This window comes from Megalodesulfovibrio paquesii (assembly GCF_054653055.1).
Window position 1 is genome coordinate 726622 of record NZ_BAAIGQ010000005.1, and the last position, 56075, is coordinate 782696.

The window sequence follows — 56075 nt, forward strand, 5'->3', positions numbered from 1 at the left end:
GGCCCTTTGTGGCCAAAATCGCCTTTGTGGCCATCATCTTTGGCGCCGTGGTGCTCTACCTGCGCAAACTCTTTGGCCCCGGAGGACGTTTCAGGCCAGAAGGCTTGGAAACCATTCAGGAAGCCAGAGCCAGGGAGGCCCGGGAGCAGGCTGAGGCCGCCGCACAGGCCGGGATCACGCCTGCCACGCCTGCCGGGCCTGCCACGCCGGGCGAAGCCGGGGAGCGCAAACATGGTTCACGCGCCTGAGCTGGGCGGGCTGGCCGAGACCTTTGAGGCCTTTGTGGCCAGGCACTGCAATGGAGATGCCCGGGACCGGCACAATATTGAGCTCAAGCGCGAGCATTCCTGGCGGGTGATGGACAACGCCGCGGCAATCGCCGGCTCGCTGGACCTGCCGGCGCCGGCGCAACATCTTTGCCTGGTTGCCGGGCTGCTGCACGATTTTGGAAGATTCCCGCAGTACGCGCGGTACAAGACCTTTCATGATGGCAAGTCCGTGAACCATGCCCGCCTGGGGACACGGCACCTGCGGGCGGAGGCGGCCTGCGCCACCATGCCGGCTGCGGCCCGGCGCATGGTGCTGGCGGCGGTGATGCTGCACAACCGGCGCGAGCTGCCGCGAGGCATCGCCCCGGCGTTGCAGGGCCTGACGGAAGTGGTGCGCGATGCGGACAAGCTGGATATCATCCGGGTCATGGCTGCCCATTTCAGCGCGCCCGACGCGTCCAACCCCGTGGTCACCCTGCATGTGCAGGAAGACCCGGACCGCTGGACCCCAGCCTTGCTGGAGGATATTCTGCAAGGAAAAAATGGCAGCTACAGCGCCATGCGCTATGCAAACGACTTCAAGATTCTGCTCTGCGGCTGGGTGAACCAGCTGCGCTATGGCCGCAGCAGAACCCTCCTGGACGCCCAGGGGCACATCCATACACTGCTTGGAACGTTGCCGGATGCCCCGGAACTGACCCAGCTGCGGGAGATGGTGCGGAGCCTGCTGGAAAGGCCACTGCCGGAACCGGACTGTACCCGGGCGCTCCGGCAGTGGCGGGAGTGAAGGATGCGCGCCAGATCAGGCGCTTTCGCTGAAGAGCTTGCCGGCCATGCGTTCCAGCAGTTCGCCAGCGGTGGTGAAGATCATCGGTTTTTGTGCGGATTCGCCAACATTCACAGCCAGAGGCAGGGATTCGCCGTTGACACTCGTCATCTTGTGGATGTTGTACTGCATCCGCATGGTGTTGGCGATGCTGCTCTGGTTGAACCGTTCAGCCTCCAGGATGGACTGCCAGGTAAGGTCGCTGGTCATATGCCGTCTCTCCATGACTTGCCGTCAGGGGGCAGCCGACGGTCTTGGAATACTTTTCTCTAATGTAACCCCGCCACAGGCCCCGGTCAAGCCGGGAACAGCGAGCCGACATCATGGATCGGCCGGCGGGCCAGTGCACAGGTGATTGCTCATGCATGCATGCTCCGCTCCTGCACCCTCGCAGCGAGCCTCTCAGGTCAAGCCGTTTTATGTCATGGAAATTCTGGAAAAAGCCCAGGCCATGCAGCGCGCCGGCATCGACGTGGTGCACCTGGAGGTGGGCGAGCCGGACTTCGAAACGCCTCTCCCCATCCGCGAGGCCGCCGAAAAGGCCCTGCGCGACGGGCACACCCATTACACCCACAGCCTGGGCCTGCCCGAGCTGCGCGAGGCCATCTGCCAGTGGTACGCGGCGCATTACCAGGTCCAGGTCACTCCGGACCGCGTGGCCGTGACCAATGGCGTCTCCCCGGCCATGCTCCTGGCCTTCTCGGCCCTGCTGGACTGCGGGGATGAAGTGCTTCTGGCTGATCCGCATTACGCCTGCTACCCCAACTTCGTGCGGCTGGCCGGCGGGACACCGCGCTTTGTGCCCGTGCGCGAGGAAGAGGGCTACCAGCCCACGGCCGCGGCAGTGCGGCACGCCATGGGGCCGCGGGTAAAGGCGCTGCTGGTGAACACCCCCGGCAACCCCACGGGAACCTGCCTGAGCCTGCCCCGGCTGCGCGAACTGGCCGCGGTGGCGCCGTGTCTGGTCAGCGACGAGATCTATAATGGACTGGTGTACGGCGAGGGTGAGGCCGCCCCGCAGGACGTCTCGGCCCTGCAGGCCACGTCCGAGGCCCTGGTGCTGGATGGCTTTTCCAAGCGTTTCGCCATGACCGGCCTGCGGCTGGGGTATCTGATCTTTCCGTCGCAGCTGGCCCGGGCTGTTTCGTCCGTGACGCAAACGCTGTTCATCTCGCCCAATGCCGTGTCCCAGTGGGCCGGGGTGGCGGCATTGCGGGACTGCGCCCCGCACATGGAGGCCATGCGCCGGCAGTACGACGAACGCCGCCGGCTGATGATCCGCCGGCTCAAGGGCATGGGCTTTTCCCTGCTTACGGAACCCACGGGCGCGTTCTATGTGTTCGTCAATGCGCGGCCCCTGTGTGGTGATCTGGGGGCGGATTCCATCGCCCTGGCCAACCGCATTCTGGAGGAAGCCCACGTGGGCGTGACCCCGGGCGTGGACTTCGGGCCGGGCGGCGAGGGTCATCTGCGCTTCTCATACGCCACGTCATTGGAACGTATTGAGGAAGGGCTTACTCGTCTGGAACATTGGCTGGAGCGCCAGGGCTGCCGGGCGTAAGGCAGATGCTGTGGATGATGAATACCGTCTGATCGCAAAGATTTACGCGCCGTTGCTGGAGCCGCTGCTTGCGCCCGTGCGGGCGGAGGTGGCGGCGCTGGCGGCGCAGGAGGGCTGGCGGCTGGTGCTGGACGTGGGCGGTGGTACGGGCGGGCAATGCGTGGCGCTGCACCACCTGGGCGTACGGTGCCTGTTGCTGGACCGTTCGCCGGCCATGCTGCGGGCCGCGTGGCGGGAGAGGATGGAGGGACGGGCGTTGCTCGTGCAGGGAGATGCCGCCGCCGTGCCGCTGGCCGATGGGGCGGTGGATGCGGCGCTCTTTTCCCTCTGCCTGCATGAGATGGAACCGGCCCTGCGCCGGGCTGCCCTGGCCGAAGCCGGTCGCGTGGCCCGGGCTGTGGTGGTGGCAGACTATGCAGAATACGCCGGAGATGCCCGGCCCCGCGCTGGTTCCAGGGCAAGGGAACTCCTGGCGCGATGGGTCGCGCACGTGCCGGAACGTCTGGCCGGCCGGCGGCATTACCGGATGTTCCGCGACTACCTGACCCGCGGCGGCGCAGCCGGCCTGCTGGCCGAGGCCGGGTTTCGTGTGCGCGTCCGCCGGAATGTGCTTCAGGGGGCGCTGGCAGTCATGCTGGCGGTGCCAGAAACCGTCACGCCCCAGAACTCCTGATCCATCAGGGAAAGGCGCCGGTCAATGCGGAAGGTGGGATCCTTCTGACAGGCTTCGGCCACGGCGGTATCGTGGACGAAGAGCTGGTTCAAGTCCATGTTCTGCTGGCGCTCTTCCTCGGAGATTTCCCCGCGGTAGTCCCGGATCAGCAGGCGGATCTCACCAGGGGCGAGCTGGGTGCGGTGGTTGTCGGCCATGCAGCCGCACATGCTCCTGGCCTGGGCATCGCCAAGATGTGGCGTGGCCTGCTGCAGGCAGAGGCCCTCGAATTCCGCCGCCAGGGCCGCGGTGCTTTCGTGGGGAGGCTCCACGGGACGTTGCTCGCCGGCACAGGCGGCCAGGCTCAGCGCCGCCGCCAGGGTGGCGGCCATGAGGCCCAGGCAGGTGGAACAGCGGCGGGTGATGATTGCACGGCATCTTGGCATCAGGAAACTCCAACGCGCAGAAATTCTTCAAAGGTGGTAAGACCTTCCAGGACCTTTACCGCCGCATCCATGCGCAGGGTGCGCAGGGCGCCAACTTCCAGGCAGGCCTGCCTGATGTCGCTGGCCGAGGCGCCGCGCAGGATGAGCTGCGCCACAATGGGGACCATGGGGTCGATTTCCAGCAGTTCGAATAACCCCGTGTAGCCGCGATAGCCGATGCCCTGGCAGGCCGTGCAGCCTTTGGCCCGGAACACGCGGGATTCCCGGCCAGCCAGGCGCGCGCCCAGGGCCTTGAGCATGGCTTCGTCAGGGGTGAATTCATCCTTGCAATCAGGGCAGACGCGCCGTGCCAGCCGCTGGGCGGCCACCAGCTGCACTGTGGCGACGATGCGGTGGGGTTCCAGGCCCATGTCCGCAAGCCGGCTCAGGGCTCCCGGCGCGCCCCCCGTGCCGCCTGGATCGGGCGCCAGGAGGCAGCCCAGGGCCTTGTGCCCGTCCAGGGTGGCGTCGAGGAGCAGGCTGGCCGTGTCCTTGTCCCGGATTTCACCGACCATGAGCACGTCGGGATCCTGTTGCAGCACGGCCTGCAGCCCTGCGGCGCAAGTCAGGCCCGTCCGCGGGTGCAAGGGGATCTGCGCCACGCCCCGAAGCGGGTGCTCCACGGTTTCTTCCAGGGTGACGATGCTGCGCTGCCGGCCCGCCAGTTGCTGGAGCAGGGCGTACAGCAGGGCGGTTCTGCCGCTGCCGGCGGGGCCTGAGGTCAGGAAGAGGCCGCCGGGCTTTTCCAGCCAGCGGTCGAGTTTGGCCCGCTCCGCACTGCGCAGGCCCAGATCCTCCAGGCCCAGCGGCGCGCTGGCCGCATCGCGGAGATGCAGCACCACCTTTTCGCCGTGGATGGTCGGCAGACAGCCTACCTGCACCAGCACCTCGCGCCCCTTGAGCGGCAGAACCACGCGGCCCTGCTGCGGCATCGACGCGATGGTCTCGTCCAGGCCGGCAAGCTGTTTGAGCCGGGCAACCAGGGTCTCATGCATGCGACGGTGGGGGGCAGCCATCTCGTGCAGGACGCCATCCACCCGAAACCGCAGGGAAATGCGGTCATGTTCTGGCAGAATATGCACGTCGCTGGCCCTGGCGTGCTGGGCGGCAGCGAGGATGCGGTCGATGACCCGGGTGAGCGGATCAGCCTGAGGTTCGGCGACCGACGGTGACGCCGCCTCAAGAGATCCGACTGGCTCAGATTTGACCGGTTCAGCGGGCGTAGCCGGCTCGGGAGCCATCTCCAGGGGGGCCGCTGGCGTGTGCGTCTCCGGGGTGGGCGCCTCTGTGTCGGGGCTGACGGCCTGCCTGAAGGAGGATGTTGCCTCGACTGTGGGCAGCTCATCCGAAAAAGAGAACTCATGATCGTCCGTCTCGGGGGCGGCGGGGGCTCCCTCCGCCTCAGGAGGCAGCGCCTCTGTGCCGGGTGGCAGGACTTCTTCGAGGGGGACGATGTGTTCGGGAGGAAGCAGGTCGTGCACGTCCAGAATTTCCAGATCCGCGTCTTCCAGATCCGCGTCTTCCAGATCCCCGACTTCCAGATCCGCGATTTGGAGCTCAGCGACTGCCGGCTCTGCGATTTCCGGGTCTGTATCCGGGAAGATCTCGTCCTCCATCCTGGGCTGCGCGGGCTCGGCTTCGCGGTCTGCGCCGTAGATGGCCTTGTGCAGGGCGTTGAGCTCGACCCTGGTGCAGAGCACGGGCTCCACATCCTGGCGGATGGTTTCGGCGGCGTTGTCCAGGGCCGAGAGGTCGGACGGGTCCAGGCATCCCAGCCACAACACGGGGCCGCGCTTGCGCAGGGGCACGCATTCGTGCTGCCGGGCCGATTGTTCGGAAAACGCGTGCTTCAGGGCGGGATCCAGGGGAAAATCCGCCGGGGAATAGCGCTCAATCTGCAATTGCTCGCTCAGGAGCTGCAGCAGCCGGGCTTCGTCCACATAGCCCCGCAGCACCAGGAACATGCCCAGCCGCATGGGGGGCCTGGCCTGCTTGTGTTCCAGGATGGCCGCCTCCAGCTGGGGCTCGGCAATGAGTCCGGCCTCCAGCAGCATTTCGCCCAGCTTGCGGCGGGGGCGTTCGGGGCGGCGCGGCGGACGTTTCGCCTGCAGGCCAAGCGGGGCAGGATTCGCGGGCTGGGCCGGGCGGATTGGCGGGGCGCCTGGCGTCTTTTGCGCCGGGGGGGCCGACTGCACGCCCAAACGCAGGGACAAGCCCTCGGACTGGGGACGCGGGGGCGGAAGAAGGGGCGGCTTGGCCATGAAAGCTCCTGCGGCGAAACTTCGCTGAACGTGAAAGCAACAGTAAAATGCGGAAAGATGGTACGGGGAATCCCGATGCAAATCAAGAGAAAGCGACTGTGCAACCCGCTATTTTACATTGCGCCTGACTGGTGCGTGCCAGCTGTTGCAGTCAACAGCATCTCATGTCTCAGGCAGCAGATGGGCGAAGAGGGCCGGCGCATCCGCGGCCACCACATGCGCACCGGCGTCGGCCAGGGCCTGCATTCCGACTCTGCCGGACGCCACGCCAGCAGCCTGCACGCCAGCTCGCAATGCCGTGGCGATGTCCATGGGGTGATCGCCCACCATCAATGCTTCCGCAGGATTGCACTGCAACAGCGTCAACGCCTCCAGCAGGTGTTGCGGATTCGGCTTGACCCGGCGAACGCCTTCGCGGGGCAAAAACGCCTCGCACCAGTCGTTCACATCGGGAAAAACCTGCCGCACCGCGGCGTCGCAATTGCGGGTGATGATTCCCAGACGCGTTCCGGCCTGCCGGAGTTGCTGCAGGAGAGGGCGGGTGCCCTGGAACAGCCGGCCGCGAAGCGCGGCTTCCAGCTCAAGGCCCGTCACCGCAGCGTGCGCCTGGAAGAAAAAGTGAACCCCGGCGTCATGCCCGCAGCGGCCGGCAATTTCCAGCCGGGTGGTGTCGATCCATTCCAGCACCGGCGTGCTGCCCGGCACGGGTGCAGGCAGGAGGAACTCCGCGGCCACCGCAGCCACGCGGCGACGCATGTCTTCGAAATCTATGACCAGCTCGGCCAGGGTGCCGTCGAAGTCAAATACAACGGCGCGGGGGAGGGACTGCAGCATGATGGGTGTCTGCGCGGGTGGGAGTGGTGGCGGGAACTCAGTCTTCCACAATCACCGATTGCCCCACCACGCTGGCCTTGCGCAGGGGGTCGATGGCCTGGTAGGCGGGCGAATCGAAGCAGGCCTTCAGGGTCTCGACATCCTTGAACCTGATCAGCACCACGCGCTGGGGCGCCCAGTCCCCGGAATATGCCTGCACGGCCTTGCTGACCAGCAGATACTCCCCGCCGGCGGCTTCGATGAGCGGCCGGGCCTGGGCCCGGTAGCGGTCATAGGTCTGCGGATCGGTGACGGCGATGGTCTGGATGACGAGATAGGCTGCCATGGCGTGTGCTCCCGGGGATGCTCCCAGTCTTGTTCCAACCCTGTTCCAGGCTTCCCTGTGCGCGGGGAGCGTGGGGCGACGGCTGGCCATGGCAGTAGCAGGGGGGCGGGGCGGTGGCAAGCGATCATCTCCGGGCACGGCCTTCCGCCACGGCCCCCGCGGCAACAGGTGAAACAGGCTAGACCGGGAGGCTGTCCAGCAGGGCGGGCAGGTCAAACAGGCTCGGCAGGAAGTAGTCCCCAGGGCGCAACTGCGCCTCCTGCCCCGGCTTCCATTTGCCCGTGCCGACCATGGCGCAGCGGGCACCAATGGCCACGGCGCCGGCCACGTCGGTGAGCAGGTCGTCCCCGATCACCAGCACCTCTTCCGCACGGCACCCCAGGGAGGCCACGGCCTGGCCGAAGAAGAGCGGCGAAGGCTTGCCAGCCACCTGGGCCTGCACGCCCGTGGCCGCTTCCAGGGCAGCCACGTACGCCCCGCAGTCCAGCCGGGGGCCGTCCGCGGCAAACCAGAACGGGTTCTTCTGCAGGGCCAGCAGCTCGGCGCCGCCCTGCATCCAGCGCAGCACCTGATTGAGCAGGGCGTAGGAAAAGCCTTCGCCAAGGTCGCCCATGATGATCAGATCCACGTCGGGGCTGGCCTGGGTGTTATGGCCGGCATGGGCCTGCCCGGGACCGGCGACGATGCAGTCTTCGATATCGGCAAAGAGCGGACGCACGGCCTCTGGCACCAGCAGGGCGCAGCGCAGGCCGGCCTGGGGTGTCCGGGGGGGCCGGGCGGTCCGTAACGTGCGCATGTGCGCGAGGCAGGCCATGGTGGCAGTCAGGATTTCGCCGGGCTCCACCTGCAGGCCCATCCCGGCCAGATCGGCGGCGATGCGCTCCGGGGTGCGGGCGGTAATGTTCGTGATGAGCCGCAGGCCCAGCCCCCGGCGTTTGATTTCGGCCAGCGCCTCGGCCGCGCCGGGCAGCGCCTGACCGCGGTGGGTGAGGGTCCCTTCGACATCAGACAATACGGCAAGAGGCATGCGCAAATCCTGTCAGTTGGTGGTTGGGCCAGCGGTGGCATTGGCTGTGCTGTTGGCGGTGGCATTGTCAGCTGGCGGGTTGCGGAGCAGGGCCTCCAGGCGGGGAGGGATGGCGTCCGGAAAGCTGCGCATGGATTCGCGCTCCAGCTCGGGAGTCCAGTTGTACAGCTTGGTTTCCGGGAAAAAGGCCGCCCAGGCATACCACATGGCCGTGAAGCTGGGCAGCCGGGTCAGCCTGGAGCCGGCCAGGGGGCCTTCAAGTCCCTCGCCCGTGGGGCTCCAGCGGGTCCGGGTCGTGCTGTCGTAAATACCCTGGGGCAGTTTGGCGAACGCCAGGGGCTGGCCGTTCACACGGCGATCGAACAGCCGCGTGGCGTGCAGGCTTTCATCCCACAAGGCCACAATGGGGAACGACCCGGCGTCGAAATTGGCCGCACCGGCATGGCGCAGCGAGTTCTTGACCACGGCCACCAGCATGTCCGGCAGAATGAGGCCGAGGACTTTCTCCTTGAGCGGCTGTTGCCGGTCAAGAGTTGAGACGGGATGCACCAGGACGTTGTTGTCGTAATAGGTGCCGTTGCGGGTGTAGGAGCCGTAGGGGTCTTTCGAGTAGTCGCGCCGAAAGCCCGTGGCTTTGGAGAGGACGAGGGCGTTGGGGTATCTGGCGGCAGCGCGGCCGTAGGTGGTCCAGAGCAGGGGGGTGGGGCTGAGCCTGGCACCCTTGAGTGGCCCCTTGACGCACAGGCCGGCGAGCTGGGTCCAGAGGGAGCCGGTGGCGCGGTCGTACAGCAGGGTGTTGTTCTCCAGCAGGGGGCCTGCAGTGCCAAACGTGGTGACGGTGGAGCCCACTGTGCCGGAATAGGCCACCACGGAACCCGTGAGCGGGCAATACGTGACCGAACGGCGGACACTGGCCGGGCCGGTCCCTTCCACCTCATTGACCACGGCATGCCAGACCAGGGTCATTTGGGGATAGATGCGCGGAGGGGAGGCGTCTTCCAGCAGAAAGACCGGATCCCCGGCGTCCATGACCAGATTGGCGTCGGTGATGGACATGAATTCCGGGCGATCAATGGGCGGGATGGCGTCCCGGGCCACTCCCGTATCCAGAATGCGGGAGGCCATGGTGTCCAGCCGTTCCGGGGTGAGCATGCCCGGTGGGGGCGGCATCACCAGCGTGGTTTTCTCATAGGCCATGGCCGCATGGGGCAGGGCGACACAACAAAGCAGCAGGATTGGCAAAACAAGAGGGTGCAGGGTGGAGGATCTCATGGTCTTGTTCCTGCCCGGGCCTGCGGGCGTGTGTAGGAGGATACGGGAACGGTCGCACGATGCCAAGACGGATGCGCTGGCGGCCACGTTCCGGACGGACGCCCGATCGCCGCGCCAGGCGGGCATCCGATGCGCGCGCCGGAGCGGGCCGGGCGGGACTTGCCAGGGCCAGGGAACACACGTACACACGGCATGCTTGCGACAACCATCCATTGGAGGGTGAAATGTCTGGTTCCTTGATGATGCCATCGCGCCCCGTGCATGCCTTGGTCACTGGCGGATGCGGCTATATTGGTTCGCATATGGTCAGACTCTTGACGCAACTCGGCCACCAGGTGACGGTGCTGGACAATCTTTCCACAGGCCATCGCCAGGCGTGCGGCGGGGCCAGGCTGGCGGTGGCGGACATTCGCGACGCCGAGGCGGTGCAGCGGATCTTCGCGGCCAACGCCTTTGACGTGGTTATGCATTTTGCGGGCCTGATCGTCGTGTCCGAGTCTGTCGTCATGCCGGGTGTGTATTATGACGTCAATGTCACCGGCACCCTGGTGTTGCTGGAGGCCATGCGCAAGGCCGGGGTCAATCGGTTTGTCTTCTCCTCCACCGCCGCGGTGTACGGCGAGCCCGAGGGTGGCGGTCTTTCCCGCCCCCTGCGCGAGGACGACCCCACCCGGCCCATCAACCCCTACGGGCATGGCAAACGCATGGTGGAGCAGATGCTGGCCGATTACCGCACCGCCCATGGCCTTTCCTCGGTGGTGTTCCGCTATTTCAATGCCGCTGGAGCGGACCCGTCCGGGGAGATTGGCGAGGCCCACAATCCAGAGACGCATCTCATCCCCAACGTGCTTAACGCCGCGCTGGCGGGGCAGGATGGAGGCCAGGGCCTGACCGTCTTTGGAGACGACTATCCCACTCCCGACGGGACATGCCTCAGGGATTACATTCATATCAACGATCTCGCCAGGGCGCACCTGGCCGCCGTGGCCTACATGGAACAGCACGAAGGGGCGCACCTGTTCAACCTGGGCAATGGCCGCGGGTTCAGCGTGCTGGAGGTGATTGAGGCGGCCCGCCGGGTGACCGGCAAGGATATCGGCTATCGTGTGGCGCCCCGCCGCGCCGGCGATGCCCCCGCCCTGGTGGCCGACGGTGGCAAAGCCCGCGAGGCCCTGGGCTGGACGCCGGACTATCCCGAGGTGGACGGCATCATCGAAACAGCCTGGCGCTGGGCCAGGGCGCGGCGGTATTAGCGTGCCTGGAGCCAAAAAAAACGCGCCGGCAAAACCGGCGCGTTGGGAAGACTGGTCGGGATGGCGCGATTCGAACGCGCGGTCTCCGAGTCCCGAACCCGGCGCTCTACCAAGCTGAGCCACATCCCGAATGGAAGAAAGGTCTCTACACGCGCCGCGGGGCTTTGACAAGTCTTTTTCCTTGCACGCAGCAATTTTTGCGGGCAAACCAAGGCTCCACATGGACAAAAAGCCGCCTGTGTGCGAGCATGGGCCGTACTGAACTACGAGGACAGACAGCGAGGAGCAGTTGTGATTGCAAGCCGGGAACGAGGATCGACGCGCGGCATCAGCGTGGTGGTGGTGGATGATTCCGCCTTCATGCGCAAGGCCATTCAGACGATGCTGGAAAAAGATCCAGAAATCCGCGTTGTTGCCACAGGCAAGAACGGTGCGGAAGGATTGGAGCTGATCCGCAAGCACAATCCTGACGTCATCACCCTGGATATTGAGATGCCCCAGATGGACGGCTTGACGGCCCTCAAGCGCATCATGATGGAGAATCCCAAGCCGGTGCTGATGATCAGCTCATTGACCACCGAAGGGGCCGAAGCAACCCTCAAGGCCATGGAGCTTGGCGCCGTGGACTTCATTCCCAAGCAACTCTCCAAGGTGACGCTGGACATCATCAAGATTGAAGAGCAACTCCGGGCCAAGGTCAAGGAGATTGCCCGCCGTCGGTTTCGCCCGCCTGTTCCCTCGCGCGGGGCAACCACGCGCCTGAGCGTATCCGCCTATTCCGGCGGGGCCGTTGCCACTGCGGCGGAGTCGGCGCAGGCAGCCGCCTCCGCCACGGTGGCGCCCGTCACGAAACCTGCCGGCTCCCCGGTGCGCGACGTGGTGGCCATTGGCGTTTCCACCGGCGGCCCGCCTGCGGTGCAGAAGGTGCTCTCCGCGCTGCCCAAGGATTTTCCGGCAGCCATTCTCATCGCCCAGCACATGCCGGCGGCCTTTACCGGCCCCTTTGCCAAGCGGCTGGATGGTGTCTGCGAAATCACGGTCAAGGAGGCGGAGGACGGCGAACGGCTTATGCCCGGCGTGGCATACGTTTCTCCTGGCGGGAAGCACCTGGGCATTGAGCAAAAAGTTTCACGCATCGATGTGCGGGTAATGAGCGAGCCCGCCGACGCGCTGTACAAGCCTTCGGCAAATGTGCTTATGACATCTGTCGGGGAAGGGGTCGGCCGTCGGGCGCTGGGCGTCATCCTCACCGGCATGGGCAGCGATGGCATGGAGGGCATGAAGATTCTGAAGGCCAAGGGCGGTCGGGCCCTGGCGCAGAACGATCAATCCTGCGTGGTGTACGGCATGCCCAAGGCCATCGTGGATGCCGGGCTGGCTGACGAAATACTGGATATTGACGACATGGCCGGCGCCATTCTGGCGAATCTCTATAAAAAATAGAGCCGGCAGTTGGGGTCGCGCCCGCAGGGGGCAGCGTTCCATGCATTGTGCAGGGGGGGACGGAAGCACAGGCGCCAGCCTGATGCGCAAGGTTGTCGTGCGCCTGTCACCGTGTTCATGTATGTACCGCCTTCCGGGAACTTAATGCAGGGAGAAGTTATGACAGTCTGTCCTGATACCATGACGTTGTTGCAAAGCGACGATGTGGACCAGATTCGTGAGGGCTGCTTCGCGGCGGGGGAGACGAAGTGTCTGGAAGCATTGCCGTTTCTGGTGCAGCATCTGCAAAGCGAGAACCTGGGTGTGCAGGAGGCGGCGGATGAGGCCTTGCGCCGTATCCCTTCTCCCGAGGCGGTTCGCGCGCTTGCTCCGTTGCTGTCTTCCGACGATGCCCCCCTGCGCAACCTGGCCATGGATCTCTTGCGTGAGATCAGCCAGGAAGATTTGGATACCTGCATCGTCATGCTCAAAAGCGAGGATGGCGATCTGCGCATCTTCATGGCCGATATCCTGGGATCGTCCGAATCGCCGTTGGCGGTGGGCCCCCTGTGCGATGCCCTGCTGAAGGACCCGGACGTGAACGTGCGGTATCAGGCTGCCGTGAGCCTGGGGGCGCTGGGCTTTTCCGAAGCCGCCCCCTGCCTGACCAAGGCCCTGCAGCAGGATGAAGAGTGGGTCCAGTTCTCGGTGATTGAGGCCATCACCAAAATCCGGGACGATTCTGCCGTGGAGGCCCTGGCCAAATCCCTGGATAATGCCACGGATCTGGTGGCGTCCATGATTGTGGAAGCCCTGGGGGAAATGGGCTCCATGAAGGCGGCGGTGCTGCTCTTGCGGCGCATGGATGCCGCCACGCCAGCCCTGCGCAGCAAATTTGTGAAGGCAGTGGTCAATATCCTGGGCGCCAAAAGCATGGCCATGCTTTCCGAGGCGGATCGCACCCGCATCCACAAATACAGTCTGGAAGCCCTGGAAGACGAGGATACAGACATCCAGGACGCCGCCATTCAGGCCCTGTCCTATGTCGGGGGTGATGACGCCACCCAGGCCATCCTTCGCCTGGGCGGGGCGCTGGACCCTGTGGTGGATCAGGAGCGGCTGGAACAGCTGGCTGGCGCTCTGGCTGGCATCGGCTATGGTCCTGCGCTGGAAGTGAGCGTTCGGGAAGGGTCCTGGAAAGAGGGCATGCTGGCCGTCAATACCATCAGGCTCATCGGCGATCCTGCCGCCATCGGCCTGCTGGTGGACGAGTTCTGGAACAAAGACCAGGACATGCAGCGCAATATCATGAGCGCCATGCAAACCCTGACGGCAGCGCTTGCCGAAACAGGCAGCGCAGATACCGCCTCCCTGACAAGCTTTCTCATGGATTTGCTGGAGCGGCACAAGGATGCCACGGTCATCAAAGGCGCCATTCACATTCTCGGGCCCATCCTGCGGCACGCTCCGGCCGTGGATACCATGTTTGCGTTTCTGGAACACCCGTTCGACGATGTCAAAGACGCTGCCCTGGATGCCTGCGTGGCCATCAACGGCCCCAGGGTGCTGGAGCGGTTCCGGGAGCTGTTCCACAGCACCGTGATGATGAACCGCCTCATGGCCGTGTATGTCTTCAGCCGGACCAATGTGGAAGAGTCTCTGGATCAGCTGCGCGAGGCCCTGGAAGACCCTGCTCCGGAAGTGCGCAAACTGGCCCTGGAAGGCCTGCGCAGCGTGTGCGAAAGCATGGATACCCTGATCCCGGCAGTGCTGGGGCGGCTTTCCGATGAAAACCGCGAGGTGCGGCTGGCTGTGGTGGAAGTGCTTGGCCAGTGCTGCATGGATGTGACAGCCTATCTGGAACAGGCGCTGCATGATGAGGATGACTGGGTGAAGGTCCGGGCCCTGGAGGCCCTGGCCCAGCGTCGCGACCTGGACAGCGTCCGATTCATCGCCCCGTTTGTGCAGCATGAAAATACCCTGGTGGCCATCAAAGCCGTGGAAGCCCTGGGCGATATTGGTGGCGAATCGGCCTTCCGCGCCCTGCTGGAAGCCCTGACCAGCGACAACCCCGACGTGGCAGCCGCAGCTGAGGCCGCGGTGGATCGCTTCAAAAGCGAAGAGGGAGAACTCTGATGGCAGCCCTGTTCTCCAGCGGCGTCGCCGAGCGCAAGGATATCAAGATCGGCGATACGGAATTTACCCAGCTGAGGGATTATATTTATGAACTCAGCGGAATCTATATTGCGGACAACCGAAAATACCTGCTTGAAAACCGGCTGGCTGGTCGGCTCAAGGTGCTGAACCTCAAGGATTTCAGCGAATATTTCTACTACCTTCGGTTCGATCCGAACAAGCGCAATGAACTGACCAAGTTGTATGAGGTCATTACCACCAACGAAACGAGCTTTTACCGCAATCCGCCCCAGCTCAAGGTGTTCCAGGAAAAAGTCCTGGCCGAGGTGCTGGAAGAACAGCGCAAGCTCAAATCCAAAAAGCTCCACATCTGGTCCGCCGGCTGCTCCACAGGCGAGGAGCCGTATACCCTGGCCATGATCATCCATGAGATGCTGGGCAGCGAGCTGCCCACCTGGAGCATCAAGATCACGGCCAACGACCTCTCCGAGGCCGTCTTGCGCTCTGCGCGTGAAGGCGTGTACACAGACTACGCCCTCCGGACAACGCCAAAGGAAATCATCACCCGGTATTTCATCCAGGAAGGCGTGAAATACCGGGTTAAGCCGGAGGTCAAGCGCCTTGTTTCCTTTGGGCACATCAACCTGAACGACCGCATGGCCGTCAAACGGGTGGAGCGTTCGCAAATTGTCTTTTGCCGCAACGTGATCATCTATTTTGACGACGCCATGAAGAAGCGCGTGATCTCGTCGTTTTACGATAACCTGCTGCCCGGAGGCTATCTGCTCATCGGCCATTCCGAGTCCTTGCACAACATCTCGCGCGCATTCAAGCCGGTGCATCATCCCGGGGCCATTATTTACCGTAAAGAATGACCGGAACGCGCCGAAGGAATTGACAGTGTCAAGCAAGCGTTGCATGCCGTCGCATGCGGCTCGCGCCATGGAGGGGCAGTCTCGTGCCGGCTAGTGTGCTGGCAGTGGCCAACCAGAAAGGCGGAGTCGGCAAAACCACCACGGCGCTTTCTCTTTCCGCCGCGTTGGGCAACTATGGCAAACGCACTCTGGCTGTGGACATGGATCCGCATGTGAGCGCTTCCATTCACTTGCGGTGTTATCCGGAAGACATGGAAGTGACGGTCTTTGACCTGTTTCAACGCGAAGGGGCGGCGCTGGAAACCCTCTGGAGCAAGGGACGTGTGTGGGAACCGGGCAAGCGGTTTGAGTTCGTGCCCGGACACAAACGCCTCTCGGATCTGGAGGTGGACTTGAGCCAGCGCAAGGGCAAGGGATTGTTGCTTAAACAAGCATTGAAATCCGTGCTGGACGAATATGACTACATTGTGTTGGACTGTCCTCCGCACCTGGGAGTGTTGTTGGTGAATGCCCTTGTGGCTGCGGATCTGCTGGTGATTCCGCTGCAGACGGACTTCATGGCCGTGCACGGGTTGAAATTGCTGTTTGAAACAGTTGGCACGCTCAACAAGCTCAGAGCCAAGCCCCTGCGCTATCGTGTGCTGCCAACCATGTTCGACGCCCGCGCCGGTGCCTGCCGGCGGGTACTGATGCTCTTGAAGGAAAAGCTTGGGGAAAACATGTTTTCCACCATCATCCATATGGACACGAAATTCCGCGAGGCCAGTGCCCAGGGGCGCACTGTTGCCGACGCTTTTCCCGAAAGCCGCGGCGCCCTGGAATACCAGCAACTTGCCAAAGAGATCATCAGCCATGAGCAGAAGTCCTGAAGAATATTTCCAGACCCATGAATTTGCCACCCAGAGCGCCCAGGCACAGCTGACCGAAGGCGAGCACGCCTTTCTGGAAAAATATGTGGGGGTCAAGGAAGGGGACGTGCTCGACAAGCTTGGGCTCGATGCCCCCGTGGATGCCCGAGCCGTGGCCCTGGAGCAGGCTGTGGACGCGGCCACGGGAGAGCCGGTGGCCGCTGCGCCCGAGGCGGAAGCCGAGCAGGGCCACGATGTTTCCCAGATGCGCGATTTTGAAGGGGCGCTGCGCAAGCTGCCGGATTTGCAACTGGTCAGCTTTTTTCTTGGCGATCAGGAATTCACCATCCCCATCCAGGCCGTGCAGGAAGTCATCCGCTATGTGGAGCCCACCAAGCTCCCGGAATCTCCGCCGTATCTGGCCGGCATGGTGAACTTGCGTGGCACAATCACTGCATGTATCAATCTTGCATCGCTGATGGGAATGCAAGACGCAGAGGAAGAGGACGGGGCAGCCCCCCGGGCGCGATTCATCATCGTGTGCCGGCGGATGGGGTTGCAGGTGGGGTTGTTGGTGGAGCAGGTCGCTACCATGTACCGCGTTGCGCAGGATCAGATTGAGTGGAACATTGAGCAACGCATGGGGGGCATGGTGGAAATAGTAAATGCCTTGATGCGTCGTGGTGACGACCTTCTGGGCATTATCTCCATCGACAAGATAGTGGAAAAGGTCCTCAAACAGTGAGGAAAAGGTGACTCCGTGGCCAAGAACAACATCCTGATAGTGGACGATTCCAAAACAGTGCGCAACCTTGTGGCCTTCATTCTCAAGAAGGAAGGCTACAAAGTCACTGCCGCGGAAAACGGGTTGGACGGCCTTGAGAAACTGTATTCCATGGAAGCGGTGGATCTGATCATCTCCGACATCAATATGCCGAAGATGGACGGCTTCACCTTTATCAGACAGGTGCGTGAACAGGAGTTGTACCGCGACCTGCCCATCGTTGTGCTCTCCACGGAAGGACAGGAAAAAGATATACAGCAAGGTTTGCAGCTGGGGGCAAACCTCTACATGGTCAAGCCTGCACAGCCGGAAAAGTTGCTGCGCAATGTCAAAATGTTGCTTGGCTAACACAGGCCTCCAAGACCCGACGCACAGGACAGGGAGCAGGGGATGAGTCAGGATTTCATGGATCAGGAGATCATTGCCGATTTCATCATTGAGGCGCGCGAGCACCTGGAAACCATCGAGCCCAACCTGCTCGAACTGGAAAAAAGTCCGGACAACCTCGCGCTGCTCAATGAAATTTTCCGGCCCATGCATTCCCTGAAAGGCGCTTCGGGGTTTCTGGGCTTTGGACACATGAACCGCCTGGCCCACAAGGCGGAGAATATTCTGGATGAGTTGCGCCAGGGGGGCCATGCCGGTGACCCCCGAGGTCATGGACGTCATTCTGCAAGCCACCGACGCCCTGCGTCAAATCGTTGATTGTCTTGAGCGCCAAGGCAATGAAGGCGATGTGGCTGTGGAGCCCATTGTGGCCATCATCGAGGCCCTGCTTTCCGGGGAGCAGCCACAGGCTGCGGCGAGCGTTACGGCGCCTGCGCCCGAGCCTGTCGCCGCTCCGAATCCCGTCGCCAATTCCGCGGCGGTGGTCTCGCCGGAAGCACCGCAGCCTAGAGTCCTGACCCCGGCCGCCATGCCGGCCTATCAGCTCACAGCGTTCGGGGAAGGGCATCTTAATGACTTCCTTGAGGAAGCTGCGGAAATGGTCGAGAGCCTCAATGCCGGTCTGCTCGTGCTGGAGCAGCAGCAGGGCGGTGAGATCGTCAATGACCTGTTCCGGTATTTCCATAATTTCAAAGGCAATTCGGGCATCATCGGCTTTGCCGAGCTCAATGGGCTGACCCACGAAGCCGAAACCCTGCTCAACCGCGTCCGCAAGGGCGAGATGGACTGCTCCCGCCAGCTTATTGATCTGCTGCTGGCCGTGGTGGACCGCATTGAAACCCTCGTTGCCGGCGTGGACCCCAAGACAGGCATGGTCAATCCCGTGTCCATCGAGGATTTGGTCGGCCTGCTGAGCAAGGCCTCGGAAACCGGCGAAGTGGGCTTTTTGCCGGGTCGCGAGGAGCCTGCTGGCGCACGCGGAGCCCAGCTGACGCCCGAGGCGCCAGCTTCGCCGGTAGAGCCGGAGGCGGATTCGGTAGAGGATGCAGAGGAGGACGAACTCCAGCGCGCCTTTGAGGAAGAAGCCTTGCGGTCCGAAGCTGCTCCGGCCGCTCCGGCGCCTGCTCCCGCCGCGCCCTCATACGATCCGGAAGATGTGTCCATTTTTGAAGACACGGTCAAACAGCAGCTCGGTTCCATCGACGCAGCCATGACCGAGCTGGCCAGGGACGCCTCGCGTACGGAGTTTGTGGATGCTCTGTTCCGGTCCCTGACCACCCTGCAAAACTCCAGCGCGTACATGGGCCTGGACGAAGTGCGCCAGTATGCCGAGCGTACGGCCAATCTGGTGGATCAGGCCCGCAAATCCGGCCTTCCTTTCGACGCGCTGGCGGATATCATGCGTCAGGAAACCTCCATCCTGGCGGACATGCTGCACCGGGCCGTGGCGGAAATGAAGGCTCCTGCGGAAACTGCCGCACCAGCTCCGGAGCCCGCACCCGCGCCTGCACCCGTACCTGCGCCGGCTCCCAAGGCCGAGCCCGCAGCCGCCCCGGAACCGGCACCCAAACCCGAGCCTGCGCCTGCGCCCAAGCCCGCACCCAAACCGGAGCCCGCGCCTGAGCCGGCGCCCACCCCCAAGCCGGAACCCAAGCCTGCACCGGCCGCTCCTGCCGCACCGCCGGCCGCCGCTCGTCCTGCCGCGCCACCGGCTGCAGGGGGCAGTGGCGGCGATGACAATGGCGGCGCACAGACTGCCGGTGGCAAGCCCAAGGTCTCTTCCACCATCCGCGTGGATCATGAAAAGCTCGACCACCTGATGAACCTCATCGGCGAGCTGATCATTAACCGTAACCGCTTTGCTTTGCTGGCCCGCCAACTGGAAGACAAGGGCGAAACCGTGGACCTCTCGGAAATGGCCCAGCACATGACCGAGACCACCTACGCCATGGCGCGCATCTCGGATGACCTGCAGGATACCATCATGAAGGTCCGCATGGTCCCCGTGCAGACCGTCTTCTCGCGCTTCCCCCGGCTGGTGCGGGATCTCTCCCGCAAATCAGGCAAGCAGGTCCAGCTGGTCACCGAAGGCGAGGAAACAGAACTGGACAAGAGCGTTGTCGAAGTCATTGGCGACCCCCTGGTCCACCTCATCCGCAACTCCGTGGACCACGGCATTGAGCCTGAGGACGCACGCCGTGAAGCCGGCAAGCCCGCCCTGGGCACGGTCTCCCTGCGCGCGTATCATCGCGGCAACTCTGTGGCCATTGAGGTGGAGGACGACGGCAAAGGCATTGATCCGAACAAAATGCGCCAGGTGGCCGTGCGCAAGGGGATCATTTCGGAAGAAGAAGCCAAGGCCCTGGACGACCGCGAGGCCATGGAGCTGATCTTCGCCCCGGGCTTCTCCTCTGCCGAAACCATCACCGACATCTCCGGCCGCGGCGTGGGGATGGATGTGGTGCGGACGAACATCAAGAACCTGAAAGGAACGGTGTCCATTCAGTCCACCGTGGGCAAGGGCACCAAGTTCATTCTGACCCTGCCGCTGACCCTGGCCATCATCGATGCCCTCATGGTTCAGGTGGCTGGCGAAACCTACGCCATCCCGCTGGACGCGGTCTCTGAAACCACCAAGCTGGAAGCACGCCGGCTGACGGACGTGAACAACCGCAAGGCCGTCACCCTCCGGGGAGAGGTGCTCGGTATCGTCAACCTGCGGGAAATGCTCGACTTGCCAGCCGGCAAGAAGGAGCAGATCCTCTCCGTGGTGGTGCTGCAGGACAACGACCGCCGGCTGGGGGTGGTGGTGGACAAGCTGCTGGAGCGTCAGGAAATCGTCATCAAGCCATTGTCGGAGTTCCTGGGAGATCTGCGGGGCATTTCCGGCGCCACCATCATGGGCGACGGGTCCGTGGTGCTCATTCTCGATCCTCATGAACTCTATCTGATGGCTACATCCAAGGCTTTGTAATAATGGTATTTTTGAGAGAATTTGTACGGGGCTTCCCCGTGTTGTGCCTGGTGCTGCTGGCCTGGCCTCTTGGAAGTGTGGCCCAGAATAACGCCTCGGATGCCTCGGTGGATGCTACGGCCGGGGGCGTTGCAGCGGAGCAGCCCAATGCTTCCGCCACCTCGCCGCTGGCCGTGCAGTCTGCCGGGGATGCGCCGGTTGCGGCGCCAGCCTCCGAGGCCTTGCCAGCCACCGGAGGCGAAGCCTCGCAGCCAGACACCTCCGGGCCGCAGCGCATTGAAGGTGCCTTTGGCTATTTGCTCGGAGAGCGCTGGACTGGGCGCGCCACCCCTGCCGAGCCGGGGCTGCTCAAGGTGGAGGTTCCTCCGCTGGTGGATTCAGGCGTGTTTGACTTTCATTCCCTGTGGCTGGACCCGGAAACCCGTGCCATTGTACAGATTTCCGCCAGCCGCGCCTTTGAGACGCCGCGGGAGGCGGAAGAGGCGCATCTGGCGCTCATCAACCTCCTCACCGCCAAATACGGCCCGCCGCGGACGGAGCAGACACGGCAGGTCTTTGAAGTCCAGGACCGCAGCGCGCATGTGCTCCTGTCCCTGGAAGGCGGCATGGCCATCCTGGGGGTGGTGTATCAGGACAACCAGGCCGCCGCCACGGCCCTGACCCGGCCACGTTTTGAGCTGAATTTACCTGACATCCCGGGGTATAACGAGACCAGTGGCGGGGTGCGCCAATAACAAGGGCGGAACTTCCGGCACCTGCACCAGGCAGGCTGCCCATCTGTGTTGCGTCCTCTGAAATGATCCATACAGAATAGACGCAACACTGGGCCGCTGGCACAGCGGCCCCGGAGCAGCATTGCTCCGCGTGAGTCAGCCGAAATCCGCGCAGTTCGGCTGACGATCTTCCACGAAATCTGATGTCATTCTTGTCACCTTGTTTCGTGGAAATCACACCACACAGGGCGGGGAGGATGGAATGTCCTCCCCGCCCCGTGTGGTGTGGTGCAAGAGGCTGGGCTCTCTGGCGGGTTCGGGTGTCGCGTCTTTGACACACCTCGAGGCCGAAAAGACACAACGCAGGCAGCGCCGGCAAGGCGGCTCCGGAGTCGCAGGCTCCATCAGCCCGTCAAAAAACACGCATGGTGGCGGATGGAACTTCCAGAAAGAATGGTTTCGGAAACTTCCTTTTTTTTCAATGGGATAAAGTTAGAACAGCGTGTACAGTGTCTGGGTGAGGTATCCCATGCCGCCGCTGGCCAGCAGCAGGAGCAGGGCGGCGAGGAAAACGGTCAATTTGCGGCGCAGGGGAGTCGCGCTGCCAGCCACGCTTGCAAGCCCGAGCGCCGCAATCAGAAGCATTGCGGCCGCCGCCAGCCCCGCCTGTATGGGAATCGCGGTGAACAGGGCCGTAAAGCGCGGGGCTACCAGATAGACGTATCCCCCGGCAGCCAGGCTGGCCAATGCAGCCCCAATGGCGCCCCACCAGCAGGCAGCCTTCAGGGCAAAGGCGTAATAATCGCGGCCATAGTCTTCCTTGGTGCGCCGGGCCAGACAATACAGGGCGCCAAAGGCGCCGGCTGCAGCCACACCGCCGCACAGCACCAGCGCCATGAAGGGCCACAGCGAGGAAAGCAGGGGGATGGCCTGCACGGCATCGAAGAAAGATGCAAACGTCGGGGTCACGGCAAAGGCGTCCTGGCTGGCATTGAGCACGCGCTTGAGCAGCAGCAGACTCGCCCCGGCCAGCAGCATGCAAATCCAGGCCACCCAGGCAAACAGCGACTGCACAAACCGCTTGCCCTTCCAAAAGCCCCAGTTTGCGGCATGGATGGTGCAAAGCAACAGGGCCAGGGCATAGATGCAAAAGGGCAGCAAGGCTGGTGTGGAAAGCATGGGATGCGCAAAGCCCTGGATTTTGGCCAGCGGGTGCTGCATGTACAATACCGCCCAAATACCTGCAGTAAAGGGCAAGGTGCACAGCGCGAAGGCCAGACCCATTTGCGCAACCTGCTTGGCAAACTTGTCGTAAAAGATGCGTTCGCGTGCGTGGGCGAGGTGCTGGCTTACACCGGCAACCAAGGGGGCCGCGCTTACGGCCAGCAGCAGCACGGCAACAATGCTGGTGGATGCCAGTCGCACCCAGGGCAGCACGTCATTCAGCGCAATATCCATGATGGTTCTCACATCGTCTCTCACACTGACATTGTGCGGAGGGGTATTGTGTTTCTGTCAAATTGACTGTACCACTATTCCGTATTGCAATGCAATGCATCACCGTGGCGATGCAGCCAGACGCAGAGGCGTTTGTGGACTGTTAAGACGTGGCCGGCCAGGCTCGCTCGCCTGAGACTGCGCTTCTGGACGGAATCCCGGCTGCCTGGTCCGGGCTCTGTTGTCACAACGCTTGCTGCTCCCCTTTGCCGCTGTCCGAAGACGGCAACAGAGACGACGGGGATGCATGACGATATCCGCACGTTCGCTCGCCGAAGGAGGTCAGGAGATGAGCCGATTCAATGCCCGCGTCACGTTGCCTGGACGCCACAGTCTGCCCGGTTGGGGCGTCACGCATCGTTCAGTGCAACAGTCCGCCCGCAGTATTGTCACGCTCGCGCTCCTTGTCTGCAGTGTTCTAACCTTCGGCTGTGCTTCCCGTCAGCAGGTGGCTAAGCTGGAAGACCGTCTGGTCTCCATGGACGACACCTTGCAGCAGCTGGCGGCCGGGCAGGATATCTCCCGGGCGGACACTGCCGCGAGGATTGACCTCATTGAAGACTACCTTGCCGCAGACGGCAAAGAGAAGGCGCGCCTGCTGCAGGAACTCAAGTCCCAGCGGCAATTGCGCACCGCCAGAACCACGGCCATGTGGACGCCGCCAGCAACGCCGAACTCTGCCGAAAAAAACGGCGCAGGGCAACAGATTCCGCCTGCACCTGCCCCGGTGACCGCACCTGCGCCCATTCTTGCGCCTGCCGCGCCCGTTGAGACCGTAAGACCCGCTGCGGATGCTCCCGCTGTCTCCCCGGCTCCTGCGCCAGCTCCTGAGCCCGCCGTAGCGCAAATGACGCCCGCTCCCGCTCCTGCCCCTGCGCATGGCTCGGTGGCGGCCACGCCCCTGGTCACCGAGCCCGAAGTCATCAAGCGGGGCGTTTCCAAACCCACGGCCGGATATGCCGGCCAGGCCGCAGGGGATGCCGCCGCCAGCGCGCCCGGCATGGATTTGGATCCCAACCGCATTGTCTCCAAACCCATCTATCAGCCGAATTCTCCCGGGGCGTCCGCTGCCGCTGCCGGCAAGCCGGCCCTGGCCAAGGCCGAGCCTTCCCGTGCCGGAACCAACTCCGAGAACAGCTATGAAGAGGCCCTCAAGCTGGTCCAGGCCGGCAAGTCCGATCGGGCCCGGCAGCTGCTGACTGCCTTTATCCAGGAGAACCCCAAGAGCGCCTTGCTGCCCAATGCGTATTACTGGCTGGGGGAAACGTACTATCAGGACAAGCGGTATGCCCAGGCCATCCTGACCTTCAAGGATGTGACCGCCAAGTTCCCCAAGCATGGCAACGCTGCCGCCGCCTTGTTGAAAATTGGCTATTCGTATGAGCAGCTTGGAGACAAGCCCAACGCCCGGTTCTACCTGGGCACCCTGGTCAAGGAATACCCCCGCTCCGAATCGGCCGCCCAGGCCAGGGAAGCGCTGCAGGGACGGCTCAAGTAGCCTGGCTCCCCGGCCGGGTGTTGTGCTCAAGGGTTGGCGCCGGTTTTCGAGATGCAGAACACATGACACATCGGGTCCCAGGCATGCTTGCTCCGGGGGTGCTGCGCCCGCCAGGTCTGCGCGGCGTGGCGGAAGCGCCGGAGGAGTATGGCGTCTATGGCAAGCCCACGGATCCGCGGTACGAGTTCTGGGCCTGTCTGGCGCTCAAGCATACCTCTGGCCTTGGCCCGCGGACGTGGAAACGGCTGCTGGAGGCATTCGGCGGGGCCTGGCAGGCGGTTTCGCAGGTGCAGACCTGGGTGCCTCGCCGGCTGGCCCCTGAACGTGTGGTCCAGACCTTTCGCGATGCAGGCTGGCAGGCGCGGGCGGAAGAAGAGTGGCAGCAGGCCGCCGAGGGCGGGCATCAGGTGCTGCTCTGGTCGCATCCCAGATATCCAAAGCGGTTGCGAGACATACCGGATCCGCCTCTTTTTTTGTATTACCTCGGCGACTTGACGCTGCTGGAGGCGCCCTGTGTTGCCGTCGTGGGCTCCCGTCGCTGTTCCGATTACGGCAGCGGGATGGCTGCCCGGCTGGCGCGGGGGCTGGCGCAGAGTGGCGTGACGGTTGTTTCCGGTCTGGCATATGGCATCGACCGCCATGCGCATCTGGCGGCGCTTCAGGAAGTGGGCTCGTCCATTGCGGTGCTTGGCGCGGGGCTGGATTCCGGGTATCCTTCTGGCAATGCCGATGTCCGGCTGCAACTGGAGGAGCGGGGGTTGGTGCTTTCCGAACTGGCGCCCAGGGCCGTGCCCGAGGCACACCAGTTCCCCTTGCGCAATCGCATCATTAGCGGCCTTTCGCTGGCGGTGGTGGTGGCCGAGGCCGGCGAACGCAGTGGGGGATTGATTACCGCTGCCCGTGCCCTGGAGCAGAACCGGGAGGTGATGGCCGTGCCCGGCCAGGTGAACTGGCCCTCGTACGCAGGTTGCTTGCGGCTGATTAATGACGGAGCCCGGGCCGTGGGCAGTGCGGAGGACGTGTTGCGGGAAGTGGCGCCACATTTGCATGCTCATCAGGTGCGGGCCTCCTCTCGGGGGGCAGCTGCAGGGCCACCGCCAGCAGCGCAGCCACGTCCACTTGGCGCACCCCGTCCACGGGCCGAACGGAAAAGCCCTGCAGCGCCGAAGCCACCAGAAGCGGCGGAGGCACGAAACACCGCTCCCGGCATTGGCGGCATCTTGCCGGAGCAGTTGACAGAAGACGAGCAGCGCACCTGGGAGGCCTTGCCCGAGCAGGGCGCCGCACATATCGATGACGTGTGCCGCACGCTGGGCTGGGATGTGGGCCGGGTCAGCCGCGCGCTTGTCGGATTGGAACTGGCGGGCGCCGCCAGCCAGTTGCCGGGCATGCAGTACATGCGTGTCCAGGGCTGAGCCCCGCCGCAGAACTGTGCGCGGGTATTGCATTGCAGGAGACAGTGTGCAGAACATTCCCCTTGCCCTCGCCAGGCCTGGCATGACACTCGCTCGCCCCGTTTTTCGGGAGGGCGGCCAGGTGCTGGTTGGCGAAGGCACGGAACTATCTGCCGGATTGCTGGAGCGGCTCCAGGCCATGGCGGTGGAGAGCATCACCGTCCAGGGACGCCCCGTTCAGATGGAAGGCCTTGGCGAGGGCACGGATTACGCAACCCGGCTGGAACGGTTGGAGCATTTATTCCGCCACCATCAGGGCAACGCGTTCATGGGCTCAATGAAGACGCAGCTGGCGCGTTTTTTTCAGCATATGGCCGCCGCCGAGGCAGCCGGAGAAGCCGGGCAGACGTCAGTGGATCCGACTTCTGGAGCCGCTCTCCCGGCGGACTCTCGCGCCTCTTCCGGGACGCTCTCCACTCCCTCCCCCCCGGCCTCCACCAGCGCCGCCCGGGCAGACGGGTTCTGGGCACGATTGCTCCGGAGGCTGCGCCATGGCCGATGACCTGCGCCTTGCGCTCAAACAGCATGTCCTGACAGTCAAAGACCTGCCCACGCTTCCAAAAGTGCTGGAGGAAGTGACGCTGCTGGTGGAAGATCCGGCCTCCTCCTCCGAGCAGATCGCCAGACTCATCTCCATGGATCAGGTGCTTTCAGCCAAGGTGCTCAAGATGGTCAACTCGCCCATCTATGGGTTTCCCGGCCGCATCGGCTCCATTCAGCACGCCCTGGTGTTGCTGGGGCTCAATGTGGTCAAGGGCGTCATCATCTCCACCTCCGTGTTCGAGGCCATGCGCGGCGCCATGCACGGCCTGTGGAACCACAGCCTCGGCTGCGCCATGGCCTGCGCGGAAATTGCAAGGGTGGCCGGACTGGAAGATCCCGAGGAATATTCCGTTCCCGGCCTGTTGCACGACCTGGGCAAGGTGGTGGTTGCCGTGCAGCTGCCAGAGGTCAGAATCAGGCTGGATGCGATAGTCAAGGACTCGGACTGCAGCTACCGTGACGCCGAGTCCAGCCTGCTCGGCCTGACCCACGAGACCGTGAATGACTGGCTGGCGCGGCACTGGCGGCTTCCCCCGAAAATCCGCGAGGGCATGGTCTTCCATCACCAGCCCCTGCGGGCGGAACATTATCCGGCGGCAGCCTGCGTGGTGCATGTTGCCGATTTTTTGGTAAAGGTCTTTGAATATGGCGAGAGCGGCGATGATCAGGTCCCGCTGCTGGATCCTTCGGCCTTCAAGCTTCTCAAACTGGACACTCCGCGTCTGCACTCGGTGTTGCATGCACTGACGAACAAGTTTGTTGAACTGTCCGATGTTTCCTTCACCTGAGCTGTCACCTGGAATCGGTATGTCAGTTGCCCAGGATCATTTTCTTTCCGCCACGGCTGCTCCCGGGTGCCTTCTGCCCAACAGCAGGCGCGGCCTCGCCATCACGGCGGATCCGGTCCTGGCGGCGCTGCTGCCCACCCTGTGGCCGGCGGATGTGCTGGCGTGGCAGCTGTTTTCTCATGTTGCCCAGGCCATGGAAGAGCTGTACGCCGAGCCGCCGCATCTGCTGCTGGTGGATGCCCATCTGCCGGATGGGTCCGGGCTGGAACTGGCGGCCACGGTGAAGAGTGAAAACGTGTACCGGCAGATGCCCGTGGTGGTGGCCCTGCCCGAAGCAGAGGCCCCGGAACTGCTCGCGGCACAGTTGGCCGGGGGGCCGGAGTGGGAGTGTGCAGAGGTGGATGATTTTCTGCTGCGCCCTTTTGCCCCGCTGGAGCTTCGCGCCCGGCTCAATCTGGCCATGGCTCGCGCACGTCGGACCCTGGACGCCAACCCCCTGAGCAAATTGCCGGGAAACACCAGCATCATCCAGAAGATTCAGGAATTGGTGGACGCGAAGGCCGAGTTTGGCCTGGCCTATGTGGATTTGGACAATTTCAAATCCTTCAATGACAGGTATGGCTTTTCCCGCGGCGACGAAGCCCTGATGATGACCGCGCGGCTCCTGGCCACTGTGGTGCAGGAGCAGCAGTGTGCAGCGTCCTCCATGAGTTTTTTGGGCCACATTGGCGGGGACGACTTTGTGTTCATCCTGCCGGCCACCCGGGTGGAGGCCGCCTGCCAGGCCGTCTGCAACCGCTTTGACGCCATCGTCCCCAGCTTCTATGATGAAGAGGATCGCCAACGCCGGGCTATCCGCAGCACGGACCGGCAGGGGCGGGCGCTGGAGTTCCCGTTCATGACCGTGTCCATCGCCGTGGTCATGAATTACGGCGCCAAACTGCATCATGCCGGCGAAGTGGCCTCCATGGCCGCTTCCCTGAAAAAACTGGCCAAGTCCAAGTCCGGGAGCAGTTATGTCATCGACCAGCGGCGTGCCTGATTCTTCCGCCCAGTCCGCTCCTACTCCATCCGCCCCTGCTCCATCCGTTCCGGTCCTGCTCGCCCGGTTCCTCGACCATTTGCGCCTGGAAAAGAACCGCTCTGCGGCCACGGTGGCGGCCTATGGGGCGGACCTGCAGCAGTTTGAAACCTATCTGCAAACCCGCAAGCCGCCACAGTCCCTGGATGCTCCGGCCGCATTGACCCGCCTGCATGTCCAGGGCTTTGTGGCGGAGCTACACCGCCAGCGCCAGGCCAAGACGTCCATGGGGCGCAAGCTCTCGTCCTTGCGGGCCTTTTTCGCCTTTCTTCTGCGCAAGGGACTGGCCAGCACCGATCCCACGACCGGCGTGGCCAACCCCAAGGCCGAAAAGCGCACCCCCAAGGCGCTGAACGTGGATGCCATGCATGCCCTGCTGGACACACGGCAGCGCCAGCTCTCGCCAGCCGCACGTCCTGCCTCGCCAGCCCCCCGCACGCCGGAAGACTCCCTGGCCGCTTCCCTGGCCCTGCGGGACGTGGCCCTGGCCGAGCTGCTCTACGGCGCCGGGCTGCGCATCAGCGAGGCCCTTTCCCTGAACATCCAGGATGTGGCCGGCTCGCGGCTGACCGTGAAAGTTCTGGGCAAGGGCAGTAAGGAGCGCGTGGCCCATCTGACGGATACTGCCCGCAATCTGCTGGACGCCTGGCTTGCCGCCCGCGCTGAGTGTTCGCCCCAGCCCGACGAACCGGCCCTCTTTCTGGGCCAACGCGGCAAGCGCCTGCACCGCAGCGAGGCCGCCCGCCGCATCGCCAGCCTCGCCACCGCAGCCGGACTGCCCCAGCACGTGCACCCGCACATGCTCCGCCACAGCTTTGCCTCCCACCTTCTGCAAGGCGGGGCCGACCTGCGCGCCGTACAGGAGCTCCTGGGCCACGCCCGCCTGACCACTACTCAGCGCTATACCCATCTCTCCCTCCAGCAGCTCACCGCCACCTACGACGCCGCTCACCCGCGCAGCCGTGAAGGGAACTCCGGGCACAAGGAATGAAGAGGCGGGGGCGTCTCCCTCGCCACAGACTTTCACCTCGGGTGAGCGGCGGAGCACTGGTTGCTGCCCTATACGCAAGTGCCGGTTGTCCCGCTCGTAGCGAACGGGACAACCGGCACTTGCCAGCTGGAGGGGGCGCAGGGGAACTCAGCTCCCCCGTTCTCTCTTCCTTTTCTTCTCTTCCCTAATCGTACTGCACGCTGGAGACGCGCATGAGCTTGTCCCAGTTGTGATAGGATTCGATGTAGCGGACGGTGCCGGTCTTGCCACGGATGACGAGGGAGTGGGTGGAGGCGCCGCGGCCGCTGTAGTGCACACCGCGCAGAAAGGAGCCGCCGGAGAGGCCGGTGGCGGCGAAGAAGACGTTATCGTCCTGGACGAGATCGGTCTCCAGGAGAACGCGAGGGAGATCCACGCCGTCGTCAAGGAGGCGCTGGCGTTCGGCGTCGGACTGCGGGTCCAGCCGGCAGACCATGCGCCCGCCGGTGCCACGGATGGCGCAGGCCGAGAGCACGCCTTCGGGAGTGCCACCGGTGCCGCACATGACGTCCACCTCGGCCCGGGAGTCCACGGCCATGAGGGAGCCGTTGACGTCGCCATCAGTGTGCAGCTGAATGCGCGCCCCGGCGGCTCGAATGTCGCGGATGAGGGATTCGTGGCGGGGCTTGTCCAGGACAAAGACGACGATATCGTCAAGATCTTTTTCAAGCGCTTTGGCTACCTTGCGCAGGGTCTGCCCCACGGGGGCGTCCAGGTCGTCATGGCCGATGAGATGGGCGGCCGCGGCGGGGACCACGAGTTTTTTCATGTAATAGCTGGCCCCAGGGGCATACATGGCTCCGGCCGGAGCCAGGCCCACCACGCTTATGGCGTTGGGCCGGCCATAGGCCAGAAGGCGGGTGCCCTCCACGGGGTCCACGGCCACATCCACGGCCGGGCCCTGGCCGGAGCCCACGGCCTCGCCATTGTAGAGCATGGGGGCTTCGTCCTTCTCCCCTTCGCCGATGATCACCGTGCCACGGATGTTCAGGGAATTGAAGGAAAGGCGCATGGCATCCACGGCGGCCTTGTCCCCGGAATTCTTGTCTCCGCGGCCGAGCCAGCGGGCCGAGGCCAGGGCGGCGGCCTCAGTGACGCGGACAAGATCCAGGGCCAGATTGCGCTCAGGCGCCTCCATGGCAGCTCCCTCCGGATTCCATGAGATCCACGCGGCGCTGGTGACGGCCGCCTTCGAAGGACTCCTCCAGGAACGCGTCCACAATGGCCAGGGCCAGGCCCGGACCGGTCACGCGTTCGCCCAGGCAGAGGACGTTGGCGTTGTTGTGGCGGCGGGTCATGCGGGCCAGGAACTCGTTGGTGCACAGGGCGGCGCGGATACCAGGGCATTTGTTGGCGGCCATGCTCATGCCGATGCCCGTGCCGCAGATGAGCACGCCCAGGCCGCAGTCGCCAAGCTCCTTGGAGGTGAGCTTTTTGCAGAGATGCTGGGCGAACTCGGGATAGTCGCAGCTGGTCTGGGACTCGGTGCCCACGTCGATGACTTCGTGGCCCTTGCCGAGGAGGTACTGCTTGATCTGCTCCTTGAGCGCGAACCCGGCATGGTCCGCGCCGATGCAGACTCGTCTTGGAGTGGCGGCGCTAGGCATGATCTCACCTTGCTGAAATGGTTCAATAAGGAAACAAAACGCTATGGTTGTTCCCGGATCAGGACTCCGGGGGGAATGTCCAGATGCAGCGCGGCTGGCGGCCAGGGTTCGGGTCGCAGTTCCAGTTCCTTGAGGAAAAGGATGGCTGTTTCCTTGTTGGATGGCCGGGTCATGCGCACCCGCTGGGGAGTGAAGGCCGGGTAGCCGGGCGCGCCGAGGTCCTGCAGTTCCAGGGTCCAGGGGCCGAGGCCGTCGCCGGCCGGCAGTTCCATGGAGACCGGCGCGCCGTCTGCAGCCAGGGTGAGGGCGATGGGCCCCTTGGCTGTGAAGCAGGCGAAGCGGATGGGGGCATCGTCCTTGTCCGGATCACCCTGCGGCTGGACGGTGTCGTACTGTTCGGGGAAGAGGGCGCTCCAGTCGCCCATGAGCAGGCGGGCGAGATCCTGAAGATCCAGCGGCAGGGCCATGCCAAAGGCAGCCATGCCGTCCAGGGTGTTCCGGAAGTGGAAGGCCGCGGCATCCGGATTGTTGCCGGGGATGAAGGCCAGAAATCCCTCGGGCCCTTCCCGCCAGTGGCCGACCATGGCGCCGACCCCGGCCTGCAGATCCAGACGGATGGGCAACTCCGCATTGCCCCACAGTTTGGCGACGACGCGGTGTTTATCTTTTGGTCCCGCGTAGTTGAGTGATGCAGTGGCTGAGAAGGCCGGAGCCTGGGCTCCCGGGGCAGGGGCAATGCGGGCGCGGAAGGTGCGCCACAAGCTCTCGGCACGATGCTGCCAGCCGGGACCGGCTTCCGGCTGTACGCCGGGCGGCGGTGGCGAAGGGGCGCAGGCAGTGGCGAGGAGGGCGGCGGTCAGCAGGCACAACCGCCCGTACTGCTTGAGAACCACTGCGGCAACGCCAAGGACGTGTGCGGCGTGCGTGCTCATAGGCCCTGAAGTTTCTTCCTGATGGATTCCGGTTTTTTATGATTGAATTTCAAGGAGTTTTCATACCCCTTGCGTGCGGCGTCCGTGTTGCCGAGCTTTTTGGCGATGTCGCCGTAGTGTTCCCAGATGACGGGATCTTCCACAGGCTGGCCCTTGGCGTCAGTCACGGCGTCGTTGATCAGTTTCCAGGCTTCCTGCATCTGTCCCTGGCGGAATCGGACCCAGGCCATGGAGTCGATGATGAAGTCGTTGCCGGGCTTGAGTTCCATGGCCTTGCGCACGAGGGTTTCAGCGCGCTCCAGGTCGCGATTGGCGTCAGCCAGGGAATAGCCCACGTAGTTGAGGGCATCGGCATTGTCTGGTTCCAGGGTCAGGATTTTCTCCATGACTTCAAGGGCTTCGGCGTGTTTGTCCGCACGCTCCAGCACGAGCCCGTAAGTGAAGAGCACTTCCGTATCGTCGCTCCAACGGTCGCGCGCCTGACGGAGCAGATCAAGGGACTCGTCGGTCTTGTCATCCTCCTGCAGCAGGCGGGCTTCCAGCAGCCAGAACTCGCTGACATCCGGGTACTTGGCCCGGCCAGCGCGGGCCATGGCCAGGGCCTCGCCGTGGCGGCCGGCCTCGAACAGGATGTGGATGGAAAAGCGCAGGCTGCGCTCGTGGAAGCGGCTTTTCTCCGGAATTTTGCCTAGATATTCAAGGGCATCAGCGCTGTTTTTCTTGTGTTCGTAGGCAATAAGGGCCTTGTGGAACCAGAGTTCCTTGAGTTCAGGATGCCTGGCCAGCTGGGTATCCACAAAGGCCTCGGCTTCGGCAAACATGCCAGCGTCCAGCAGCAGGCTGGCCACGGGCATGAAGGTGGCCAGATCCTGGGGGGCCTTTTCCACAAACTTCAGGGCCTGCTTGGGCTTGCCGAGCTTGATGTTGACTTCGACCAGCCGGAGGGTGAGTTCCCGGCTGGGCTCGCCCAGGGCCATGATGCGCAGGTAGGTTTTTTCGGCGCCTTTGTAGTCTTCCGCAGCTTCGTAGGCAAAGGCCAGCTCGGCCCAGGCCTCAATGAATTCCGGATCCTCCTGCAGGAGGGATTCGAGCAGGGCAATGGCCTCGCGATGCCGGTCCAGACCATTGAGGGCCTTGGCGCGCAGGAACTTGAACTCGCGGGGCCGTTTGCTGACCGGCACGTCGGGCGGGGTCTCGTCCATCACCTGCAGCGCGGCGTCGTAGCGTTCCGTCTGGACAAGCAGAGTGGCCAGTTCCGTGCGGGCCGAGAGGTCGGCCGGATTGCGCGTGAGATACTGCTCCAGCAGGGCCTGGGCTTCGTCATAACGTTGCTCGGTCAGGTACAGCTGGGAGAGCAGGAGCTGAAGCTGGAGATTGTCCGGATGCCGGCGCTGGCCTTCTTCCACCAGGATGCGGGTCTTTTCCGCATCGCCGGCGTGCCAGAAGAAGTTGGCGCATTCAATGAAAACCTGGGGGGAATCGTCCAGGGCCAGGAGTTCCAGCACGGCATCTTCGCCCAGGGTGGCGTTTTCCTGGCGGCGGGCTTCTTCCAGCAGCAGGTAGTAATAGCTGGCCTGCGCCTGGGGCGACAGTTTCCAGCCGCCGGCGCTGGCGCTGGCCGGATTTTTGGGAGTAGCGGCACAGGCCGCGAGGGTAACGCAGCCAGCCAACAGGGTGGCGCTGAGCAGCGGCATGAGATTGTACAGGCGCATGAACGGTGCGGTCCTCACGTTACCTTTGAGATGGAGGGCGATGGAGGGGACGCCGGCGAGGCTATTCGCTGCGCACGATCCAATCGTTCGAAAAATCGTCAATGTTGTCCGTCAGGTGCACTCTCAGTTTGTGCAGCAGCCGGGTTTCGAGCTGCCGGACGCGTTCGCGGGTGATGCCATAGCGCTCGCCTATTTCGCGCAGGGTGACCGGGGAGTCGGCAAGCAGGCGCTGTTCCAGGATATCCCGCTCCTTGTCCGAGAGCCGGGGGAGGATGCGCTCCAGGTGGCCTTGCAGGGCGATGGAGATTTCCTCCCGGGCCAGGGTGTCTTCGATGCTGGGCTGCAAAGCGGGCAGCACATCGAGCCGGGTGGTGGTGGAGTCATCCGCCAGGGTGGTATCCAGGCTCATGTCCTGGCTGCCCAGGCGTTGCTCCATCTCCTGGACCTCCTCCTCACTGACATTCAGGTTCTTGGAGAGGGTGGAGGTGTCCGGATCGAAACCCAGGGACTGCAGCCGGCGGCGTTCCTTGTTCAGGTTGTAGAAAAGCTTGCGCTGGGCCTGGGTGGTGCCTATCTTCACCAGCCGCCAGTTGTCCATGATAAATTTAAGGATGTAGGCCTTGATCCAGAAGGCGGCATAGTACGAAAACTTGATGCCCTTTTCCGGATCGAACTTCTGGACGGCGCGCATGAGGCCCACGTTGCCTTCCTGCACCAGATCCAACACATTCTGCATCCAGCGGCGCTGGAAGTCCATGGCGATCTTGACCACCAGACGCAGGTGGGAAGTGACCAGCTGGAAGGCGGCCTCGCTGTCTCCATGGTCGCGCACACGGCGGGCCAGCTCGAATTCCGCCTCTGGCTCCAGCATGGGGAAGACGCCGATTTCTTTGAGGTACAGGCGCAGGGTGTCCTGCGCGCCGGCCCGCGAGCCGGATTTGAGCACCGGCATGGGCAGGGTGGTGGGCAGGGAGACTTCGGCCTCGTCGGAGTCGTCGAGCAGGGCCGCCTCTGCCTCGTCTTCCAGGACCGCTTCGGCTGCCTCGTCAGCCTCATCGGCGACGAGGTCCACGTCTTCCACGTCATCCAGGTCGAGGGCGTCATTGTCTTCGGTCTCGGCAATTTCGGGCTCAAGCACCTCTGCCTCGGTCACCACGCGGGGCGCGGCGTCGCGAGCCGGGGTGGCATTGGCGGAACGCTTGCGTGCAGTCATGTTCAGGCATCCTCCCGCCGGCGGGCCGCATCAGCGCGCAGGGCGGCGGGCATGGCTGGAAAACTCGTTGGAAAGGTTGATGATTTTTCCATTCTGGACATAGTATAGTTTTTGTTTGTCCTTTTCAACGCTTTTCAGTACTCAAAGGCGGACTGTTCGGAACGGCCGATGTGGGGGAATGCCCGGTTGGCGCGGGTTCCGTCAGTGGAACAACCAAGGAGTGCACTTTGCCTGAATTTGATTGGCTGCGCAATGCAACAGAGGTGTTGTGCTTTGATGGCGCCACGGGAACCATGCTCCAGGAGGCGGGACTGCCGCCGGGCATGTCTCCGGAGCTGTTCGGGCTCAACCGGCCGGATGCCATGCGGGCCGTGCATGACGCATACATCGCCGCGGGGGCGGATGTCATCACCACCAACACCTTTGGCGGCACGGGCCACAAGCTCGGGCTGGGGGTGAATGTTGTCGAGGTGAACCGCGAGCTGGCCCGGTGCGGCCGGCAGGCGGCGGACGCCACGGGAGGACGGGTCAAGGTGGCTGGCAGTGTCGGCCCTACCGGGCAGTTCCTCAAGCCCATGGGCACCCTGACCCCGGCCGACATGCGCCAGGCCTTCCATGAACAGATCCTGGGCCTGATGCAGGGCGGGGTGGATCTGCTCATCGCCGAAACGCAGTATGATATCGCCGAGATCCGCGCCGTGGCCATGGCCGCGCGTGAGGTATTCCGGGAAATCGGCCGCGCCGTGCCCGTGGGCCTGTCCATGACCTTTGAACGCGGCGCCACCCTCACTGGCACGCCGCCAGAGGTGTTTGCCGCCTCGGCCCAGAACCTGGGCGTGGACTTCGTGGCCATCAACTGCGGCCTTGGACCGGATGAAATGCTCGGCCTGGCCCAGGCCATGCTGCCGGCGCTGCACATTCCCTTGCTTGTCCAGCCCAACGCCGGCCTGCCGCAGCTCAGGGACGGCCGCACGGTCTTTACCCTGGGCCCCGATGATTTTGCCGAAAAAATGCTGCCCTATCTGAAGATGGGCGTGCGCATGGTCGGCGGCTGCTGCGGCACCACGCCCAGGCATATTGCCGCCCTCAAGGCCCTGGCCCGGCAGATTTCCCTGCCGCCGCGCCCCGAGCCGGGTCCGCTGCAGCTGGTTTCCCGTTCCCGTCTGGTGCAGGTGGCCTCGTACCTGCCGCATGTGGTCATTGGCGAGCGGATCAACCCCACGGGCAAAAAGCAGCTGACCGCCGAATACCAGGCCGGGGAGTTGCAGCTTGCCCTGCAGTTCGCCCGTGAGCAGCTGGACGACGGCGCCCAGATTCTGGACGTGAACGTCGGCGCGCCCATGGTGGACGAGCAGGTGCTGCTGCCGCTGCTGACCGAGACCCTGGCCGCGCGGGTGGATGCGCCCTTGTGCCTGGATTCCACGGATCCGGCTGCCCTGGGGCTGGCCCTGGAACGTTGCCCGGCCGGTGCGTTGATCAACTCCATCAGCGGTGAACCCGGGCGCATGGAAATTCTCGGCCCCCTGTGCCGGGACCACGGCGCGCCGTGCATCCTCCTGCCCCTGACCAGCAAGAAACTGCCCGTGACCGCGGCGGAGCGCATCGCCATCATCGAAATGCTCCTCCAGCAGGCCCTGGATCTGGGCATCCCCCGCTCCAACCTGATGGTGGATGCCCTGGCCTTGACCGTCTCCTCCAGGCAGGACGCCGCAGTGCAGTGTCTGGCCACCATCCGCCATTGCACGGAGGTGCTCCGGCTGCCCACGGTGCTGGGGCTTTCAAACATCTCCTTCGGCCTGCCGGCCCGGGAGCTGCTGAATGCCACCTTCCTGACCCTGGCCATGGGGGCGGGACTCTCGGCGTCCATCGCCAATCCGCACGCCACGCGCTTCAAGGAGGCCCGAGCCGCGGCCGAGGTGCTCCTGGGGCGCGATCCCAACGCCGAATCCTTTATTGCCGGCTATACCGACTGGAAGCCCGGCGGTGGGGCCAGCGGGGCGGCGGGCGGCACTTCTGGCGCGGGCGGCTCCAAAAAAGCGGCTTCCACCCTCAAGGAAGCCGTGCTCCAGGGTGACAAGCAGCGCATCGAGCCCCTGGTCGCAGCCGCCCTGGAGGCGGGTCTGAGCCCCATGGAAGTGGTCAATGACCAGCTTATCGCAGCCATCACCATGGTGGGCGAAAAGTATGAGCGCCGGGAATACTTCCTGCCCCAGCTCATCGCCAGCGCCGAGGCCATGCAGCACGGCTTCCGCATCCTGAAGCCGCTGCTGGACAAGGCCGAGGCCGAGGGCAAAACCGTGCACAAGCCCGTGGTCATCCTGGCTACGGTGGAAGGGGATATTCACGATATCGGCAAGAATATCGTGGCCCTGATGCTGGGCAACCATGGTTTTGACGTGGTGGATCTGGGCAAGGACGTGCCGGCCGAAGTCATTGTCCGGGCTGCCAAGGAGCGCGGCGCCTCGGTCATCGGCCTCTCGGCCCTGATGACCACCACCATGGTCCGCATGGAAGACACCATCAAGCTGCTGCGCGAGGAAGCCTTGCCGGTCAAGGTGATTGTCGGCGGGGCGGTGGTCAGCCAGGAATACGCAGACCGCATCGGCGCGCACGGCTATGCCCGCGACGCCGTGGCTGCCGTGCGTCTGGCCAAGGAATTGACGGCCCGGCCGACCGTGTAAGCCCGTGCCAGCATCCGGTCTGGTGGTGCGGCAAGGTACGGCAAGGTGTTTTGAACGAGACGTAACCCCGGAGAAAGGTTGTATGCGCGCAACGGTGGTTCATTTGACGGCGCTGTTGGCCCTGTGCGCCGTGCTGTCCGGCATGCCCGGCAAGGCGGAAGCCCAGCAGGCTGTGCTGCCCATTGACCATATCAGTCTGATGCAGCAGGTGCGTGAAAATAAAGGCAAGGTTGTGGTGGTGAACTTTTTCGCCACCTGGTGCGGCCCCTGCCAGCTGGAGATTCCGGGCCTGAAGAAGTTGCGCACGGAATACGATCCTGAAGAGGTGTTGTTCCTAGGTGTGTCCGTGGATGAGGATCCCGCGGCGCTGCCTTCTTTTGTCAAACGAATGGATTTTAACTATCCTGTGTACTTGGCCAAACCTGGTGTGGCGCAATTCTATGACGTAGGCGGCATCCCCAAGATGCTGGTCTACAATAGAAATGGTGAATTGACCATGAATCATGTCGGGTTTCTTGATGCATCCGAACTCAAACAGGAGCTTTCCACGCTCCTTGCCCAGTAGCGAGGCGTTCAGGAAGTGGAGAACGAAGGGTACTACATCAGAAAAGCGCGCATCAACGACGTGAAATCCATCCATGGCATGCTCATGGATTGTTCCCGCAACGGGCTTTTGCTGCCACGCTCCTACAACGAGCTCTACAGCCACCTGCGGGATTTCTTCGTCCTGGCGCCCAAGGGCGAGGGGCCCATCCTGGCCTGCTGCGCCTTGTCCATCACCTGGGACGACCTGGCTGAACTGCGCTCCCTGGTGGTCTCGGAAGCCTTGCGCGGCCAGGGCTGGGGCCGGCGGCTGGTGGAGGCCTGCCTCTCCGAAGCCGTGACCCTGGGCCTCTTCCGCATCTTTACCCTCACCTATCAGCAAGCTTTTTTTGAAAAAATGGGCTTCCAGGTGGTGGGCAAGGAAGTGCTGCCGCAAAAGGTCTGGAGCGATTGCCTGCGCTGCCCCAAGTTCCCGGAGTGTGACGAAATCGCCATGCTGCTGGAGGTCTGATCAGACATGATGCATACGATGACGGAACTGATATCCAAAGAACAGATCGCCGCCCGCATTCGCGAGCTCGGCGAGGCCATTCGTCAGGACTACAAGGACGAGCCGCTGGTGACGGTGTGTGTGCTCAAGGGCGCCGTCATCTTTTTTGCCGACCTGTTGCGGGCTATTGGCCGGGATACCACTATTGATTTCATGCGCATTGCAAGCTATGGTTGCAGTGTCTCGCGTGAGATGAATGTGCGCCTTTTGCTTGATCTGGAAACGGATATTGCAGGCAAACACGTGCTGATTGTGGAAGACATCATCGACACTGGCCACTCCATGCGCTGCGTGCTGGATTTGCTGGCCACTCGCAATCCTGCCTCCCTGAAGATCTGTTCGCTGCTGGACAAACGAGAGCGGCGCGAAGTGCCAGTGGATGTAGCCTATGCAGGCTTTGTGGTGGAACAGGGGTTTATTGTTGGTTATGGCCTGGATTTTGCAGAAGGCCTGCGTCACCTGGAAGCCATCCACATCCTCGATCCCCAGGCGTAGCCCGCTGTTGCGGCGCGTCCGGAAACGCCTCTCCATGGAATAACGACCATGGAATGACGACATGGGAATGACCACATGATCATCAAGTGCCCAAATTGCGAGAGCCGATTCAATCTGCCCGACGAAAAGTTCCAGGAAGGCCGCAAGGTTCGCTGCTCCAAATGCAAGCACGTCTTCCCCATGACTCGTGGACCCCAGGCTGCGCCCACTGCAGCTCAAGTCGCTCCACCAGTTTCGGCCCAGGCCCCGCAACAGGCCGCCCCCAGCCCCGCACCAGCGCAACAGCCAGCGCGCCAGCCAATTCGGCAGCCAGTTCAGCAACCGGTTCAGCAACCGGTTCAGCAACCTGGGCCCGCCACGCAGCCCGAGGCGGCGCCGCGTCGTCCTGCAGCCGAGCCGCGTGATTTTTTTGACGGCTCCAGCGAAGACGACGGCCTTGGCCTGCCAGGTTTTTCGCCGGATGCTGCCATCATCAAAGGTGGGCAGAGCGACGGGCCCTCTCCCTTTGATTTCGAGACTCGTGCTCCTGGCGAAAAGCCCGGCGCCAATGCGGAAGAGACCTTCCAAAACATGTTTGCGCAGCAGATGACGCAGGAGGACCCCTACAATATTGACTCCGCGCCGCCCCTGCCCAAGCCCACCCAGAAGCTGACCATTCCCAGCAAGGGCCAGCCGCGGAAAAAATCCCCGGTCAAGCTGGCGATTTCCTTGTTTCTGTTCATTTTTCTGGCGATCACGGCCGCCGGGGTGCTGGCTTGGTTCTTTGCGCCGGACATGCTGCCCAGGCCCATTCTGGAGCTGCTTGGCGATCCGAGTGCCGGCAAGCATGCCGCGGGCGATGGCGACCAGAGCGAGCCCAAGATCAACCAGGATATGGTCAAGAATCTTGAGCTCAAGGATGCGGAGCAGCATTTTGTCAAAAACGAAAAGATTGGTGAACTGCTGGTCATTCAGGGGCTGGTGGTCAACAACAGCCCCGAGCCTCGCGAGCTGATCAAGGTGGAAGCCAATCTGTACGATGAGGGTGGTGTGCGTCTGGACACCAAGCAGCAGCTCATTGGCAATGCCATCTCTCTCTTCCAGCTGCAACAGCTGACCAGGGAGGAGCTGGAAAAGGCGCTCAACAATCCCGTGGGCATCACCACGCAGAATACCAATATCAAGCCCGGTGCCTCTGCACCGTTCATGGTGATTTTCTACAATCCCGCCCAGTCCGTCAAAGAGTACCAGGTGGTGATTGTGGACGCCAAGGCCGTCCCCAAGCAGTAGCAGGCCCAGGATTCATGAAACCTCGCCGCGTGTATGTCTGCGCCAGTTGTGGGAGCGTGTCCCCGCGCTGGCAGGGGCAGTGTCCGCGCTGCGAGGCCTGGAACACAATGGAGGAGCGGCTGGAAACGCCAGCCCCCTCCGGAGGCCGGCGGGCCGCTGCGGTAGGCAGTCCTGGTACTGCCGGCCGGCCCCAGGCGCTGGCCGCTGTCGATTTTTCCTCCCAGCAACATTTCTCCGCCGGCATGCCCGTGCTCGATGCCCTTCTGGGGCAGGGGCTGGTGGGCGGAAGCACGCTGCTCATGGCTGGCGAGCCGGGCGTGGGCAAGTCCACCTTGCTCTTGCAGGTGGCCGGGGCGGTGGCCAGATCCGGACGGACGGTGCTCTATGCTTCTGGCGAAGAAGGCCTGCCCCAGCTCAAGCGCCGGGCGGAACGCCTGGGGTGTCTGGCCGATTCCCTGCTCGCCCTGAGCACAGCCAGCGCCGAGGAGATCTGGCAGGCCGCGGAGGCTGCCGGCGATGTCTCCCTGGTGGTGCTGGACTCGGTTCAAACCGTGGTTTCCTCCCAGGCAGAGGGCCTGCCCGGCAGTGTGTCCCAGGTGCGGGCCGTGGCTGCCGAGGGCATTGACCTGGCCCGGCGGCTGGGGGCCTGCGTGCTGTTTGTGGGCCACGTGACCAAGGAAGGGCAGATTGCCGGCCCCAAACTGCTGGAGCATATGGTGGATTGCGTGCTTTCCCTGGAAGGAGACCGCACCCATTGCTACCGGCTCTTGCGTGTGCTCAAGAACCGGTTTGGCCCCAGTCTGGACGTGGCCGTGTTTGCCATGCAAGGGCAGGGGCTGGCTCCGGTGGAGGACCCGGCGGCCCTGTTCCTGGAATCCCGGGAGGCCGGACTCTCCGGCGCGGCCCTGGCCATGGCCATTGACGGGCAGCGGGCCTTTGCCCTGGAAGCCCAGGCCCTGGTGGCCCACAGCTGGCTCTCCATTCCGCGCCGTACCGCGCTGGGGCTGGACGTGAACCGGCTGCACCTGCTGCTTGCCGTGCTGGAAAAACGGCTCGGCCTCTCCTTTGGGCAGCAGGATGTGTATGCCAAGGTGGGCGGGGGCTTCAAGCTGCAGGATCCTGGATTTGATCTCGCCCTGTGTGCGGCCATTCTCTCCTCGCACTATGATCAACCCCTGCCCGAACAGGCTGTTTTTTTTGGCGAGGTGGATCTCAATGGCCGGATTCGCCCCGTGGCAGGGCAGGAGTTGCGTATGCACCAGGCCCGGCGGCTAGGGTTGGCCCCCATTTTTGCCGCTCCGGGCGTGCCGGAGGCGCAAACCGTTAACACCTTGTCTACACTGCAGGAAGTGCTGTTCGGAGCCAGGAAGACATCCCGCCGGGCGTGAACCGCCGCATCCTGAGGGCTTTTTCTTGCTAATCCTCTAGGGTGTATGTATTAATGTTCACAATCAGGATGCGTGCCGGCAGTCAGCCAGCAGGGGCAGCCTTCCTGAGGCAAAATTGAACAGCCGAATCGTGAACGGGGAGACGTCTCGCCTCACTCTCCAGTTGAACGGAGCATGTAGTGGAAGCAACCGCTGGGAAACATCCCGTGGAGCTCAACGCGGTCAAAGCGTTTTTGGGGCAAGTGCATTCGGATGCAGACGTTGTGTGCGGGCGGCTGTCGCGGGCTGTGGCGCCACGCGAGCACGAATTTCTGGAGCTTGGGGGGGCGCTGCAGCGGGTGGCCGGCAGGGTGGAAGAGATTGTGGAGCAGGCGGAGTTTTTGACCGGCCTGACCTCCCATGACGCCCTGCAGAGTTTCGGCTCCGAGCTGACCCTTGAGTTGCACCGCATGCAAGAGCTCCTGGCCCTGACGGCAGGCGCAGAGAACGAATCCGCCCTCAAGGCCATTCGCGAAGAACTGGCTCGTCTTGGCGAACAGCTGGGGAGTTTTAAGAGAATTGTTAAGCATTTACATATGCTTGGTATTTCCACGCGCATTGAGTCCGCTCGTCTGGGCGCAGACGGCCGCGGGTTCGGCACCCTGGCCGATGATGTGGAAAAACTGGCTGTTGCCATCGGCAAACAATCCGACTCCATCTTGCGGCAGTCAGAAACCCTGGATGCCATGGCCGCCATGGCCATGCAGCAGGCACAGCAAATGCTTGCGGGGCAGCGCAGGTTTTCTGAGGAAGTCAGCGCCCAGGTGCAGAGAAACCTGGACACGCTGATGGAGCTGGCCCAAAAAGTCCCAGGCCTTGTCCCAGGCCATTGAAGAGAGAATCCGGGAGGCCTACCAGCATATCGGCCAGGCTGTTTCCTCCCTGCAGTTTCATGACATCACCCGGCAACAGGTGGAGCATGTGGAGCAGGGCATTCAGGACATGCTCCAGATGGTCAACGCGCACCTGGCAGATGGGCAGGAGCTGGAAGAATCCGACTCGGAGCTGTTGGCCTTCATGGCCGAGTTGTGCGGTATGGAAGTGCGCCAGATCGAGGCGGCGAGCGACCGCTTTGTGCAGGCTGTGGACGCGTTTGCCGGCCGCCTGCGCAGTGTGGCGGATGTGCTGGAAAATCTCGGGACCGAGCTGGCCGAGGTGCGCGCCGATTCTGCCTCTGCCTTCCGCGGCAGCCAGTGCACGGCGCTGCAGCACATCGAAAACTCTGTGTCCAATGTGATGCAGTCCATGCGGGAGTTTGTGGCGCAAGGCGAGGCCAAAGGGGAGATCATGGACCGCGTGACGCGGACCATCCAGGAAATGGGCGTGTTTTTGGAAGATGTGGAAGAAGTTGGCGCCTCCATCGAGCTCATTGCCCTGAATGCCAGCGTCAAGGCCGCCCACACCGGGGACAAAGGCAAGGCGATGGGGGTGCTGGCCCAGTCCATCCAGTCCCTCTCCCACGCCGCACGGCTGCAAACCGAAGCCATTTCCCAGGCCTTGAGCGGAGTGGCCACTTCCTCAGAAATTCTGCGGGCCAACTCCGCACGCTTTCGCGAGGAAGTCCGGGTGGAGGAAGTGCTGGCCCGCCTGGGCGTGCTGCTCAAAGGCCTGACCGCAGTGGATGAAGAGACCACCAGCCTGACAGGTGAAATCGGAGCCGCCGGCCATGCGGTTTCCAGGGAAATCGGCAATCTTGCTGCACGGCTGACCATGCATCACGAAGTGGCGGCCCAGCTGCGGGAAAGCGCCGCAATGCTGGCCTCCTGGCAGCGCAAGTGCCGCACCCTTGCCCCCGAAGGCGAGCTGGGACGGCATTCGGCACGACTGGAGGCCATGCTCGGAAGATATACCATGGAAATTGAACGACAGATCCATCTTGGGCTTGCTCAAGACGATGGCGCGGGCGCCAGCTCTGAGGAAGATCTGCTGGATGGAGTGGAACTCTTTTAACTGGTCAAGGATGAGAGTATGGGTAAGACGATCATGACCGTGGATGATTCGGCAAGTGTGCGTCAGATGGTGAGCTTCACCTTGAAAAATGCGGGCTATGACGTCATCGAGGCGACGGACGGCAAAGATGGCCTGAGCAAGCTCACCTCGGCCGTCAGCATGATCATCACCGACCTGAACATGCCCAACATGGACGGCATCGAGTTCATTACCCAGGTCCGCACCAAGGCGCAGTTCAAGTTCATTCCCATTATCATGCTGACGACAGAGTCCCAGGCCGGGAAAAAGCAGGAAGGCAAAACCGCAGGCGCCACCGGCTGGGTGGTCAAACCATTCAAGCCGGAGCAGTTGCTGGCAGTGGTGCAAAAACTGCTTCGGTAGTCGAATTCGTCAGCCTGGAGAAAATGCATGGCCTCATCCTCCTTTGTCGATGCACGACACAGGCACGCCTATGGCGAAGAAGCCCAGGAGTTGTTGGCCGAGCTGGAAGCGGCGCTGCTGGAGCTTGAAGACGCGCCGCAAGACCAACCGCTGATCGATCGGGTGTTTCGGGCGCTGCACACCATCAAAGGGTCCGGGGCGATGTTCGGGTTTGACGACATCGCCACCTTCACCCACGATGTGGAAAACGTCTTTGACCTGGTTCGCGGAGGCAAGCTCCCGATTACCAAGGAACTGTTAAGCCTGACGCTGCAGGCCAAGGATGTTATTGGCGAACTGCTGGCGGCGGGCATTGAGTCCCGCCAGGCGGATCTGACCCGCAGCCACGCGCTGGCGGCGCGGTTTCGCCTCTGGCTGCCCAAGGAACACCAGGCCCAGGCCACGAGCAAACAAGGACCTGTTGCGCCGGGTGCCGCGGGCGCGTCCCAGGTTGTCTGGAGCATCCGCTTCGTCCCCAAGGCCGACATGCTGTTCACTGGCGCCAACCCGCTTGGATTGCTGGAAGAGCTGGCGGAACTGGGCACGTTGCAGGTCTTCCCGTACGTGCAGGACGTGGACCGCCTGGAGGATCTGGCCCCGGAAGAGATCCGCATCCGCTGGGACATCATCCTGACCACAACGGCCACGCTGGAAGCCATTCAGGATGTCTTCATCTTTGTGGAAGAGGATGCGGAAATCGTTATCCGCGCCCTGGAAACAAACGATGACGACGAAGCCACGGACAAGAAAATCGGGGAAATCCTGCTGGACCGGGGCGATATCCGGCCGCAGGATCTGGCGGCAGTGCTGGCTGCCAAAAAGCCGCTGGGCGAAATGCTGGCTGATGCCGGCGTGGTGAGCCACGAGCAGGTGGCCTCGGCCCTGGCCGAACAACAGATCACCCGGGCCATGCGCCAGGAGCGCAAGGCCGCGGCGGAAACCCAGACTGCGGATCGCCAGGACGCCATGGCCGCCAGCATTCGCGTGGCGGCGTCCAAACTGGACTTTCTGGTGGATCTGGTGGGGGAAATGGTCATTGTGCAGGCACGCATCAATCAGGTGGTGCAGCAACAGCGCGATCCCATCCTCATCACCCTGTCTGAGGAGCTGGAGCGGCTGTGCGACAACCTGCGCGACACCACCCTGGGCATCCGCATGCTGCCCATCGGTGCCACCTTCAGCAAATTCCGCCGCCTGGTGCGGGACCTCTCCGAAGAGCTGGGCAAGGAAATTGATCTTGAAATGCGCGGCGAGGAGACGGAGCTGGACAAGACCGTCATCGAGCGTCTGGGCGACCCCCTGGTGCATTTGCTGCGCAATTCCATCGACCACGGCATCGAACTGCCGGACGTGCGGGAAGCTGCCGGCAAATCCCGGCGGGGGTCTGTGAGGCTGGTGGCCGAGCACTCCGGCGGCGAGGTGCATATCCACATCAATGATGACGGCCAGGGGATCGACAAGGAGCGTGTCCGGGCCAAGGCCGTGGAGCGCGGCATCATTTCTGCGGATGCCGAGCTGACCGAGGCAGAGATTTACGACTGCATCTTCCAGCCCGGCTTCTCCACCGCCGCCGCCATCACAAATGTTTCCGGCCGGGGCGTGGGCATGGATGTGGTCAAGCGCTCCATTGAGGCCCTGCGCGGGACCATCGAAGTCCGCTCCGTGCCGGCGCAAGGCACCTCCATCACCATCAAGCTGCCCCTGACCCTGGCCATTATCGAGGGGTTGGAAATCCAGGTGGGGAGCGAGTATTTCGTCATTCCGCTCACGCACGTGGAGGAATGCATTGAGCTGGCCCGCAAGGTGGGGGCGCGGGATGATTCCCGGGAGCAAATCGTCAACCTGCGCGGGGAAATCGTCCCGTACATCAGTCTGCGCAAATGGTTTGCCGTGCCGGGGGCGGCGCCTGAGATCGAACAGATCGTGGTAGTGCGTTCTCAGGGGCAGCGCGTTGGAATTGTTGTGGATACGGTCATTGGGGAGATGCAGACGGTCATCAAGAGTCTGGGACGCGTGTTCCGCGATGTACAGGGCATTTCCGGCGCCACCATCAAGGGCGATGGCAGCATGGCCTTGATTCTCGACATTCCGCAGCTGCTGCAAATCGTTTCGGCAGCGTCGCGTTGAGGGCTCGTGGGGGAGGGTGAATGGGTTTGCTCAATGATTCTGAATTTACGCGTCTTGCCAGCTTTATTTACAAGGAAGTGGGCATCAAGATGCCCCCAGGCAAGAAGACCATGCTGGAAGCCAGGCTGCTCAAGCGCCTGCGCATCCTCAAAATGCCTGATTACAAATGCTACTGCGATTATCTCTTCAGCCCAGCCGGCATGGCTGCGGAGCTGCACCAGCTCATTGATGTGGTGACCACCAACACCACGGATTTTTTCCGGGAACCCAAGCACTTCGAACTGCTGAGCCGCGAACTGCTGCCACGGCTGTCTTCCGGACCTTGCCGCGGCCGGGTCCTGCGCATCTGGAGCGCAGGCTGCTCCATTGGCATGGAGCCATACACCCTGGCCATGGTCCTGGCTGAATTCCGGGAGCGGGAGCCAGGGTTCCGGTTTTCCATCCTGGCCACGGATATCTCCACCCAGGCGCTGGAAAAAGCCAGGGCCGGCATTTATGACGAAGACCGCGTGGCGCCAGTGCCCAACGCCCTTAAATACAAATACTTGCTTCGCAGCAAAGACCGCTCCAGGGGGCTGGTTCGCGTGGTACCCGAGCTGCGACAGATGGTGACCTTTCAGCGGCTCAACTTCATGGAGGATTTCTCCCTTCCTGAGGCCATGGACATTATTTTCTGCCGCAACGTGATCATTTATTTTGATCGTCCCACGCAGGAGGTGTTGTTTCGCAAGTTTTGCCGCAACTTGCGCGGCGGCGGGTTTCTCTTTATCGGGCACTCCGAAAGCATTACCGGCATGGACCTGCCCCTGCGCCAAATGGCCCCGACGGTCTACACTCGTTTTGCCCGCACGAACGACGATGACTGAAGTGGTACCCTCTTGGGGGAATAATGACCAAAAAAATCAAAGTGTTGATTGTGGATGACTCGGCACTGGTCCGCCAGACGCTGACATCCATCCTGGAAAGCGATCCTGCCATCGAAGTGGTCGGCTCGGCAGCGGATCCTTTTGCAGCTGCCAGAAAAATGGAGGAGGTGGTCCCGGACGTCATCACCCTGGATGTGGAAATGCCGCGTATGGATGGCATTACCTTCCTCAAAAAGCTCATGACCCAGCACCCGCTGCCGGTAATCATCTGTTCCACCCTGGCCGAGGCTGGCGCCGAAACCACGCTCAGGGCCCTGGAATACGGCGCGGTGGACATCATCACCAAGCCCAAGCTGGAAACCCGGCGGTTTTTGGAGGAATCCAAGATCCGTCTGGTGGATGCCGTCAAGGCGGCAGCCTCGGCTCGACTCAAGCGGGTGGTTCCGGCCATGGAGGTTGCGCCCAAACTCTCGGCCGACGCCGTCATCGCCAAGGCACCTCCCACACGGGCCATGGCCGAAACCACCGAAAAGTGCATCATCGTCGGCGCTTCCACCGGTGGTACGGAAGCACTCAAAATTTTTCTGGAAGCCCTGCCCGTGGATTGCCCTCCGGTGGCCATCGTGCAACACATGCCGGAAAACTTCACTGCCGCCTTTGCCCGCCGGCTGCACAGCGTGTGCGCCATCACGGTCAAGGAGGCGGAGGATGGCGACTCCATGCTTCGCGGTCAGGCGCTCATCGCCCCGGGCAACCGGCACATGCTGCTCAAGCGCAGCGGGGCGCGGTATCATGTGGAAGTGCGTGAGGGGCCGCTGGTCAAACGGCATCGACCTTCGGTGGATGTGCTGTTCCGCTCCGCCGCGCGTTACGCCGGCAAGAACGCCCTGGGCATCATCATGACCGGCATGGGTGACGACGGGGCCCAGGGCATGCGTGAGATGTTCGACGCCGGCGCCTGGACCATCGCCCAGGACGAGGCCAGCTGCGTGGTGTACGGCATGCCCCAGGAGGCCGTGAAGGCCGGCGGCGTGTGTCAGAGCCTGCCACTGACCCACATTGCCCCGTTTGCACTGAAAAAATGCAAGGAAGGTTGGGGCCGGTAGCTCCCGTTTTATTCGGCCGGCTGCCTGCTGAGTACGAATCAATTGCGCGCCAGAGCCAGCCCCAGCGCCACCAGGGAGAAGCCCAGGACATTCTGGCCCAGGATATTCAGGAGCGCCACAGACAATCGCCCTTCGGCCAGAAGTCCCACGTTTTCGTAGGCATAAGTGGAGAAAGTCGTCAGCGCGCCCAAAAATCCGGTAAAGATGACGGTTTTGACGCCAGCGCTGACGGCGAAGCGGTCGTTGAGCAGCCCCCAGAGCAGTCCGAAGAGGAAGCAGCCCAGCAGGTTCACTGCGGCCGTGGCCAGGGGCAGGTTTGTCCCGGCCAGACGCTGCACGAGCCGCGTAATGCCTAGTCTGGAAAGTGCTCCCAGGGCCCCGGCTATGCCGCAGAGGAACAGGGTCTGCATTATTTCTCCATTTTTGTCATTTCGTTTGACATAAACCGTAAATCCGGAGGCAGTGTTGCCCAGGGAAGTCGAAACCAAGTTTGCAGATGTGGATCATGACGCCTTGCGGCGCAGACTGCAAGCACTGGGAGCCTGCCGGCGGCATGTGGTCTTTGAAGACAATGCCGTCTGGGATACCCCGGATAAAATGCTCAAGCAAAAAGGGCAGTTGCTACGTATTCGCCAGGCATTGCCGGGCCATGGGCAGGCTGGCGGCTGTCTGTTGACCTTCAAGGCCCCCACCTCGGATGGCAGCGCGGTGCTCAAGGTGGTGGAGGAGCATGAAACAGCGGTGGCCGATGCCGCGGCCCTGCGTCAGGTGCTGGCCGGTTTGGGGTATGTGGAGGCATTCCGTTACCAGAAACTCAGGGAAACCTGGGAGTTGGGCGGGGTTCTCTGCCTGCTGGATCTCCTGCCCTTTGGCTCGTTTCTGGAGTTGGAGGGTCCGGCGGAGGCCTTTGTGGCCGTCTGCGAGGCCCTGGGACTGGACCTCGCCGCCGGAACCAACCAGACCTATCATGCCTTGAATCTTGCGCACCTTCACCGGGCCGGCCGGCCGCCGCAGGATTCTTTCATCTTTTCCGATGCCGAGGCCCGGCGTTTGCAAGCGATTGCTGCAAGTGCATGAAGCAGTGCGGCTCGCAGCAAACTCCGGCGCAGCCTCTTGCATCCATGATGGACACGCACTATCTTCAGGACTCGACAACCCGTGATCGGGGCGTTATACCTGACAAACTGGGAAATTCCCGCAACGCGAATGTACACGACCCAAGAGTGATGACCATGACCGAACCCTTTGATCAGCCAGGAGCTTCGCCAGACGTCAACCTGGAGGAGAACCTTCAGGAGCCCAGGCAGTTCAAGGTTCTGCTCCTTAATGACGATTACACCACCATGGAATTTGTGGTGCGCATTTTGCGAGAAGTGTTCAAGAAGAATGAAGCCGAAGCCACCCGGATCATGCGCATGGTCCATGAGCATGGCAAGGGTGTCTGCGGCGTGTACCCGGCGGAGATTGCCGAGACAAAGGTGAGCATCGTCCATGCTCGCGCGCGCAGCGAGGGTTTCCCCTTGCGCTGCGCCATGGAGGAGGCGTGATTCCCGGCAGTTTTCGCACCACCGTTCAGGAATCGAGGGCGCCATGTTGAGCAGGCGACTGGAAAATGTGTTGACTGTGGCCGTGCGGGAAGTCCGCCGTCGCAACCATGAATATCTCACCCTGGAGCATCTCCTGTATGCCTTGATGCAGGAGGAGAGCGGCAAGGAAATCCTCATGAACTGCGGGGTGGATATTGTCCGTCTGCAGCATCAGCTGGAGCGCTTCTTTGCCGACCACATGGAAGTCATGCCCGATGCCGCCACGGAAGTGGTGCAGACCCTGGGCGTGCAACGGGTGCTTCAGCGGGCCATTTTGCAGATGCAATCCTCGGGCAAGGACAAGGTCGAGGTGGGGGATGTGCTGGCGGCCATCTTCGACGAAGACGATTCCTTTGCCGTCTATTTCCTCAAATCGCACGGCGCCACGCGGCTGGACGTCCTGGAGTACATCTCCCACGGTGTGCCCAAGGAAACCGAATGGCGCGCCGAGCCCAACGCCCCGGGCAATCAGGAGCCCCGTCAGTCCGGCGAGCAGAAGGGCCAGAAGAAAAAGAACGGCCAGGCCCTGGAACAGTTCACCGTGAATCTGGTGGAACGCGCCCGCCAGGGGCTGGTGGATCCGCTCATCGGCCGCGATGCCGAGCTGGAGCGCTGCCTGCAGGTGCTGGCCCGCCGCCGCAAGAACAATCCGCTCTTCGTGGGGGACCCCGGCGTGGGCAAGACGGCCCTGGCCGAGGGCCTGGCCCTGCGTATCGTCAACGGCGAGACTCCCGAATCCTTCCGTTCGGCCACGGTCTGGCAGCTGGACATGGGTGCGCTGCTGGCCGGCACCAAGTACCGGGGCGACTTCGAAGTGCGCATGAAGGGCGTCATCAGCGAGCTGGAGAAGATTCCCGGGGCCATTCTGTTCATTGATGAAATCCATACCATCATCGGCGCGGGAGCCACCTCCGGCGGCACTCTGGACGCCTCGAATATCCTCAAGCCCGTGCTGGCCTCCGGGGCCATCAAGTGCATCGGCTCCACCACGTATGAGGAGTACAAGAACCACTTCGAAAAGGACCGCGCCCTCTCGCGCCGCTTCCAGAAAATCGACGTGGCCGAGCCGACCGTGGACGAGTGTGTGGAAATTCTCAAGGGCCTGAAATCACACTATGAAGAACACCACGGCGTGCGCTACACCATTCCAGGGTTGCGCGCCGCGGCCGAGCTTTCCTCCCGCCACGTGAACGACCGCTTCCTGCCGGACAAGGCCATTGACGTCATCGACGAAGCCGGAGCCAGCTTCCGCCTGTCCGGAGCCAAGAAGAACGTCATCAGCGTGGCTGAGGTGGAAAAGGTCGTGGCCCGCATGGCCCGCATCCCGGTCCAGCGGATCACCTCCTCGGACAAGGATCGCCTGGAACACCTGGAACATGACATCAAGGCCCAGGTGTATGGGCAGGACGAGGCCGTGGAAACCGTCTGCAAGGCCATCCTGCGCTCCCGCGCCGGGCTGCGCCAGGCCAACCGGCCCACGGGCTCCTTTCTGCTCTATGGCCCCACGGGCGTGGGCAAGACCGAGCTGGCCCGCCAGCTGGCCCAGTGCCTGGGCGTGAACTTCCAGCGTTTCGACATGAGCGAATACATGGAAGGCCACGCCGTGGCGCGGCTCATCGGCGCGCCTCCCGGGTACATTGGCTTTGACCAGGGCGGCCTCTTGACCGACGCCATCCGCAAGCACCCGTATACCGTGCTGCTGCTTGACGAAATTGAAAAGGCCCATCCGGACCTCTTCAATATCCTCCTGCAGGTGATGGACTACGCCACCCTGACGGACAACAACGGCCGCAAGGCCGACTTCCGCCACGTCATCCTGCTGATGACCACCAACGCCGGCGCGCGGGAAATGAATGCCGCCTCCGTGGGCTTTGGCATGAGCGAATCCAAGGCCGAGACCGCCCACAAGGGCAAAAAGGCCCTGGAGCGGCTCTTCAGCCCCGAGTTTCGCAACCGCCTGGACGGCATGGTCCAGTTCGGTCCGCTGACCGAACCGGTCATGCTCAAGATTGTGGATAAATTCCTGCGGGAAATGCAGGAGCAGATGCTGGAGAGCAAGGTGGTGGTGGAAGTTTCCCACGCTGCCCGGCTGTGGCTGGGCGAGCACGGGTTTGACCCCGCCTTTGGCGCGCGGCCCATGGGACGGCTCATTCAGAACGAAATCAAGGACGAGCTGGCCCGCGAACTGCTCTTCGGCTGCCTGCAGAAGGGTGGCAAGGTGCTGGTGGACACCGCGCCCGACACCGCGCCCGGTGCCGCGCCAGACACCGCAAAGGACGCCAGGCCGCTGACGTTCACCTATGAGTCGGGCAAGTGTCCGGTGAAGCCAGGCCGGTCTGCGGCAGACGCGCCGGAAGGCCCCTCCATGCCCGCTCTGGCCGAGGAAGAAAGCGTCTAACCCCATCCATCCCCCCGCCAGGAGGGCAGCCTCGGGCCTCCTGGCGGGGATATCCGCGCAGCGCACCATCGATTGAACCATGGCCATTTACTTCCTGGCCGGAGACAGTCTGGTCTTTCCCGCCCCGGAAGAGGCCGAGGCCGACGGGCTGCTGGCTGTGGGCGGCGACCTGAGCCTGCAGCGACTCGTCTCCGCCTACACGCAGGGCATTTTCCCCTGGTACGGTCCTGGCAGCCCCATTCTCTGGTGGACGCCGGACCCGCGCTGCGTGCTGTTTCCCGAATCCCTGCACTTCAACAGCCGCCTCTGCCGTGCGCTCAAGACCAGCGGCTATGTGGTGACCATGGATCAGGCCTTTTCCCGGGTGATTGAGGCCTGCGCCCGCACCCCCCGGCCGGAGCAGGAGGGCACCTGGATTGTGCCCGAGATGCGCGCAGCGTACGAGAACCTGCATGCCGCGGGACTGGCCATTCCGTGGAAACCTGGCTGGATGGCCAGCTGGTGGGCGGACTGTACGGCGTTTCCCTGGGGCGGGCGTTTTTTGGGGAATCCATGTTTCATTGCCGGCCCAACGCCTCCAAGGCCGCCCTGGCCGCCCTGTGCCGTACCCTGGTGGACTGGGAGTTCGAGATCATCGATTGCCAGCAGGCCACGCCGCACATGCTGGCCATGGGCGCGCAGACTATTTCGCGCCGGGAGTTCAACCGGCGCCTGGATCAGGCGCTGCAGCACCCGACCCGGCGCGGGCGGTGGGTGCCATGCCCGGAGACGGCAGCGCTTCAGCTGGCAGAACAGGGTGGATTGTAGGCAGATTCCTCCCGGCCAATGGCTTGACCATCCGGCTGAATGCGGACAAAGTGTCCCGTCTTCATGCACCCTTACACACCACTGTTGCCATCATGAACGAATCTTCCAGTGCGCGGCTGCGCATCACCTGTGCGGACCGGCCCGGCATTGTCGCGGCCGTGAGCAATTTTCTGTATTCCCATGGCGCAAACATCACCTCTCTGGATCAGTATTCCACCGATCCCGAGGGCGGCGTGTTCTTCATGCGCCTGGAGTTTCAGACCCCGCATCTGGATATGACGCGGCCGGCCTTTGAGAACGCCTTTGCCCAGGTGGTGGCCCAACGCTTTGAAATGGACTGGAGCATCACCTACAGTACAGAGAAGAAGCGCGTGGCGGTGCTGGTGTCCGGCCAGGAGCACTGCCTGCTGGAACTGTTGTGGCGCTGGTCCCGCGGGGAGCTGGATTGCACTGTGGCCATGGTGCTGAGCAACCATCCCGTGCACAAGGAAGCGGTGGAGGCCTTCGGCATTCCGTACCACTACATTGCCGAAGCCCAGACCGACCGCGCCGCCGCAGAAGCCCGCATGCTGGAGCTGATGGATGGCACGGTGGATCTGGTGGTGCTGGCGCGGTACATGCGCATATTGAGCGCCGACGTGGTTTCCCGCTTTCCCGAAGCCATCATCAACATCCATCACTCCTTTCTGCCGGCGTTTCCGGGGGCAGACCCGTACCGCCAGGCCAAGGAGCGCGGGGTGAAACTCATCGGCGCCACGGCGCATTACGTGACCGAAGAGCTGGACGCCGGACCCATCATCGAGCAGGACGTGAGCCGGGTGAGCCATCGCCAGAGCGTGGAGGATCTGCGCTCCCTGGGCCGGGATATCGAACGCCAGGTGCTGGCCCGGGCCGTGCGGCTGCATCTTGAAGACCGCATCATCGTCCACCAGAACAAGACCATCGTGTTTCGGTAGGAAAACACCCGGGATCTCCGCCGCCGCCGGCTCAGGCCTTCGGGGCGTCCACCTTGTGGAACCGCTGCAGAAACGTCATGAATGCCGAAATGTTGTGCGCCAGGCCGGCCTCGCCCAGCCGGCGCAGCACGGCCATGTATTCCTGGGCGGTTTCGGGGGTGTAGTGCGTGGTGAAGAAGTGCGCGGCGATATCCCGGGCGGATTCCAGCCGACGTTGGCCGCGCAGGTATTTCAGTTTGACCGGCGTGGCGAGTTCCGCAGGAGCGCTCACGGTGAGGGCGGCCACCAGGGAGGCGGCCCTGGCGAGATTGTGGTCCTTGAGCGCCTCGGCCACCTCGAGGGCGATGGCCGCCGGCGCCTGGAACCGGGCGCGGTGAAAGACATCCCGGGCGCGGTATTCTTCCGGGGATTGCGAGAAATAATCCTTCTGCGTGTGCAGCCATTGCAGGATGCTGTCATCTTCCTGACTGCCAACAAACGGCGGCGCTGGGGCGGTGCTCCCGTTGCCACCTCCGTCCCCCCCTTCAGGGGCGTCCGCCTTGCCCCGGCGTTTTTTGGCGTGGTATTCTTCGCAGGACTTGGTGACGTAATGGTTCACCTGCGCAAGCGCATTGGTGAAGTAGGAGAACCCGGAACCGTTGGGAATGGGGTGTTTCTGCTCATTGACGGCGTAAAATCCAGGCCCCAGCCACATGGCGTGGGGGTTGGCGCCCGCCCGGAGCACCTTGGCAGGCTGCACGATGGATTTGATGTGGAAATGCAGGGGATGCGCATCTGGCATACGCATGGTGTACGCCCTGGTGACCAGCGTGTCCGGCCGTGTCTGGTGCCCGGAGGTCCCAAAGGCCAGCCAGTTCAGCCCCACGGCGCCGTATGGCTCATAGTCCAGCAGAAAGTCCTGCAGGTGCAGGTGTCGTTTGAGGACAATGAATTCGTCCAGATCCAACATCCCCAGCCAGACACAGTCGGGGCCAAAGGTATCCAGGGCAATCTGGTAGCTCTCCAGTTGCCGCCCCCGGCCGGGCAGGGACACGACTGTGACGTAGCCGGCGCGCACCCACTCGCGCAGGGTCTCCTGGATGGGGATGGCGCTGTCATTGTCGAACAGCAGGATGTGATTGACACCGAGGGCGATGTGATAGCGCACCCACTCGTCCAGATACAGGGTCTCATCCTTGGCAATGGCGCACAACCCGACATGAGACCTCTGCACGGCCACCGCATATTTTCTCTTCAAATCCAGCATGATATCTGCTATTCTTCCTTCACCCCAAGGAGGATAACATGGCAGAGCGCAGCCCCAAGGCCCCGTTGCTTGGCGATTACTTCATGGCCCGGCGCAAGACCAAGCGCACCTTCCTGGACGACATTGACGCCCTCATCGACTGGCGGCCTATCCGTTCGTTTTTGAACAAGAAACTTACCCGCAAGGCCGACGCCGTGGGCAACCCCGCCTACCCGGCCCTGGCCATGTTCAAGATTCTGCTCCTGCAACGGTGGTACAATCTCAGCGACCCGGCCACCGAGCAGGCCCTCTACGACCGCCTCTCCTTCATCCGCTTCGTTGGTCTGTCCTTCGAGGGTGACGTCCCCGACGAAACCACCATCTGCCGATTTCGCAACGGCCTGATCAAGTTGAATATTCTCGATAAGCTTCTGGATCGCCTCAACGAGCAGCTCGAAGCCAAGGGCCTGCTCGTGCGTGAGGGGACCGTGGTCGACGCCTCGGTGGTCGAATCTGCCCGCCGCCCGCGCAAAATCATCGACATCCTGCCCGAGGATCGCGCGGAGGAGGCCGAACAGCAACCTGCATCCCCTGCGAAATCAGACTGTTCGGTCAAGGTCAGCTTTTCAGACGATGCCGACGCGGCCTGGCTCAAGAAGGGGCGTCGCTGTCATTACGGCTACAAAATCCACGCCGCCACCGATGCTCGCGACGGCTTCTTCCTCGGCGGCCACGCCACCTCGGCCAACCGGTCAGACATGCGCGAGTTCGAAACGCTGCTCGATGAAATCCATGTTATTCCAGGGACCTATGTCTATGGCGACAAGGGGTATTCCAGCGGCGCCAACCGCGACGCGCTGCTGGCCCGCGGCCTCAAGGACGCCACCATGGACAAGGCCACCCGCCACGCGCCGCTCACGGCCTATGAACGATTGCGCAACCGGCTCATCAGCAGCGTGCGCTGCGGCGTGGAGCGGGTGTTCGGGACCTGGAAACGCGGCTACGGCCTGGCCCGGGCGCGCTATCTGGGCCTGAAAAAGGTCTGCGCCGAGCTGTATCTGGTGGGAATGGCCTTCAATTTGAAGAAAGCCGTGCGGTTGATGGGCACTTGAGGGGCTGGTGCGTCCAAAATTTGGAAGGAATGATGAAAATGAGGGAAAAATGATGAAAACGATGACAGATTAGACCAAAATCAGAGGCCGAGAGGGCCATTTCCTCGGCGAAGAGTCGTTCGGGTGGTGTTGTGCAGAGGTCTCGACATAGTGTTTCATATGCCGCCCCCCTGCGTCTGCGTAGGACGCAGCCGCGCTCGCGTGGTGTGGCCCCATGCTGCATCATCAGGCAGGGGCAGGAGGGACGCTGCATACAGCGTCCCTCCGCACGTTTCTCTTTACGTTACAGAAAGTCCGG

Annotated in this window: 51 protein-coding genes, 1 tRNA gene and 3 pseudogenes (2 of these 55 only partly in view); 38 read left to right on the forward strand and 17 right to left on the reverse strand. The window is 63.0% G+C overall.

Annotated features, from left to right (window positions below; genetic code table 11):
- Both ACYQ00_RS09855 and ACYQ00_RS09860 read left to right on the forward strand, forming a co-directional pair.
- Window positions 1-248: the 3' portion of a hypothetical protein gene (locus ACYQ00_RS09855; protein WP_460031967.1), read on the forward strand. 85 nt of this gene lie to the left of the window's left edge; 248 of the gene's 333 nt are visible here — the last part of the coding sequence; its start codon lies off the left edge, out of view; the stop codon is at window positions 246-248.
- A complete protein-coding gene (locus ACYQ00_RS09860; protein WP_460031968.1) occupies window positions 232-1056 on the forward strand; it encodes an HD domain-containing protein in 825 nt (274 codons plus the stop codon). Before ACYQ00_RS09855 ends, ACYQ00_RS09860 begins: the two co-directional genes overlap by 17 nt.
- Before the next feature lie 15 nt (window positions 1057-1071).
- Here ACYQ00_RS09860 and ACYQ00_RS09865 read toward each other — a convergent pair whose 3' ends face one another.
- Window positions 1072-1305: a hypothetical protein gene (locus ACYQ00_RS09865; RefSeq protein WP_460031969.1), complete on the reverse strand. Its 234-nt coding sequence runs from the start codon at window positions 1303-1305 to the stop codon at window positions 1072-1074.
- Window positions 1306-1456: 151 nt separating this feature from the next.
- On the opposite strand from ACYQ00_RS09865, the gene ACYQ00_RS09870 reads away from it, so the two are divergent.
- Together ACYQ00_RS09870 and ACYQ00_RS09875 are read left to right on the forward strand one after the other, a co-directional pair.
- On the forward strand, window positions 1457-2656 hold the full coding sequence (locus ACYQ00_RS09870; protein WP_460031970.1) for a pyridoxal phosphate-dependent aminotransferase: 1200 nt from the start codon (window positions 1457-1459) through the stop codon (window positions 2654-2656).
- A gap of 10 nt (window positions 2657-2666) precedes the next feature.
- On the forward strand, window positions 2667-3329 hold the full coding sequence (locus tag ACYQ00_RS09875; protein WP_460031971.1) for a methyltransferase domain-containing protein: 663 nt from the start codon (window positions 2667-2669) through the stop codon (window positions 3327-3329).
- Here ACYQ00_RS09875 and ACYQ00_RS09880 read toward each other — a convergent pair.
- The 6 genes from ACYQ00_RS09880 to ACYQ00_RS09905 form a co-directional block, all read right to left on the reverse strand.
- Window positions 3269-3754, reverse strand: coding sequence for a hypothetical protein (locus ACYQ00_RS09880; RefSeq protein ID WP_460031972.1), 486 nt, complete (start codon window positions 3752-3754; stop codon window positions 3269-3271). The two genes, ACYQ00_RS09875 and ACYQ00_RS09880, sit on opposite strands and share 61 nt — an antisense overlap.
- Window positions 3754-6054: a GspE/PulE family protein gene (locus ACYQ00_RS09885; protein ID WP_460031973.1), complete on the reverse strand. Its 2301-nt coding sequence runs from the start codon at window positions 6052-6054 to the stop codon at window positions 3754-3756. The genes ACYQ00_RS09880 and ACYQ00_RS09885 overlap by 1 nt, the downstream gene beginning before the upstream one ends.
- Window positions 6055-6216: 162 nt before the next feature.
- Entirely contained in the window at window positions 6217-6888 is a 672-nt protein-coding gene (locus ACYQ00_RS09890; protein WP_460031974.1) for an HAD family hydrolase, read from the reverse strand.
- Between the two features lie 37 nt (window positions 6889-6925).
- The gene (locus ACYQ00_RS09895) at window positions 6926-7213 is read right to left on the reverse strand and encodes a DUF1330 domain-containing protein (RefSeq protein WP_460031975.1); all 288 of its coding nucleotides are present in this window, start codon (window positions 7211-7213) and stop codon (window positions 6926-6928) included.
- 178 nt (window positions 7214-7391) lie between these two features.
- On the reverse strand, window positions 7392-8240 hold the full coding sequence (locus ACYQ00_RS09900) for an HAD hydrolase-like protein (RefSeq protein ID WP_460031976.1): 849 nt from the start codon (window positions 8238-8240) through the stop codon (window positions 7392-7394).
- A gap of 12 nt (window positions 8241-8252) precedes the next feature.
- Entirely contained in the window at window positions 8253-9512 is a 1260-nt protein-coding gene (locus ACYQ00_RS09905) for a DUF3179 domain-containing protein (protein ID WP_460031977.1), read from the reverse strand.
- A 242-nt stretch (window positions 9513-9754) separates the two neighbouring features.
- Here ACYQ00_RS09905 and galE point away from each other — a divergent pair, with 242 nt between their 5' ends.
- Window positions 9755-10765 (forward strand): UDP-glucose 4-epimerase GalE, encoded by a 1011-nt coding sequence (gene galE / locus ACYQ00_RS09910; protein ID WP_460032505.1) that lies wholly within the window; start codon window positions 9755-9757, stop codon window positions 10763-10765.
- Between the two features lie 52 nt (window positions 10766-10817).
- On the opposite strand, the gene ACYQ00_RS09915 is transcribed toward galE, so the two are convergent.
- Window positions 10818-10894, reverse strand: a tRNA-Pro gene (locus ACYQ00_RS09915).
- 231 nt (window positions 10895-11125) lie between these two features.
- Here ACYQ00_RS09915 and ACYQ00_RS09920 point away from each other — a divergent pair.
- The 8 genes and pseudogenes from ACYQ00_RS09920 (at window position 11126) to ACYQ00_RS09955 (ending at window position 20925) form a co-directional block, all read left to right on the forward strand.
- Window positions 11126-12208: a protein-glutamate methylesterase/protein-glutamine glutaminase gene (locus ACYQ00_RS09920; protein WP_460032506.1), complete on the forward strand. Its 1083-nt coding sequence runs from the start codon at window positions 11126-11128 to the stop codon at window positions 12206-12208.
- A 159-nt stretch (window positions 12209-12367) separates the two neighbouring features.
- The gene (locus tag ACYQ00_RS09925) at window positions 12368-14323 is read left to right on the forward strand and encodes a HEAT repeat domain-containing protein (RefSeq protein WP_460031978.1); all 1956 of its coding nucleotides are present in this window, start codon (window positions 12368-12370) and stop codon (window positions 14321-14323) included.
- Complete coding sequence (locus ACYQ00_RS09930) at window positions 14323-15198, forward strand: CheR family methyltransferase (RefSeq protein WP_460031979.1); 876 nt, start codon at window positions 14323-14325, stop codon at window positions 15196-15198. Before ACYQ00_RS09925 ends, ACYQ00_RS09930 begins: the two co-directional genes overlap by 1 nt.
- 83 nt (window positions 15199-15281) lie before the next feature.
- Entirely contained in the window at window positions 15282-16067 is a 786-nt protein-coding gene (locus ACYQ00_RS09935; RefSeq protein WP_460031980.1) for a ParA family protein, read from the forward strand.
- Complete coding sequence (locus tag ACYQ00_RS09940) at window positions 16051-16791, forward strand: chemotaxis protein CheW (RefSeq protein ID WP_460031981.1); 741 nt, start codon at window positions 16051-16053, stop codon at window positions 16789-16791. The genes ACYQ00_RS09935 and ACYQ00_RS09940 overlap by 17 nt, the downstream gene beginning before the upstream one ends.
- A 15-nt stretch (window positions 16792-16806) precedes the next feature.
- On the forward strand, window positions 16807-17178 hold the full coding sequence (locus ACYQ00_RS09945) for a response regulator (protein ID WP_460031982.1): 372 nt from the start codon (window positions 16807-16809) through the stop codon (window positions 17176-17178).
- A 42-nt stretch (window positions 17179-17220) separates the two neighbouring features.
- A pseudogene (locus ACYQ00_RS09950) lies at window positions 17221-20191 on the forward strand (chemotaxis protein CheA).
- A gap of 2 nt (window positions 20192-20193) precedes the next feature.
- A complete protein-coding gene (locus ACYQ00_RS09955; protein WP_460031983.1) occupies window positions 20194-20925 on the forward strand; it encodes a hypothetical protein in 732 nt (243 codons plus the stop codon).
- A gap of 471 nt (window positions 20926-21396) precedes the next feature.
- On the opposite strand, the gene ACYQ00_RS09960 is transcribed toward ACYQ00_RS09955, so the two are convergent.
- Window positions 21397-22362, reverse strand: coding sequence for a hypothetical protein (locus ACYQ00_RS09960; RefSeq protein WP_460031984.1), 966 nt, complete (start codon window positions 22360-22362; stop codon window positions 21397-21399).
- Between the two features lie 328 nt (window positions 22363-22690).
- Between ACYQ00_RS09960 and ybgF the strand changes: the two genes are divergently transcribed.
- The 6 genes from ybgF to ACYQ00_RS09990 all read left to right on the forward strand — a co-directional run bounded on the left by ybgF (window position 22691) and on the right by ACYQ00_RS09990 (window position 28756).
- Window positions 22691-23899 (forward strand): tol-pal system protein YbgF, encoded by a 1209-nt coding sequence (gene ybgF, locus ACYQ00_RS09965; RefSeq protein ID WP_460031985.1) that lies wholly within the window; start codon window positions 22691-22693, stop codon window positions 23897-23899.
- A gap of 62 nt (window positions 23900-23961) precedes the next feature.
- Window positions 23962-25314 (forward strand): DNA-processing protein DprA, encoded by a 1353-nt coding sequence (gene dprA / locus ACYQ00_RS09970; RefSeq protein WP_460031986.1) that lies wholly within the window; start codon window positions 23962-23964, stop codon window positions 25312-25314.
- Window positions 25315-25396: 82 nt separating this feature from the next.
- Window positions 25397-25855, forward strand: coding sequence for a hypothetical protein (locus tag ACYQ00_RS09975; RefSeq protein ID WP_460031987.1), 459 nt, complete (start codon window positions 25397-25399; stop codon window positions 25853-25855).
- Window positions 25845-26684: an HDOD domain-containing protein gene (locus ACYQ00_RS09980; RefSeq protein ID WP_460031988.1), complete on the forward strand. Its 840-nt coding sequence runs from the start codon at window positions 25845-25847 to the stop codon at window positions 26682-26684. The genes ACYQ00_RS09975 and ACYQ00_RS09980 overlap by 11 nt, the downstream gene beginning before the upstream one ends.
- 19 nt (window positions 26685-26703) lie before the next feature.
- The gene (locus ACYQ00_RS09985) at window positions 26704-27726 is read left to right on the forward strand and encodes a GGDEF domain-containing response regulator (protein WP_460031989.1); all 1023 of its coding nucleotides are present in this window, start codon (window positions 26704-26706) and stop codon (window positions 27724-27726) included.
- Complete coding sequence (locus ACYQ00_RS09990) at window positions 27701-28756, forward strand: tyrosine recombinase XerC (RefSeq protein ID WP_460031990.1); 1056 nt, start codon at window positions 27701-27703, stop codon at window positions 28754-28756. The genes ACYQ00_RS09985 and ACYQ00_RS09990 overlap by 26 nt, the downstream gene beginning before the upstream one ends.
- A gap of 184 nt (window positions 28757-28940) precedes the next feature.
- On the opposite strand, the gene glpX is transcribed toward ACYQ00_RS09990, so the two are convergent.
- The 5 genes from glpX to ACYQ00_RS10015 all read right to left on the reverse strand — a co-directional run bounded on the left by glpX (window position 28941) and on the right by ACYQ00_RS10015 (window position 34259).
- Complete coding sequence (gene glpX / locus ACYQ00_RS09995; protein ID WP_460031991.1) at window positions 28941-29933, reverse strand: class II fructose-bisphosphatase; 993 nt, start codon at window positions 29931-29933, stop codon at window positions 28941-28943.
- Complete coding sequence (gene rpiB / locus ACYQ00_RS10000; RefSeq protein ID WP_460031992.1) at window positions 29920-30402, reverse strand: ribose 5-phosphate isomerase B; 483 nt, start codon at window positions 30400-30402, stop codon at window positions 29920-29922. The genes glpX and rpiB overlap by 14 nt, the downstream gene beginning before the upstream one ends.
- Window positions 30403-30443: 41 nt before the next feature.
- Window positions 30444-31334: a hypothetical protein gene (locus ACYQ00_RS10005; RefSeq protein WP_460031993.1), complete on the reverse strand. Its 891-nt coding sequence runs from the start codon at window positions 31332-31334 to the stop codon at window positions 30444-30446.
- Window positions 31331-33046 carry a tetratricopeptide repeat protein gene (locus ACYQ00_RS10010; RefSeq protein ID WP_460031994.1) on the reverse strand — a complete coding sequence of 572 codons (1716 nt, stop codon included), beginning with the start codon at window positions 33044-33046 and terminating at the stop codon, window positions 31331-31333. Before ACYQ00_RS10010 ends, ACYQ00_RS10005 begins: the two co-directional genes overlap by 4 nt.
- Before the next feature lie 61 nt (window positions 33047-33107).
- Entirely contained in the window at window positions 33108-34259 is a 1152-nt protein-coding gene (locus ACYQ00_RS10015; RefSeq protein WP_460031995.1) for a sigma-70 family RNA polymerase sigma factor, read from the reverse strand.
- A gap of 227 nt (window positions 34260-34486) precedes the next feature.
- Between ACYQ00_RS10015 and ACYQ00_RS10020 the strand changes: the two genes are divergently transcribed.
- The 13 genes and pseudogenes from ACYQ00_RS10020 (at window position 34487) to ACYQ00_RS10080 (ending at window position 47693) form a co-directional block, all read left to right on the forward strand.
- Window positions 34487-36940, forward strand: coding sequence for a homocysteine S-methyltransferase family protein (locus tag ACYQ00_RS10020; protein ID WP_460031996.1), 2454 nt, complete (start codon window positions 34487-34489; stop codon window positions 36938-36940).
- Between the two features lie 4 nt (window positions 36941-36944).
- Window positions 36945-37505, forward strand: a complete 561-nt coding sequence (locus ACYQ00_RS10025; protein ID WP_460031997.1) for a TlpA family protein disulfide reductase — start codon at window positions 36945-36947, stop codon at window positions 37503-37505.
- Window positions 37506-37520: 15 nt separating this feature from the next.
- A complete protein-coding gene (locus ACYQ00_RS10030) occupies window positions 37521-37994 on the forward strand; it encodes an N-acetyltransferase (RefSeq protein ID WP_460031998.1) in 474 nt (157 codons plus the stop codon).
- A 6-nt stretch (window positions 37995-38000) separates the two neighbouring features.
- Window positions 38001-38528, forward strand: a complete 528-nt coding sequence (hpt, locus tag ACYQ00_RS10035) for a hypoxanthine phosphoribosyltransferase (protein ID WP_460031999.1) — start codon at window positions 38001-38003, stop codon at window positions 38526-38528.
- A gap of 75 nt (window positions 38529-38603) precedes the next feature.
- Window positions 38604-38696, forward strand: a pseudogene (locus ACYQ00_RS10040) (zinc-ribbon domain-containing protein); the annotation flags it as partial.
- Between the two features lie 402 nt (window positions 38697-39098).
- Entirely contained in the window at window positions 39099-39797 is a 699-nt protein-coding gene (locus ACYQ00_RS10045; protein WP_460032507.1) for a DUF3426 domain-containing protein, read from the forward strand.
- A 14-nt stretch (window positions 39798-39811) separates the two neighbouring features.
- Window positions 39812-41185: a DNA repair protein RadA gene (radA, locus tag ACYQ00_RS10050; RefSeq protein WP_460032000.1), complete on the forward strand. Its 1374-nt coding sequence runs from the start codon at window positions 39812-39814 to the stop codon at window positions 41183-41185.
- A gap of 179 nt (window positions 41186-41364) precedes the next feature.
- Entirely contained in the window at window positions 41365-42057 is a 693-nt protein-coding gene (locus tag ACYQ00_RS10055) for a hypothetical protein (RefSeq protein WP_460032001.1), read from the forward strand.
- Window positions 42041-43174 (forward strand): hypothetical protein, encoded by a 1134-nt coding sequence (locus tag ACYQ00_RS10060; protein ID WP_460032002.1) that lies wholly within the window; start codon window positions 42041-42043, stop codon window positions 43172-43174. The genes ACYQ00_RS10055 and ACYQ00_RS10060 overlap by 17 nt, the downstream gene beginning before the upstream one ends.
- A gap of 18 nt (window positions 43175-43192) precedes the next feature.
- Entirely contained in the window at window positions 43193-43555 is a 363-nt protein-coding gene (locus ACYQ00_RS10065) for a response regulator (RefSeq protein ID WP_460032003.1), read from the forward strand.
- 27 nt (window positions 43556-43582) lie between these two features.
- Window positions 43583-45721, forward strand: a complete 2139-nt coding sequence (locus ACYQ00_RS10070) for a chemotaxis protein CheA (RefSeq protein WP_460032004.1) — start codon at window positions 43583-43585, stop codon at window positions 45719-45721.
- Between the two features lie 20 nt (window positions 45722-45741).
- Window positions 45742-46587 carry a CheR family methyltransferase gene (locus ACYQ00_RS10075; RefSeq protein WP_460032005.1) on the forward strand — a complete coding sequence of 282 codons (846 nt, stop codon included), beginning with the start codon at window positions 45742-45744 and terminating at the stop codon, window positions 46585-46587.
- A 23-nt stretch (window positions 46588-46610) separates the two neighbouring features.
- Window positions 46611-47693, forward strand: coding sequence for a protein-glutamate methylesterase/protein-glutamine glutaminase (locus ACYQ00_RS10080; RefSeq protein ID WP_460032006.1), 1083 nt, complete (start codon window positions 46611-46613; stop codon window positions 47691-47693).
- A 38-nt stretch (window positions 47694-47731) separates the two neighbouring features.
- Here ACYQ00_RS10080 and crcB read toward each other — a convergent pair whose 3' ends face one another.
- On the reverse strand, window positions 47732-48103 hold the full coding sequence (gene crcB, locus ACYQ00_RS10085; protein WP_460032007.1) for a fluoride efflux transporter CrcB: 372 nt from the start codon (window positions 48101-48103) through the stop codon (window positions 47732-47734).
- Window positions 48104-48158: 55 nt separating this feature from the next.
- On the opposite strand from crcB, the gene ACYQ00_RS10090 reads away from it, so the two are divergent.
- From ACYQ00_RS10090 to purU, 5 genes and pseudogenes are all read left to right on the forward strand, one after another.
- Entirely contained in the window at window positions 48159-48770 is a 612-nt protein-coding gene (locus ACYQ00_RS10090; protein ID WP_460032008.1) for a class IV adenylate cyclase, read from the forward strand.
- Window positions 48771-48925: 155 nt separating this feature from the next.
- A complete protein-coding gene (gene clpS, locus ACYQ00_RS10095; protein WP_460032009.1) occupies window positions 48926-49240 on the forward strand; it encodes an ATP-dependent Clp protease adapter ClpS in 315 nt (104 codons plus the stop codon).
- A 43-nt stretch (window positions 49241-49283) separates the two neighbouring features.
- Complete coding sequence (gene clpA, locus ACYQ00_RS10100) at window positions 49284-51677, forward strand: ATP-dependent Clp protease ATP-binding subunit ClpA (protein ID WP_460032010.1); 2394 nt, start codon at window positions 49284-49286, stop codon at window positions 51675-51677.
- 79 nt (window positions 51678-51756) lie between these two features.
- Window positions 51757-52484 (forward strand): annotated as a pseudogene (gene aat / locus ACYQ00_RS10105) (leucyl/phenylalanyl-tRNA--protein transferase).
- 92 nt (window positions 52485-52576) lie between these two features.
- Window positions 52577-53440, forward strand: a complete 864-nt coding sequence (purU, locus tag ACYQ00_RS10110; RefSeq protein ID WP_460032011.1) for a formyltetrahydrofolate deformylase — start codon at window positions 52577-52579, stop codon at window positions 53438-53440.
- 31 nt (window positions 53441-53471) lie between these two features.
- On the opposite strand, the gene ACYQ00_RS10115 is transcribed toward purU, so the two are convergent.
- Complete coding sequence (locus tag ACYQ00_RS10115) at window positions 53472-54686, reverse strand: glycosyltransferase family 92 protein (RefSeq protein ID WP_460032012.1); 1215 nt, start codon at window positions 54684-54686, stop codon at window positions 53472-53474.
- Window positions 54687-54724: 38 nt separating this feature from the next.
- Between ACYQ00_RS10115 and ACYQ00_RS10120 the strand changes: the two genes are divergently transcribed.
- Window positions 54725-55777 carry an IS5 family transposase gene (locus ACYQ00_RS10120; RefSeq protein ID WP_460030289.1) on the forward strand — a complete coding sequence of 351 codons (1053 nt, stop codon included), beginning with the start codon at window positions 54725-54727 and terminating at the stop codon, window positions 55775-55777.
- A 283-nt stretch (window positions 55778-56060) separates the two neighbouring features.
- Here ACYQ00_RS10120 and ACYQ00_RS10125 read toward each other — a convergent pair whose 3' ends face one another.
- Window positions 56061-56075, reverse strand: the end of a protein-coding gene (locus ACYQ00_RS10125) for a hypothetical protein (RefSeq protein WP_021762294.1). The gene runs 228 nt beyond the window's last position; only the last 15 of its 243 coding nucleotides appear in the window; its start codon lies beyond the right edge, outside the window; it ends in the stop codon at window positions 56061-56063.

What these genes read in the sequence shown, in the direction of transcription:
- ACYQ00_RS10070 (WP_460032004.1), top strand. Translation starts at nt 43,583, where the DNA reads ATGGCCTCATCCTCCTTTGTCGATGCACGACACAGGCACGCCTATGGC.
- ACYQ00_RS09865 (WP_460031969.1), bottom strand. Translation starts at nt 1,305, where the DNA reads ATGACCAGCGACCTTACCTGGCAGTCCATCCTGGAGGCTGAACGGTTC.
- ACYQ00_RS10010 (WP_460031994.1), bottom strand. Translation starts at nt 33,046, where the DNA reads ATGCGCCTGTACAATCTCATGCCGCTGCTCAGCGCCACCCTGTTGGCT.
- ACYQ00_RS10015 (WP_460031995.1), bottom strand. Translation starts at nt 34,259, where the DNA reads ATGACTGCACGCAAGCGTTCCGCCAATGCCACCCCGGCTCGCGACGCC.
- ACYQ00_RS09985 (WP_460031989.1), top strand. Translation starts at nt 26,704, where the DNA reads ATGTCAGTTGCCCAGGATCATTTTCTTTCCGCCACGGCTGCTCCCGGG.
- glpX (WP_460031991.1), bottom strand. Translation starts at nt 29,933, where the DNA reads ATGGAGGCGCCTGAGCGCAATCTGGCCCTGGATCTTGTCCGCGTCACT.
- ACYQ00_RS09900 (WP_460031976.1), bottom strand. Translation starts at nt 8,240, where the DNA reads ATGCCTCTTGCCGTATTGTCTGATGTCGAAGGGACCCTCACCCACCGC.
- ACYQ00_RS10005 (WP_460031993.1), bottom strand. Translation starts at nt 31,334, where the DNA reads ATGAGCACGCACGCCGCACACGTCCTTGGCGTTGCCGCAGTGGTTCTC.
- ACYQ00_RS10115 (WP_460032012.1), bottom strand. Translation starts at nt 54,686, where the DNA reads ATGCTGGATTTGAAGAGAAAATATGCGGTGGCCGTGCAGAGGTCTCAT.
- crcB (WP_460032007.1), bottom strand. Translation starts at nt 48,103, where the DNA reads ATGCAGACCCTGTTCCTCTGCGGCATAGCCGGGGCCCTGGGAGCACTT.
- ACYQ00_RS09990 (WP_460031990.1), top strand. Translation starts at nt 27,701, where the DNA reads ATGTCATCGACCAGCGGCGTGCCTGATTCTTCCGCCCAGTCCGCTCCT.
- ACYQ00_RS09895 (WP_460031975.1), bottom strand. Translation starts at nt 7,213, where the DNA reads ATGGCAGCCTATCTCGTCATCCAGACCATCGCCGTCACCGATCCGCAG.
- ACYQ00_RS09955 (WP_460031983.1), top strand. Translation starts at nt 20,194, where the DNA reads ATGGTATTTTTGAGAGAATTTGTACGGGGCTTCCCCGTGTTGTGCCTG.
- ybgF (WP_460031985.1), top strand. Translation starts at nt 22,691, where the DNA reads ATGAGCCGATTCAATGCCCGCGTCACGTTGCCTGGACGCCACAGTCTG.
- ACYQ00_RS10065 (WP_460032003.1), top strand. Translation starts at nt 43,193, where the DNA reads ATGGGTAAGACGATCATGACCGTGGATGATTCGGCAAGTGTGCGTCAG.
- ACYQ00_RS09905 (WP_460031977.1), bottom strand. Translation starts at nt 9,512, where the DNA reads ATGAGATCCTCCACCCTGCACCCTCTTGTTTTGCCAATCCTGCTGCTT.
- ACYQ00_RS10045 (WP_460032507.1), top strand. Translation starts at nt 39,099, where the DNA reads ATGTTTGCGCAGCAGATGACGCAGGAGGACCCCTACAATATTGACTCC.
- ACYQ00_RS09980 (WP_460031988.1), top strand. Translation starts at nt 25,845, where the DNA reads ATGGCCGATGACCTGCGCCTTGCGCTCAAACAGCATGTCCTGACAGTC.
- ACYQ00_RS09960 (WP_460031984.1), bottom strand. Translation starts at nt 22,362, where the DNA reads ATGGATATTGCGCTGAATGACGTGCTGCCCTGGGTGCGACTGGCATCC.
- ACYQ00_RS09870 (WP_460031970.1), top strand. Translation starts at nt 1,457, where the DNA reads ATGCATGCATGCTCCGCTCCTGCACCCTCGCAGCGAGCCTCTCAGGTC.
- radA (WP_460032000.1), top strand. Translation starts at nt 39,812, where the DNA reads ATGAAACCTCGCCGCGTGTATGTCTGCGCCAGTTGTGGGAGCGTGTCC.
- ACYQ00_RS09890 (WP_460031974.1), bottom strand. Translation starts at nt 6,888, where the DNA reads ATGCTGCAGTCCCTCCCCCGCGCCGTTGTATTTGACTTCGACGGCACC.
- ACYQ00_RS09975 (WP_460031987.1), top strand. Translation starts at nt 25,397, where the DNA reads ATGACACTCGCTCGCCCCGTTTTTCGGGAGGGCGGCCAGGTGCTGGTT.
- purU (WP_460032011.1), top strand. Translation starts at nt 52,577, where the DNA reads ATGAACGAATCTTCCAGTGCGCGGCTGCGCATCACCTGTGCGGACCGG.
- ACYQ00_RS09925 (WP_460031978.1), top strand. Translation starts at nt 12,368, where the DNA reads ATGACAGTCTGTCCTGATACCATGACGTTGTTGCAAAGCGACGATGTG.
- galE (WP_460032505.1), top strand. Translation starts at nt 9,755, where the DNA reads ATGCCATCGCGCCCCGTGCATGCCTTGGTCACTGGCGGATGCGGCTAT.
- ACYQ00_RS09920 (WP_460032506.1), top strand. Translation starts at nt 11,126, where the DNA reads ATGCGCAAGGCCATTCAGACGATGCTGGAAAAAGATCCAGAAATCCGC.
- clpS (WP_460032009.1), top strand. Translation starts at nt 48,926, where the DNA reads ATGACCGAACCCTTTGATCAGCCAGGAGCTTCGCCAGACGTCAACCTG.
- ACYQ00_RS09885 (WP_460031973.1), bottom strand. Translation starts at nt 6,054, where the DNA reads ATGGCCAAGCCGCCCCTTCTTCCGCCCCCGCGTCCCCAGTCCGAGGGC.
- ACYQ00_RS09860 (WP_460031968.1), top strand. Translation starts at nt 232, where the DNA reads ATGGTTCACGCGCCTGAGCTGGGCGGGCTGGCCGAGACCTTTGAGGCC.
- hpt (WP_460031999.1), top strand. Translation starts at nt 38,001, where the DNA reads ATGATGCATACGATGACGGAACTGATATCCAAAGAACAGATCGCCGCC.
- ACYQ00_RS09880 (WP_460031972.1), bottom strand. Translation starts at nt 3,754, where the DNA reads ATGCCAAGATGCCGTGCAATCATCACCCGCCGCTGTTCCACCTGCCTG.
- ACYQ00_RS10080 (WP_460032006.1), top strand. Translation starts at nt 46,611, where the DNA reads ATGACCAAAAAAATCAAAGTGTTGATTGTGGATGACTCGGCACTGGTC.
- dprA (WP_460031986.1), top strand. Translation starts at nt 23,962, where the DNA reads ATGACACATCGGGTCCCAGGCATGCTTGCTCCGGGGGTGCTGCGCCCG.
- rpiB (WP_460031992.1), bottom strand. Translation starts at nt 30,402, where the DNA reads ATGCCTAGCGCCGCCACTCCAAGACGAGTCTGCATCGGCGCGGACCAT.
- ACYQ00_RS09940 (WP_460031981.1), top strand. Translation starts at nt 16,051, where the DNA reads ATGAGCAGAAGTCCTGAAGAATATTTCCAGACCCATGAATTTGCCACC.
- ACYQ00_RS09930 (WP_460031979.1), top strand. Translation starts at nt 14,323, where the DNA reads ATGGCAGCCCTGTTCTCCAGCGGCGTCGCCGAGCGCAAGGATATCAAG.
- ACYQ00_RS10075 (WP_460032005.1), top strand. Translation starts at nt 45,742, where the DNA reads ATGGGTTTGCTCAATGATTCTGAATTTACGCGTCTTGCCAGCTTTATT.
- clpA (WP_460032010.1), top strand. Translation starts at nt 49,284, where the DNA reads ATGTTGAGCAGGCGACTGGAAAATGTGTTGACTGTGGCCGTGCGGGAA.
- ACYQ00_RS10120 (WP_460030289.1), top strand. Translation starts at nt 54,725, where the DNA reads ATGGCAGAGCGCAGCCCCAAGGCCCCGTTGCTTGGCGATTACTTCATG.